This window comes from Pseudoalteromonas sp. RB2-MNA-CIBAN-0110 (assembly GCF_040309305.1).
In the GTDB taxonomy this organism is placed as follows: domain Bacteria; phylum Pseudomonadota; class Gammaproteobacteria; order Enterobacterales; family Alteromonadaceae; genus Pseudoalteromonas; species Pseudoalteromonas arctica.
In genome coordinates this window covers 1-43,633 of the sequence record NZ_JBEOOQ010000044.1, presented here as the reverse complement: position 1 = coordinate 43,633, position 43,633 = coordinate 1, and the positions used below count along the sequence as shown (strand labels likewise).

The following is a 43,633-nucleotide window of genomic DNA, read 5'->3' as shown; positions in this document are numbered from 1 at the left end:
CTGCTAAAGCCTGGGTCTCACATTACCCGAACCTGGTATTAATATTAATTAATTTATGGGTTTATTATCCATACAAGTCGTTAAAGCAGAGGATAATTAACAAGACACCCATCCTAAATTTTGCACTTTTCGAAGTTAGAGGCTAGCCTTTGTTTAGTGCAAAAAACAAGCAGGGTGTCACATGGCAATTGCAAGAAAGCGTCAAGTAAGTTTGGTTGATACAAAATATTATCACTGTATTTCGCGTTGCGTGCGCCGTGCATTTTTATGTGGTGAAGACCACTTTACAGGTCAACCTTACGAGCACCCCAGAGGCTGGGTTGAAGTTAAGCTGCTTGAGTTAGCTAAGGTATTTTGTATTGATATATGTGCTTATACCGTTATGAGTAATCATACGCACTTAGTGCTGTATGGCGTATGTCGATTTAAACCTAATTAGAGCTAAAATGGCTAACACGCCTGAGGAATCAGACCACACCAGCGTTAAACAGCGACTAACATATGCAAAAGAAGGCAAACAACCAAAACAACTACTGCGCTTTGCAGGCATGCCACGTCAGATAATGCCAAAAGGACTCCCGTTTGAGCTTAAATCGTACCTTGAACTTGTTGAATTAACAGGGCGCTGTATACGAGAGGGTAAACGTGGTTATATTGAAAGTACACACTTACCCTTACTCGAAAGAGTTCATATTTCCCCCGAAAACTGGTTAAAGCTTACAACCCAATTTACGCGCGTATTTCATGGCGCAGTAGGCAGGCCAGCCTCACAAGCAAGTTATTGTGAAAACTTAAAGCGAAAGCGGCGAGCGAATATCAGTAACTGCGAAAAACTACTGGCATAAAATTTAAACTACTCAGTAAAACTATTCAGTAATAAATCACAACTGCATTATGCAGTTATTTTCATGCGCTTAATTTAGGTTTAAGCGTGATAATGAGTTATTTTATGGATGAAAAGTAAGTAACCGAGTAGTAAAAGATAAATTCTTAACCTAAAAAGTGAATCTAGCCTAGATTGACTTTATTTATTTGGAGTGGCTGTCTGGTTTAATAATCTATACTAATAATCTATACAGATTTAGTATTTTTTGATTACTGCCAAGTGAAAGTAAAAAGAATGTCAGTTAAGAATTGATTACACCTCAACTAAAAACCATCATACTATTATCCGTACTTCACAGATTACAGCCGTTTTTGTGGCGTTATAGAACTAAGGAAGATTTAATGTATGCGTAAGTTATTAATATATATTTTAGTCGGGTTTACTTTTCTACAGTGGTCAAATTTTGTAAATGCTACATCCCTGAATGAAGCATACAAAAATCACCAAAGTAACGTTCAAGTACAAGATTCGGGAATTGTTGTTCGTATATTAAACGATGATAATCAAGGCTCACGTCATCAAAAATTTATTCTTAAATTAAGTACAGGTATTACTATTTTAATTGCACATAATATTGACCTTGCCCCAAGAATTAATTTGATTTCAAAGGGTGATACTGTTCAATTTTACGGTGAGTATGAGTGGAATAAAAAAGGGGGCGTAGTACACTGGACTCATAAAGATCCAAATGGACATCACGTTGATGGTTGGTTAAAGCACAAAGGTAAAACGTACCAATAGCTTCATAACGGTCTCTTCAAGTAAAAGCGCAAGGAAAACGAAAAATGACAATGCAATGGATAGCGATTCTAGCGGCTTTAGGCTGGTGTTTATTACAAGTAATTACCTTGCTTATATCTTCACAATGTATTTTTTTAATGATCGAGTTTCGCTCTAATAATGAGCATAAACTGTATCAAAAACTTCTATCAAACTTTATTATATATCTGTTTTACTCCCTATTTATTTTACCATTCATCTCTCTAAGTCTGTTCATATATGGTGTTATTAACATTACAGAATGGTGTGAGCTTAAGCCTGGATTGTGGGTATTTGCTGCTTGGTGGTTGGCTCTATTTGTACTTTCTTTTTCTCTATCAATGAAGAAAAAATATCGTATTTAAAGGAGTATTAATACCTGCTGTCAGAAAGTTGATAACTTAAAAAATAGCTTACTAATTAGCTATATAATGAATCATCAATAATAATCCCCACTTTAGAATGTATTCTCTACTTAATATTACCATACACATTCTCAGGATTTATTTGCATTAGTAGTGCGGGGTTATCTATCGGTTTAAACCCGTATTGCGCATAAAGGCCATGCGCATCAGAAGTAGCTAATAAAAAGCGCCTGAGCCCTTGCAGCTCAGGGTGCTCTACTATCGTATTAATAAGTAACTTACTCAGCCCATTACCTTGCGAGTGCGGGGCAATAAATACATCGGCTAAATAGGCAAAGGTTGCTTTATCGGTCACTACTCGGGCAAAGCCAACTTGTTCGTTATGAGCGCTGTAAACACCAAAGCACATTGAGTTATCAATAGCCGATTGCATCACGCTTTTAGGAATGCCTTTGGCCCAATAGCTATTAGCAATAAAGTTATAAATAACGTTAAAGTTAAGTTTGCTTTTTTCTGTGCTTATTGAGTAGTTACTAATGTTTACTGTCATAAGTTAGTAGTCTTTTTTATCAATGTTTTTATAAACATTTCTATAGAACGTTCCTATAAATAGTATTTAACGTTCCTATAGTCTATAAATAATCTTTAACGTTTTTAAGCTGTTTGTCGTGTACTCTTGAAAGTACTAACAGCGAGCAAATAGCCCCAAATAACGCCAGTCCCATATCTGATTGGGTATCCCACACGTAACCTTGCGTGCCTAAAAACGCTTCTGCGTTTTCGCCGCTTAATACTGCAACCCACCATTCTATTAATTCGTAAAACGCGCTAAATGCTAAACATACCGAAATAACAAAGGTGATTAACCAACCTCGACCATTTACTACTTTTTTGCGCAGTAAAATTTCGCGTGCTAGTAGTGCAGGTACAAACCCTTGAAAAAAGTGCCCTACTTTGTCGTAGTTATTACGCTCGCTACCAAATAGATTATCGAAAAAAGGGACTTCGGCGTAGGTGTAATGCCCGCCAATCATCAGCACAATGCAATGCGCTAAAATAAATGTATATAAAATAGGAGTAAGTTTAAAGTGGCTATAGGTACTTGCTAGCAGCACTAAACCAATAATTGCGGGGATAACTTCAAGCAGCCATGTAAATTGATCTTTTGGGTTAATACCAGACCAAATTAATACAATAAAAAACAGGCTCAGCCATAAATACTTCATTTAGAATCCTTTTCTAAATTGATCAAATTTACGGCATTTTACGCCTTTGAAATAAACGACGCTACCTATAGTTTGTTTTTGCAGTAATGCGATTAAACAAAGTAGGAAAAAAGCGCTTAATTGTGGGCGCCCAACCACTTAAACCTTTGCCAATAATCACTTCGTCTTTTTTATTACTAATGGCACGAATCATTTTTGAAGCAGCTACGCTTACATCCATGCCATTTTCTATCGACTCTTCTGGTTTATTTTGCGCTATGCCTTGCTCGTTTAGTGAGTTATGCGCAATTGCTGTTTTAATAGAGCCTGGGCAAATTGTTAAACAATGAATATTATGTTGTGCTACTTCTGCACGTAGGCAATCCATAAAACCAACAACCGCATATTTAGAACCCGAATAACCCGTTCTAAATTTTGAACCTACTTTACCCGCCACACTACTAATAGACACAATTGAACCACTGCGCCTTGCCACCATAGTAGGTAATACAGCTTTAGTAAGTGCAATTAAGCCAAAGTAATTAACCTCCATTAATTGGCGGTACACGTTAAAGTCGTTTTCTAAAAATAAGCTACGCTGCGATACGCCGCCGTTATTAATTAAAATATCTATTGCAGGAAGCTCGCTCATTTTTGCTGTTATTGTACTCAGTACATGCTCTGGCTGTGCTAAGTCCAGCGGCACAACTAAGTGCCCTTCGCCTTTAAGCGTTGCTTTTAAATCGTTTAGTTTATCTACATTGCGCGCCGATAAAATAACGCGCGCTCCAAGCTCGGCAAATTGTATAGCAAGCTCTTTACCAATACCTGATGATGCGCCGGTGATCCACACGGTTTTATTATTATATTGCATGCGTTATCTGCCCTTTTATTGTTATTTATTAGGTTTTATAAAGGTACTTAGTAAAATATTTTACGCCTTTGTAGGACCTGCTATTGCGTTTACTTCATCTTCTAATGTTTTGTAAAAACCCATTAAAAATAGTAGTTCAACAGTTACGTACAAAGGACCAATAATTAAACCAATTAGGTCATCTACAAACGCCGGTTTTTTACCTTCGTAATAGTGCCCAATAAACTGTAATACCCAGCCAAATACAAACACACCTACGCCAATACTCAACCAAGGCCAAAACGCCATTGCCGCAATAGGCTGAGCACCAACAAGGAGTAAAGTGAATATCACGGCCATAATAAAGCCAAGCGAAAAGCTCAGCATAAAATAATAAACAACCGACGCTAATACAAAAAGTTGTGCACCATCAATTACTACACTACCAAGGGGTATTTGAATGCGCGCTAGTAAACACAACGCTGCAAATACAATGAGCGGAATACCAATAAAGTGCGTTAGTACATTACGTTTAGAACGATGATACAAACCATATTTACCAAGTTGCTGTTGAAGTGTTTTCATTGTTTTGCCTTTATTTTTATATATAAAACTTACTTTAGCAAAAGTAGACACAACAACAATGTCAGGTATCCGACATTTTGTAAATTAAACAAATGCAGAAATTATTTTACCCGGCTCATGCTCACCTTGCATATCCGTTCGCTCGCGCCCTTTTTGATACTCTTGCTCAAGCATTTTTTGAAGTTCCTCTATTTTATCAGCAATTGCGCTAGGGTCTGCGCCCTCACTTTGCTGTTCTTTAATGAGCTCTTCTATTGTCGCTTTTAGCTCGTCTATTTTGTTTTTGTTTACACCTAAGCGCTGATAAACCAACGCTTCTTGAGCACTTTCTAAAAACGTTGGTTCTTTAGGGGCTGAGGTAATGCCTTTAGCATCACTTGTTTTTTCATTAGGAAGGACATTAGTTGCCGCAACTTCGCTTGGACCTGCCGCTTTATTTACTGTAGGAGAGTTATAATTACTATATTGATTTTTAAAGGTTATTGTAGTCATTAGCTCAAATCCATTGTTGCGTTACATTATCTATAGCAATTTTGGTTCCAACTAAATAAAACAGCCTCTATTTAAGCCTGTGTAGCACGCGCCTGTAACTTTTGTTTATCTAAAACAGTTATGCGTTGATACCCCAAACTAATGGCTTGTAGGCTAACAAGCTGTTGCAGTATTTGATTAATAGTTTGGCGCGTTAGGTAGGTCATATCAGCAAGTTGCTGCTGAGATAAAACAAGTGGTGTTAAGTCCTCTGTATGCTCGCTGAGCATTAAAAGTCGATTGCATACTTTTTGCTCAGCACTTAGTAATGCGTGATCTTCCATTGAGGTAAACATTAGGCGTAACTTTTGTGCCAGCAATAAACCAAACTCTTGCCAATATTGTGGCTGTTCGTTTAATAGCTGTTCAAGCTCGCGTTGGGGAACGTAAAAAAGCACAACATCAGTTTGTGCATATACGTCATGAGTACGCAGGCCACCATCAAACAAGGTAACTTCGCCAAACCACAATGATGAATCAATAAAGCTCAATACGGCTTCTTTGCCTTCGTTACTTACGCCACTAATACGCACCACGCCGCTAAGTACGGCATAAATTCCATCGTGCTTATCACCTCGCAAAAATAATGATTGCTGAGCTTTTAGCGAGAGCGTTTTGCCCTGCGTTAATAAAAAGCTTTTTAAATAAGCGCTACGGTTTTTAAACCAATGCCCTTGCTCTATAACGTTTTGCTGCTGTGGAGTCATTATTTACTGCATTTGCTTATTAAATGGCTGTTTTTCGATAACCAATTTTTTAGGGAAATTTAAATCGGTTGCTATAACAAAATCATCGTAAGGATCATTACCCGAAAACAGCTCAGTTATTAATGTATCGTTTTTATAAACATTAACGGTTACACCGCTGCCCATACCGCCTGAGTTAATAATATAATAATGATATTCGCCGTTACTAAAAAATAAAATACTCTCGCCAATACGCCCTACTTGCCTGTAGTAACTACCAAATGGTGCATCTGGTGTTGCTTCTTTTTCAAGCCCTATGTCATTAACTCTACCAAATCGATAACTAAGCGATGAGTCATCTTTTGCAACACAAATAGAAAGCACTTTATCGGTAGGCTCTAACTTGTAGGCTGTACTTTCATCTGGGTTACGCACAACTTTATGCATTTTTGCGTTAATGTAGGCTGCTTCATTACTTTTACAATGTGTTGCTAGCATACCGACCACTAAAGCGGGTTCGTTTGTTTGAGCTGCTGGAGGTGTGTTTTCTTTGAGATTAGAGGGTAAGTTACTTGCATTACTATTTAGCTGAGGGCTATCTTGCATTGCCATGCTTTGGTCGTCGCAACCAAACAGTGCAAACAAGAAGAAAGAATAAAAGCTCGCTAAAAATTTAATGCGCATAATAAAATCCATCTATGAGAGAGCCTTTAAAATAGCGATAAAACTAGCGGCCCGCAACACTCTTATGCGCAATACTTTATAAGTTTATTTTTAAACCATCTTCTGCAAAAACTACGTTACTTTTTAGTGATTTAATTAACGATTTTTTAAACAATTGCTGATTTTTTAATGACCGATTCATAAAATGAGATAGAACCGCCGTTTTAGGTGCAGCCTCAATTAATACCTTAGTGATTTGACTTGGGGTAATGTGTAAATTTTTAGCCCCGCCCGATGCGTTTTCATCAATTGCGTTGTGCATAACCACTACATCGGCATTTTTAGCAAAGTCAGTAAATGTGCCGAACTTGTCGGTCATGTCGCCTGCAAACACAAGTTCGCATCCTGCTATACTCACTTTCCACGCTAAAGCCGGAATAGGTCCATGGTTAACTGTCATTGCATTAACAGTCAAATCACTTTGTAGTGATTGTTTAAATTCATTTTGTTTTGTTGGTGCAACAGAACGAATATCTAATTTGTAGTTTTCATTACCTTCTACGTAATCACTTAAGTATCTAAATGCGCCCTGCTTACCTAGTAACGCTTGTGCATATTCGTTAGTAGAAGCCATTACACGGTTGCCCTGGGGGCCAAATATCGCAAGTGCTTTATCGCGTGATGTAAAGTAACTGCCTTTTATAAAACTAGGTAAATCGCCAGCATGATCAGTGTGTAAATGGCTTAATAAAATGGCATCAACATCACTAAATTTTGCACCTGCTTTATCAAACCCAATACTGGCACCAGAGCCTACGTCAACTAACACTCTGGCTTTATTTTCGTGCCATATAAGGTAACTTGTTGCTGCGCGACCATCGTCAAGCTCAGGGCCACCCGAGCCTAAAATTTGCAAACTTACATCACTACATTGCTGCGCGCCAATACTACTAAACGACGCCATAATTAAAACGGTTGCAGCTAATCCTTGTTTTACATTGCTCATAATTATTAATACCTATAAATAGTGTTTTAAGTTGAGTCTATGGCTGAGTGTAATAAGTAATTTAAGTTTTGTCCTAGTTGAGTGACCAACGGCCTACTTATTAATTTTAGCCCTTACTAAAAGCTGATTTAAACACCTTATAAAAGTGTTCAAATAACTAAATGAATCAATAATCGGTTTTCTTATAATAAAATGTTGTTACACAACTATTTAAAACGGCTTTTTATAACTACTTGTAATTTATAATTTAAATAAAATTAAATCTAAAAAACATACATTTTAAAAACAATTTAGTCTCATTTTATTAAAACAATAGTTGACCCTATTTAAAATTTAAACTAGCATTTCTGGAAGCGCTTCCACAAAGCTCAGTAAAATAAACTTTTCTGGAAGCGCTTCCATACATTTGACAATGTTTATAATTACACAATAACAGCCCCATACAGCTGTTAATAATAATGATAAAAGTGCGAGGGAAACCGAATGTCCAACCATATTGTAAGAAAAACAAAGATAGCGACCAGCCTATCTCTGATTTTAGGCGCATCAATCTCTTTACCTGTATATGCACAAGAAGCAAATACAGATGTTGAAGTAATTCAAGTTACTGGTTTTAAAAGCAGTATTAAAGAGTCAACTCGATTAAAACGCGACGCCGCAGGTGTTGTAGATGCTATATCAGCTGAAGATATTGGTAAATTCCCCGATACCAACTTAGCCGAGTCGCTACAGCGTATTACGGGCGTGTCGATTGATCGTTCAAATGGTGAAGGCTCTAAAGTAACGGTTCGTGGTTTTGGTCCCGACTACAATATGGTAACCCTAAACGGTCGTACTATGCCGGCAGCTTCATTGCCTTCAGGCGGTGGTACACCCAGCTCTCGTGCTTTTGACTTTGCAAACTTAGCGTCTGATAGCGTTAAATCGGTTGAAGTATACAAAACAGGTAAAGCAAGTATTGCATCAGGTGGTATTGGCGCAACAATTAATATTAATACGGCTCGCCCACTCGACAATCCAGGCTTTGTTTCAAGCATTGGCGTAAAAGCATTACACGACTCAACAAACCGCGTTGGTGATGACATAACACCTGAGCTTTCGGGCTTAATTAGCTGGACCGACAGTGAAGCTAAATTTGGTGCCTCGTTAACTGCAAGCATGCAACAGCGCGATAGCTCATCAACAGGTGCGTTTGTAAATCAATGGAATACATCTGCTTTTGACGGCACAATCCCACAAGCTGCAGACGATATTGTTTTAACTAATGCACCCGCTGTTGGCCAGCTTTATTCAATGCCATCAGATTTGCGCTACACCATTGCCGACAGAGAACGTACTCGTACAAACGCACAATTAACGCTGCAGTACAGCCCAATTGACGATTTAACAGCCACGCTTGATTACACGTACTCTAAGCAAGACTTGTTCGAAGCCCGTGCTGAGCAATCAATATGGATGGATAACTACAAAAGCGCGCTAACATTTGACGATAACACGGTAAAAACCCCTATTTACTACCGAGAAGAACGTCGCGATCAGCAAACACGCGATTTAGGTTTAGCGTTTCAAGAGCTAAACCAGGTTAATCAAAACGATTCTATTGGTTTAAACGTTGAATACTATTTCAATTCAGAATTGAGCTTTATGTTTGATGCGCACAATTCAAAAGCCACTAGCAAACCAGATGCACCTTACGGCAGCTGGGTAAACGCAGGCTTGGGCGCAAACGTAGTTAACGCACAAGAAGTTGATTTTAGCCGTGAGCTTCCATCAATGAGTATCGATTTTGATGATTGCCGCCGAGACAACCTAAATTGTAATAACACGTTAGATGCCTCTGATGTGGGTACGTCTATTTTAGATTCTAACTTTGCTCGCCAAGAGTCTGAAATCACAGAATTTAGAATCCATGGTAAATACGAAATTGAAAACGGCGCAATTGACTTTGGTATAGAGTCTCGCTCTATGGAAAGCCATTCACTGCAATCACTTACACGTAATACAATGGGTAACTGGGGGATAGAAAACCCAGGCGAGCTACCTGATGGCTACCTAAACCCAACAAACTTTTTAGCTGAGTTTGACGACTACGATACATCGGGCTCGTTCAACCAAGGTTATACCGGCAGCGCATCGCAAATTGGTTACTGGGCAGGTGAAGAATACGGCTTTAACTTTGCAGCCGATGGCGCATTTGCAACTAACCGCACCATTGAAGAAGACATAACCGCAGCGTTTGTGCAATTTACTTACAACGGCTACATTGGCGATATGCCATACAACATTGTGATTGGCGCACGCCAAGAGTCTACTGACATTACCTCAACGGCTAATATCGATTTACCTAACGCAGTAGCATGGGAAGGTAATAACGACTTTAACGTTCGCTTTGGCTCAGATAAAGAAGATTTCACGCTTAAATCTAGCTACGATCACTTTTTACCAAGCTTTGACTTTGACATAGAAGTAATTGAAAACGTAAAAGCGCGTTTTTCTTATAGCACTACAATTGCTCGCCCAACTTACGACAACTTAAGTTCAGCAGCGACTGTTGGTGTACCGGGTGCCCCTACTCTTTTAGCGGGTTCTTCACCGGCTACTGCGTCAACGGGTAACCCTGGTTTAGTGCCGCTTGAATCAGATAATATTGATGTATCGGCTGAGTGGTACTTTGCAGAAACAAGTTATGTGTCGGTAGGTTATTACACTAAAGACATCGAAAACTTTATTGGTTTAACACCCATGACGCAAAACTACTACGGATTACGCGATGCAACAGCGGGCCCTCGCGCTCAAGCTGCCATTGCTGAGCTAGAATCTCGCGGACTTGCAGTAACCGATTCAAACTTATTTCAAATGGTTGCCGCAACAGAAAACAACGTTGATTTTGACTCTATGACCTACGAAGAATTTGAAGCCGCTTACGATGTAATTGCTAACAGCGATGACCCATTACTAGAATTTACAGCGCAAGTACCTACCAACAATAAAAATGCGACTATTGATGGTTTTGAAATTGCCTTTCAGCACTTTTTTGGTGAAAGCGGTTTTGGGGTGCAAGCAAACTACACCACAGTTAATGGCGACATCGACTTTGATGTAAACGCTGACCCTACTACAACACAATTTGCATTAGTGGGTTTAAGCGATACAGCTAACTTTATTGCAATGTACGAAAACGACGATTTTCAAGCACGTATTGCTTACAACTGGCGTGATAAGTTTTTAAATAGCGCAGCTCGATACGTAAATGAGCCAGGCTTTACTGAAGAATATTATCAAATCGACTTTAATGTTGCGTACAACTACAGCGAGCAACTATCGTTTTTTGTTGAAGGCCTTAATATTACTGAACAAAACAGCCGCGAACATGGCCGTACGTCAGTTCAATTGTGGAACCTACAACAGCTAGGCGCACGTTACAATATTGGTATGCGTTACAACTTCTAAAGGTAATACAAAGTAAAGCCGTTAGTTTTTACTAGCGGCTTTTTTGTATTTAAAACAGTATTAATGCTAGTTTAAATGTTATCAACTTTAGGGTGTTAACTCATGACCAAACCAATAACAAAAATAGTCGTTTTAGGTGGTGGTACTGCCGGCTGGCTAAGCGCAGGCTTATTAGCCGCCGAACACCCGCACCTTAATGTAACGTTAGTGGAGTCGGCAAATGTGCCTATATTGGGTGTGGGCGAAGGCACGTGGCCGTCAATGCGCAACACCCTACAGCGCATTGGCATTAAAGAAAGTGATTTTATAACCCAGTGCGACGCATCATTTAAGCAAGGTTCTAAATTTATAAATTGGCGAAACCTCAGCGAGGGAGAAAACTACTACCACCCTTTTATGAATCCACAAGGCTACGAGCACACTAATTTACACGCCAGTTGGCAACGTATTGCACCTGATCAAAAATTTGCCGACGTTGTTAATATGCAAAGCTTTGTATGCCAAGCAGCACTTGCACCAAAGCAATTACAAACACCCGAATATGCAGCGGTCACCAACTATGGCTATCATTTAGATGCGGGTAAATTTGCTGAGTTTTTAAAAAATTACTGCGTTAAAAACCTAAACGTTACACATATTATCGACGATGTAACCGAGGTTATTAACGACGAGCATGGCTATATTGCTTCATTAAAAACAAATAATAATGGCGATATAACAGGTGATTTATTTATAGATTGCTCAGGCTCTCGTGCTCGTTTAATTGGTGAGCATTTTAATAGTGAGTTTATAGCGCAAGATCATATTTTATTTAATAACAGCGCTGTTGCGGCGCAAATACCTAATGCACACGCCGATCAGCCAATTGCCTCTGCTACGCTATCTACAGCGCAAAGTAACGGCTGGGTTTGGGATATAGCCCTGCCAACACGCCGTGGTACAGGTTATGTATTTAGTAGTAAATATCAAAGCGATGAAAGCGCAACAAATACTCTAAAAAGCTACATAGCTAAAAGTACCAGTGAGCAACAAGCTGAGCAACTTACCTACCGCGTATTAAAATTTAGCCCTGGTTACAGGCAAAAATTTTGGATTAAAAACTGTGTTGCCGTAGGTATGTCAGCTGGCTTTTTAGAGCCTCTTGAAGCGTCAGCACTTGCCATGGTTGAGCTTTCAATTAGCATGATAAGCGAGCAACTCCCGCAAAACCGCACCCACATGAGCCAGCTTGAAACACGCTTTAATGATCGTTTTAGTACTCGTTGGCAGCGCGTTATTGAGTTTTTAAAACTTCATTATGTGCTAAGCGAGCGCGACGACACTCCTTATTGGCAAGATATTAGTAATTTAAATACCGCGCCCGAGCGCCTGCAAAACTTACTTAAACTTTGGCAATTTCAACCCCCTAGCCGCTTTGATTTTATTGAAAACGAAGAAGTGTTTTCATCAAGCAGTTATCAATACGTTTTATATGGCATGGGCTTTAATACACAAACAGTATCTACACAAAATACATTTAACGACCCACGTGCTGGGGATTACTATTATCAGCAAAACCGCGAAAAAATAGCACAGTGCTTAGACGGACTGCCAAGTAATCGCGCGCTTTTAAATCATCTTTTATCAAAATAATGGGCAGCCACATAATGACTAAAACAAACGCTGTTAAAAACGTAGTAATTGCTGGAGGCGGCACTGCAGGTTGGATGGCCGCAGCGGCACTTGCTAAACTAGTTGGTAACAATATAAACATAACCCTTGTTGAATCTGACGATATTGGCACTGTAGGTGTTGGCGAAGCAACAATTCCGCCTATTCGTACATTTCATAAATTGCTGGGTATAAACGAGCAAGCATTTATGAAAGCCACTCAAGCCAGTTTTAAACTCGGTATTAGCTTTGAAAACTGGGGCGATGAAAACACGCATTATATTCACTCATTTGGCGCAACGGGCAAAGAATGTTGGGCGGGTGAATTTCATCACTTTTGGCTGCAAGGTAAAACTTTAGGAATAAACAACCCATTTGGCGATTACTGCTACGAGCTGCAAGCGGCTAAAAGCGGTAAATTTGCGTTTAATCAGCAAAACCCCATTAACTATGCTTACCATATGGATGCTACGCGTTACGCGCAGTTTTTGCGTGAATTTTCAGAGCCATTAGGTGTAAAACGCATTGAAGGTAAAATACAAAAAGTAGTAAAAAACACTAAAACGGGCCATATAGAATCACTTACTTTAAATAATGGCGAGCACATTAACGGCGACTTTTTTATTGATTGCACCGGCTTTAGAGGCTTATTAATAGAGCAAGCATTGCATACTGGCTACGAAGACTGGTCGCATTTACTACCGTGTAACAGCGCGATTGCCGTGCAAACAAAATCAACCAGCGATACCGTATTGCCACTTACCCGCTCTATTGCCCACAAAAGCGGCTGGCAATGGCGTATACCGCTGCAAAACCGTGTAGGCAACGGATTAGTTTATTGCAGCCAATATATGGATGACGAACAAGCCAAAGCGCTATTATTAAATAACATTGAGGGCGAGGCGCTTACAGAGCCGCGTATTATTAAATTTAAAACAGGGCGGCGCTTAAAGGGCTGGAATAAAAACTGCTTAGCCCTTGGCCTCGCTAGCGGTTTTGTAGAGCCACTTGAGTCCACCAGCATTCACTTAATTATGTCGGGTATTATTCGCTTTATGCGTTTATTTCCGTTTAATGGCATTACCAATCACGCAATTGACGAATACAACAAACAACTTAAAAGCGAAATTGAAAATATTCGCGACTTTATTGTGCTGCACTACAAAGTAACTAATCGCGATGACAGCGAGTTTTGGCAACACTGTAGTGCGATGGAGGTGCCAAAAACACTTCAGCATAAAATTGATTTGTTTAAACAAACCGGCCGTGTGTTTTTAGACGATGGCGATATTTTTAGAGTCGATTCGTGGGTACAAGTTATGCTTGGTCAAGGCATTGAGCCTAATCAACATCACTTAATAGCCAGCATGATGAGCGATGAAGAACTCACCCGTTTTTTACACGGTATTAAGCAACAAATAGAGCAACGCGTAAGCCAATTACCATCTCATCATGAGTTTTTAAAACAGTATTGCCCAGCATAAATATTTTTTATAAAAAAAGCCCTTACTAGGGCGTGTTGTTCTTTGGTGGTTGAATTTGCAGCAGTATGTTTGGTTTTTAGGCAAGGCAGAGCCTATGTAGTGTGGTTATTCCCCATAAATAGGCGATAACGTAGCATAAATGCCAAACATGCGCTGCCCGTAGGGTTCTGCCTAGGGGCAATTTACTCTTTGTTGCTCGGTTTTTACTTAGCCCACTAGGTTACAAACCTCGCGCCGCGATTAAATTACCCCTAGATTGAACAAATTTCAATCCACAAAGATAAACACGCCCTTAGGGCTTTGGGTACACACAACAACTTTTACGTTTTATTATTCACACTTAACCACGGCGCTTTTAGCGCTTTGTGGTTCAAAGCTAATATCTGCAACTGAAACACTAAGCTCTCCTGCCGTTTTAATAATAAAAGGGCTGGTTACTCTGGCAAAATCAACGCCCTTTTTAGCAAAACACGTTAAATCTATACTCATGGTTTGCCATGTATTTAAATCAGCATTTTTAAGCTCATTGGTAATATCAAGCTCACCACCACAGCCTTGTTCGCACTTCATTGCAAGGTATGTCTGTGAGCTAGGTATTTGGTTTACTTTATAGCTAAAGCTAAGGGCCGAATTTGCTTCAATGTAGGCCACTTTGTCTTCGGTAAAGTTACTATTAATTTCGATATAGCTGGCTGCAGTGCCATCAAAATTAAATTGCATCGCATCTTCTTGAATCGCTTTGTCTTCAGTGCGATAAGTAATGCCGCCGAGCTTTACACTGTTACTTGCTACTTGGTGCTGCTCGCTGTTTGAATTTAAAAACAAACGCCACGGTGTTTTAAAACTGCCATTAAATATAGATAGCGGCGCAAGGTTACTAATATCAACACCTGAGTCTTCATTTAGATTATTGCCAAGCGTACTTTCATCTTTATACGTTAAGCCAAAGCCATAGGGTAATAATGGCGAGTAATCAGCATCGCCCTTATTTACTGCGGTTTGAAGTGGCGATTTAGGCCACGAGAACGACAACTTACCTTTAAAGTCGTATTGTACCTGCCCACTTGCATCCGCTAGTAAAACATCTGCAATGCCTTGTCCTTCAGTGCCAGGAAGCCATGCTGCTACAAATGCATCTGACGCGTTTAGCTCGCTGTTAACCCACATTGGTCTGCCCGATATAAACACCGATACCACCGCAATACCTTGCTGCTTTAATGTTTTTAATATTTTAAGAGAGCGTTTATTGTTACGTTCAAACTCAAGGTTGTCTTTATCGCCATGCCCCTCTGCGTATGGTTCTTCACCAAATACAACAATGGCTACATCGGGTTTGGTATTAAATTCACCCGTTGGGCTTAAAATAGCGTTACCGCCAGCAGCCTCTATTTGCGTTTTTAGCCCCGCATAAATAGACGTTGCTCCAGGGAAATCTGCATTTTGATTATTAGTTCCCTGCCACGTAATACTCCAACCACCCGATTGCTTGCCTATGTTATCGGCCGCATCGCCTGCTATAAGTATGTTGCTTGATGGGTTAAGCGGTAATAAATGGTTGTTGTTTTTAAGCAGTACTAACGACTCTTGTACCGCTTGGCGGGCAATATCGCGATGTGCTGGCGCACCTATTAGTTCTAATTTACCTGAATATTTTCGATTTGCAGGGCTTGGTTTATCAAATAAACCCGCGCGTAATTTAACGCGTAAAATACGTGCCACGGCGTCATCTATTCGCGCCATTGTTATTGTGCCCGCTTTTACTTGTTTAATTGTATTTTCATAAAGTGGTTTCCATGCACCCGTTGGCACCATAAAAATATCAAGCCCCGCATTAACAGCCTGCGGGCAACTTTCATTTGTACAGCCTGCAACTTGTCCGTGTCCGTTCCAATCTCCTACAACAAAGCCATCAAAACCCATTTTTGTTTTTAACACATCAGTAAGTAGGTATTTATTGCCGTGATTTTTTTTACCATTCCAGCTATTAAACGATGCCATAACCGACTGACTACCTGCGGTTAAGCCACCTATATAACCTTGCGCATGAATATTATATAACACCTCTTCGCTATCAATGTTGTCACCTTGATCGTCACCATCTACTGTGCCGCCATCGCCTAAAAAGTGCTTAACGGTACTAATTACGCGTTTATCACTTAAAAAGTCTTCATCGGCTCTGCCTTGCAATCCGTTTACAATTGCGGCTGAATACTCACGTACAATTGCAGGGTCTTCTGAGTAGCCTTCGTACGTTCTGCCCCATCGGTCGTCGCGCACAACCGCAACAGTCGGTGCAAATACCCAATCTATCCCTGTTGCCATTACCTCTATTGCAGTAGCTGCTGCAATGCGCTCAATTAATGCGGGGTTATTAGCAGCACCTAAACCAATATTGTGCGGGAATAACGTCGCCCCAATCACATTATTATGGCCATGTACTGCATCAGTGCCCCACATGGTTGGAATTTTACTGCCATCAATTGAGTCATCAACTGATGCCTGATACATGCTTTCAGCAAGCGTTATCCAATCTGCAGGCGTTGCATGCTTATTAGCATTCGGGAACGAGCCACCGCCATTTAAATACGAACCAAAACCATATTTGCGCATGTCTGCAGCAGTTATATCGCGAATTTCAGGTTGGATCATCTGCGCTACTTTTTGCTCAAGCGTCATTGTTTTTAAATACTGTGCAATCGTATTTTCAATTTCAGGCGTTTTCACTACCTTACTTTTAAGCGTTGGCCAAAGTGATAAATCACCTTGCTCATGCTCAGCCTTTTTGGCTAAGGCGTCTTGGCTATTATTAGCGTTAACCTCTTGTTTATTACACGCACTTAAAACGCACAATCCTCCTATTAAAATGGGGAGCATGTGTAACCTTTTAGTGTTTAAGCTTTTTTTCATTTTTATAGCCCTGTGTTGTATCAGTGTGTTTTTGTGAAACGCCTATTTGTTATTTAAATTTAACTATTGACCTGTTTAACAATAGCCACTAATCTAAATATGGAAGCGCTTCCTCAAAGTTATTAAATACCATCCTTAGTGATTAATCAAATTAAATATGGAAGCGCTTCCATCAATGCAATTTATAAACTATAAATAAAAGCAAAATTTACTACAAAGAAGCAGAGGTTTTCTCTTAATGAAACAATTATCTTTACCTAGTGGCTCACCACTTTTAGCCAAAAATTTTACCTATGGTGTAGCTACGGCCTCATTTCAAATTGAAGGCGGCGCAGCTGATCGCTTGCCATGTATTTGGGATACCTTTTGCAGTAAAGAAGGCAAAATAGTCGATAATTCAAATGGCGATGTAGCCTGCGAGCACTACACTCGCTGGAAAGACGATATAAACTTAATTGAGTCATTAGGTGTAGACGCTTACAGACTCTCGATTTCGTGGCCACGCATAATGACTAAAAGCGGTCACTTAAACCCGACAGGCGTTAAGTTTTATACCGACATTTTAGATGAATTAAAACGCCGTAACATTAAAGCTTTTGTAACGCTATACCACTGGGATTTACCACAACACATTGAAGACGAAGGTGGCTGGCTAAACCGTAACACCGCTTACGAATTTGCCCATTACGCAGATTTAATTACCAAAGCATTTGGGGAACGTGTGCACTCTTACGCCACCTTAAACGAACCGTTTTGTAGCTCTTACTTAGGTTACGAAATTGGCGTACATGCGCCTGGCATTGTAGGTCGTGAATTTGGTCGTAAAGCCGCGCACCACTTATTACTAGGTCACGGTTTAGCTATGCAAGTACTTGCTAAAAATAGCCCAAATACGCTAAACGGTATTGTACTTAACTTTACGCCTTGTTACTCCGTTACCCAAAGTGAAGACGATTTAAAAGCCACTGCATTTGCTGATGACTATATAAACCAATGGTACATGCAACCTGTAATGCAAGGTAAATACCCTGATATTATTAAGCAGTTACCTAAAGCCCACCGCCCAGATATTTTAGATGGCGACATGGAAATAATTGCTCAACCGCTAGATTACCTAGGGGTTAACTTTTATACCCGCATGCATTATCAAGCAAGCGAAACCGACTTTTACCATGAGCTGCCACATAAAGCGCCAATGACCGATATTGGCTGGGAAATTTATCCCAAAGCGCTTACAGAATTACTTGTATCGTTAAACGAAAAATACACCCTACCGCCTATTTATATTACCGAAAACGGCGCAGCCATGGCTGACGAATTTAAAGACGGTGAAGTAAAAGATATCGACCGTATTGAATATTACCACGAGCATTTAAATGCCCTACATAACGCAACCGAGCAAGGCGTTAAAGTAGATGGTTACTTTGCGTGGAGCCTAATGGATAACTTTGAATGGGCAGAAGGATATTTAAAGCGTTTTGGAATAGTACACGTAGACTACAACACACAAAAACGAACTGTTAAAGCCAGCGGTAAAGCGTACAGTAAACTAATAACAAGCCGATAATTTATCGGCTTATAACAATAAGAACACACACTGTGAACAAACTCCCTTTATACGAAAAAGTCGGTTACGCCATGGGCGATGCCGGCGCTAACTTAGTATGGCGCGGCGCGCTTGCTTATTTAGCGGTGTTTTACACCGATACATTTGGCATATCGGCAGCCGCCGCTGCCATGTTGTTTTTGGTTGTAAGGCTGTCTGATGGCGTAACCGACATTATTATGGGTATGATTGCCGACAGAACGCAGTCGCGCTTTGGTAAGTTTCGACCGTGGATACTCTACTCGGCACCGTTTTTGGGCTTGTTTATGGTGTTGTGTTTTACTACACCCGACTTTAGCACCACCAACAAACTTATTTATGCCTACGTAACTTATATAGGTTTAACGCTTGCTTACACCGTAAGTAACGTGCCCTACTCGGCACTTATGGGCGTAATGACACCAGACGATACAGAGCGCACAAAGCTCTCTGGTTTTAGGTTTGCAGGTGCGTTTACTGGTGGCTTATTGGTTATGGGTTTTTTACCTGAGCTAGTGGCATTTTTTGGTGGCGGCGACGATGCCAAAGGCTATCAGCTTACTATGTACTTATTTGCCAGCTTACTTATTATTTTAATGATTATAACGTTTGCGACTACCAAAGAGCGTGTAACACCGCACGCCTCAAATGAAGGCAATTTAAAATCAGAGTTGTTTGATTTAACCAAAAGCCTGCCATTTATAATCCTACCTTTGCTTGCGACCACCCTGTTTTTTTATTACCGCGATTTATACAGTGGCGTATTTTTTGCCCTTGTTATGGCTGCAATGACATTCGTTATTAAAAAATTACTCAATAAAGATAAGCAAAGCTTAACGGGATCACAACGCGACATGGTTGATCTTCTGACCAACAAGCCTTGGTTGGTGTTACTCGGCATTGGTTTTTTAACCATGATGTTTAATGGCATAAAATACGGTGTAATTGCGTACTACTTTAAGTACCACGTAGCTAATGAACTCATGGCTGGGCAATACTTTATTGCTTTGTTGGTTGTATCTATATTTGGCGCACTTGCCACAGGTAAACTGGCCGAAATTATGGGTAAACGAAACCTATTTATAGCATCATTAATGCTAAGCGGCATACTCACTACTGCATTTTACTGGGTGTCTAGCGATAACCTAGTTGCTGTATTTACCTTTGGTTGCGCTGCTGAATTTTTTGCCGCGATGATGCCAACATTATTTTTTAGTATGCTTGGTGATTCAGCCGATTATTCAGAGTGGAAAAACAAACGCCGCGCTACAGGCCTTATTTATTCTGCGGGTACATTTGTGCAAAAAACCGGTGGTGGTTTTGCAGGTGCATTAGTATTAGTGGTACTTGCAGGCTACGGCTATAACGGTATGGATGAGCTAACAATTACGCAAGCCCTACCTGGTATGCAGTTACTTATGAGCTGGATACCTGCCGCATTTGCTTTTTTAGGTGCCGCATTGATGCTTATTTATCCGCTTACTTCAGCGATGACGCAAAAAATAACAGAAGACTTAGCAATTAGACGCAGTAATGTGTAAATTAACTTTTAATGATTCTTCGCGCTTTATATTTTTATAAAGCGCGAGTAAAAACACATATAAGCTAGGACATCAATGGCGACAATTTATCAAGTATCAGAAATGGCAGGTGTGTCTTTATCAACTGTTTCAAGGGTACTTAACGACAACGATTACGTAAGCAAAAAAACTAAAAAAAAGGTATTAGAAGCAATGAAAGAGCTAGGCTATCAGCCAAGTTCTATTGCACGCTCTTTGGCGTCTAGCACTACAAACAGCGTCGGTATTTTAGTTTCTGAGTTGGATGGTCCGTTTTTTGGTCAAATGATGTCAGCCATTGAAGAGCACCTTCGTATAGCGGGTAAACACGTTATTATTACGCCTGGGCACAGTGACGAGAAAAAAGAAAAAAGCGGCTTTGAGTTTTTAATAGGCCGTAATTGCGACGCTATTATTGCCCACGTAGAAGCTGTATCAAACGAGTACCTAATTGAGTTAAGTAAAGGTAAAACCCCTATTTACTTAATGAGCCGCTACGTTAAAGAAATTGAAGAAAACTGCATTAGCCTCGACAACGTAATGGGCGGCTACTTAGCCACTAAAGCCATGATCAACAAAGGCCATAAAAACATTGCGTACATAGCAGGCCCGCAGTTTAAAGAAGACGCGTCAAACCGTTTAAAAGGTCACAAACAAGCCCTAGCAGAGTACAACCTAACCTTTGACGAAAAGCTATTTTACATAGGCGACTTTAAAGAAACCGGCGGAAGCGACGGCTTAAGGCATTTTATTCAAAATAAAGCGCAAATAACCGCGCTTGTATGCGCCAATGACGAAATGGCATCGGGTGCTATGAAATACGCCCGCGAACACGGTTTTAACCTGCCAAAAGATTTAGCCATTATTGGGTTCGATAACGTAATTTTTACCAATTACCTCTACCCAACACTGACTACAATAGATAACCCAGTTCCCGAAATGGGCCGAGCTGCGGCTAACTTAGTGCTTAAAGACATTTACAAAAAAAGCGGCATAACAGTAAAGCACGTGTTTCAGCCAAAGCTTATTTTAAGAGACTCTACACCCGATATTAATTAACTTTAAACCTAATTTAAATCTAGTTTAAATCTAGTTTAAATCTAAGTTATGTAACTCGTTACGCACCCACTGCGTATCTAAATATTGCTCTACGTGCTGCTGCGCAAACTTTAAAAAGTTACGTGCAGCATGCGATATGTGCCTGTCTGTTCGCATTACAAAATACCAATGACTCGCTAAATGGGCATCGGTTACGTTTAAAATTTTAAAACTAGTATCGTCTGTTGCAAGTACATGGCGTGATAAAACCGCAATGCCCATCCCCGATGCGACCGCGACTCGTATTGCTTCATTACTTGCCATTTGCACGCTATCGCTCAGTACTAAGCCTCGGCTTTGCAACTCGCTTTCAAATAACATACGTGTTGCTGAGCCATTTTCTCGAAGTAAAAAGCGATACTGCATTAAATCAGTTAATTTAACGGCTTTTACATGAGCTAACGGGTGGTTTAACGGCACTATAAATTCAAGTGGATTATGCAAAAAGCGCGCAGCTTGTGCGTGTTCAAGCGACGGCGGGTGGCTAAATACATAAATATCGTCCTCCCCTCGCTCAAACCTATCAAGCACCTCTGCCCTGTTACCAATCTCAAGCGGGAGCTCAACATGGGGATATAAATTACTATAAGGTCCAAGCAGTTTCGGTAGAATATATTGCGCGGTATTAACCATGGCAATTTTACAACGGCCGCGCGAACCACCATTAAGCTCGGTTAAAAAATCTTGGTAGTCTTCAAAATGCCCAAACACCTGTTGGCATGTTTTAAATAGCTCAAGCCCTGCATCGGTCACGTGTAACTTTTGCTGTTGTATAAGGAGTAATGGCTCGCCTACGGCTTCTTGTAATCGCTTTATTTGTAGCGATACCGTTGGCTGCGTTAGGTGTAAGCGCCTTGCGGTTTCGCTTATTGAACCCGTTTTAACCACGCTCATAAATACTTCTAGCAACCTAAACGATATATGTCGTAAATCCATACCAACCTCATAATCTTTATCTAATAATAGCTACATAGCAAACGACCCATAGATAAATACCTATATGTAACGCGTATTTATTTTATTATTTACTATACAAAGTTTTATCTACAATAGCGCCACTTAATTTACCACCTAGTAAGGAAAGCCAGTGCCAGATATTGTTGTTATGTTTTTTATTTTAGGATTAGTAGCGGGTGTTTTACGCTCGGACTTGGCCATTCCAAAAGCCACCTACGACACATTAAGCTTATTGCTCATGTTAACCATCGGCTTAAAAGGCGGTATGGTGCTGCACGGTAATTTAAGCTGGCAACTACTGCCCGAAATGGGATCGGTAATGCTACTTGGCGCACTTATACCACTGATGCTTTACCCTATTTTAAAATACGTGATTAAACTCTCTGTTGCTAATAGCGCCAGTATTGCCGCACATTACGGCTCAGTGAGTGCAGGTACATTTGCTGTTGCACTCGCCTATGCCGAGTCAGCTAAGTTGGTAGTAGGCGCAGAAGTCACCCTGTATTTAGTGATGCTAGAACTTCCTGCAATCATTGTTGGTTTATTGCTTTACCGAAAGCTTGATAAAGAAAACAGCCAAAACAATGAGCTGTCGTTAAAGGCGCTTTGGCATGAAACTCTCACGAACAAAAGTGTGATTTTACTCGTTGGCGGCGTGGTTATCGGTATGATATACGGCACGGTGCAAGGTAGCCAAGTAACGAGTCTTTTAACAAGTAGCTTTAAAGTTGTACTGGCATTATTTTTACTAGAAATGGGTTTAGTAGCCGCGCAAACTCTTCGCCCTATCCCCTGGAAACATTGGAAACTAGCGGTATTTGCTATTGTCACCCCGCTATTTCTAGGCACGATTGGCACAGCAGTAGGCACACTTTTAAATTTAGAATTAGGCTCGGTAGTTATATTGGGCAGTTTAGTGGCCAGCGCCTCTTACATAGCCGCGCCCGCTGCAATAAAAGCGGCAATTCCTAAAGCCGATATTGGTCTTGCTATGCTGAGCTCTCTCGGTGTAACTTTTCCGTTTAATGTGATTGTTGGTATTGGTTTATATCACCACCTTGCACTAATAATGCAATAAACAAATAAGTGCTAATTTTATCACTTTAAAAATCTGTTAAACCCTATTCTACATAGGGTTTAACATTAGGGCGTGTTGACCTTTCGTGATTGATTTTGCAGCAGACTGTCTGGTATTTAAGCAAGGCAGAGCCTATGTAGTGTGGTTATTCCCCATAAATAGGCGATAACGCAGCATAAATGCCAAACATGCGCTGCCCTTTGGGTTCTTTCTAGGGACGATTAACTCTTTGTTGCTCGGTTTTTACTTAGCCCGCTAGGTTACAAACCTCGCGCCGCGATTAAATCGCCCCTAGATTGAACAAATTTCAATCCACAAAGATCAACACGCCCTAATAAATGCTCACAAATATAAAACAATATCTACATAAAAACACTACAATAAAAAGCATAATAGATCCGATAATTTACCAAATAGATCGTTTTAAAGTTTATTTATATTGTTTAATAAAATATCACTTTACTTATTTTTAATTTGGCTCTAAATTCGCGCAAATTTTATTATTAAAGTAACCTCTCAAACTCTAAAACAGTGGTTATTTACCTTGATGAGTCGATAAACACACATGGCCGAATCAGCCACCACAAGCACCTCTAACAACCCTTTAGCACCCGTTATTGGGCTGTCATTTTTTGCTATCGCATCAGGCTTTTTAATGAGCCTTATTCCGCTATCGTTACCTGCATTTAAACTTGATGAAAACCTAGCACCTTGGCTTGCGAGCATTTTTTACTTTGGCTTACTTATTGGCGCCACCACAATAGAGCGCATTGTGGTAAAAATTGGTCATCGATTCGCATTTATATTATTTTTAAGTTTATTAATAGTAAGTGTGCTTGCACAACTTACACTGCCAAATACCGTTAACTGGTTAATTGCTCGGTTTGTAGCGGGCATTGCTGTTGCCGGTGTGTTTGTCGTTGTTGAGTCTTGGTTATTAATGACCAACACAGCAAAGTCGCGTGCTAAACGTTTGGGCTTATACATGACCTCACTTTATGGGGGCAGCGCCGTAGGTCAGCTTGCTATAGGGCCGCTTGGCACCGAAGGTTCAACGCCTTATTTATTTGTAGCCTCGTTATTATTTTTAGCTATTTTAGCGCCTTTGTTAATAACCAAAGGTCAGCCCGAAAAACAGCACCTTGAAAAACTACCACTAAAAGAAATAAAAACACTAAGCCACCCTGCAATGCTCGGATGCTTAGCATCAGGCTTATTACTGGGCCCTATTTACGGCTTAATGCCGGTTTATATTTCAGCGCAGACTGATCAAGCTCAGTACACAGGAACACTTATGGCAGTTATCATTTTAGGTGGCATGGTCGTACAGCCGCTCGTAAGTTACTTATCTACTCGGCTTGAAAAAAGCTTATTGATGGGTATGTTTTGTTTAGTAGGCGCAGCCGGTGCTGTGGGTATATTACAAGCAAACACTTTAGCAGGATTAATAGTGAGCTACTTAATACTAGGCGCGTGCAGCTTTGCACTTTACCCGATTGCTATAACGCTTGCGTGCGACTCCCTGCCAATGGCAAAAATAGTCTCGGCAACTGAGGTTATGCTTTTAAGTTACAGCATTGGCTCGGTATTTGGCCCTATGCTCGCCGCAAATTTATCTGATGCACCAAACGGTATTGTGTTTTATTTAGCAGGCTGTTTAATCACTACCTGTATTTATATGTTTATTAAAAGCATTAAAAATATTCGCGCGGGTAAAACTCCAGTTGCAGGCTAATTTTTAGCTTAAATGCCCTCTTGCTTATTAACGGATCCTAGCTGTTAAACACCTTGTTTTAACAGCTAAAACTATTATTTAGCAGTGAGTTTTTTATGTGGGCTTAAAAAAAACATCTTTTTCCACCCTTGGTTTTGCGTTGTAAAAAGCCACGGCATAGGCACTAACGATAAAATAGAATAATGCACATGAGGCTGTTTTCCTGCGGCATTTCCGGTATCGCCCAGTAAGCCAATTTGACTGTTTATGCTTACCACATCACCTGTACTTACCGAGTAGTCATTTAAATGTGCAAAATAATGCACGCGCCATTTAGGCCCAAGCACCGCAACCACTTTACCACCGCGAGTTAACTCACCTGCAAATATAACAACACCGCTTGTTGAGGCAACTACGGGGGTATTTTTTGTGCCAAAAATATCAATTCCTTTGTGCACACCCGACCTACCCCAAGGCTCATACCAAAATGTATTCTGGTTCCAATCTTTACTTGTAGCACCTTGTACCGGAATCATTATTTTTTCGGGAATTAGTAAGCCTATAATTAATAAAGTAGCTATTCCAATTGCAATCCACTTAAGTACTTTCACTTTTCAATCCTTGATATTTAAATAACTTATACTGGTAAATTATTAGCCATAATAACTGAACTCATCATGAGTCGTATTTATGGTGTTTATTTATGGAGTTTTATTTGAATGAAATACCCGACTAACATGCACTAAGCTGACCAATTTCAAAACAGGTTTTATAAGTAATTGAGCACTGCCCGCTATAAACAACCATGTGCCACTTTCTATTAGTGAGTCATTTAAAAAGAAAAAACTGCCAATTAAAAACCACACAGCAATCAAAAAATCGTTAAACGCTCCCAACGCTTCATATCGTCGCTGGATGGTAATATGCTCTTGTCCTAAATCTAAAATAAACTGATTACTGTTCGAATCCATAACTGCTCACTATTTACCTTTTATTACCTAAATACATGTTTAATAAGCCACAAAGCTTACCTAAACAGTACAATAGCAAAATACGCACAATAAAAAACGCTGACCAATGCTTATTGGTCAACGTTTTTATTGTTTATATAATATTTAAAGGCTAAGCCTCAATATTGTTTATATATTTAGTAATTATTTATTTTTTATCTTTTTCTAAACGTTTCTTAAGGCTTAATGCAGCGTCAGCGGCTAATAAGCGCATAAATTCAGAGCCATTGCTTTGCTCGCCTTGGCCTGCGCCTATTACAATTTCAGGCACTAAACGGCTATTACCTAAGCTTGTAAATAAAGCAGTTTGAATTTTCACTTCTGCTTTTAGCGTTTCATCAAATACATACTTTGGATCAAGTGCAGCAGACTTAGCTCTTAAACGAGCCTCAGCTAAAACGTCCATACCTAATGCTTCTAAGCGTTGTTGCTTTAAAATCTCTTCTTGTTCTTTTGCAAGCTCCGCTTTTACAGCCACTCGTTGCTGCGCAGAAATAATGGCATTTGCCTTAATTCGTTCAGCATCAATTTGCTCTTTAATTTTTAGCTTTTCAGATTCAGCACGTTGCTTAGCAATTGCTTGTTCACCTAAAGCCACTTCAGTACGTGCTTGTTGCTCAGCTTTTTTAAGGTTTTGACGCGCTAGCGCTTCATCAGCAGCAGCTTGCTTTTGGGCTTCAAGACGAGCATTTACTTTGCTTTCGTAGTCAATATCAATAATGCTGGCATCAACTACTGTAATACCGTAAGCGCCTAAAATTGGTGCATTACGCAGTGTATTACCCTCATCGTCCATCTTAATATTAATAGTGACACGCTGCTGTTTACTTAAATTACCCAAATCGTCAGATTTATCGCGCTCACCCGTACTAATAATTTGTTCAGTAACAAAAATACCGTTTGTTAATTGATCAGCAAAATCTTGGCTTAATTGACCATTACCACCAGAGTAATGCTGCTCTACCGACATCATACGCGCCGACGCTTTTACATTTTCAGTGGTTGCACGCATTAATAAATTAGATATTAATGTTTCTTGTGAACCAAACTCTTCGTGTATTTTAAGTAAGCCACGTAAAGCACCCGATTCAGCTGCTGGTACATTGCCTGGCAATCTAAAACGAGAAACACCTCGTGCGCCACCCGTTGTAGTGTCTAAAAATCGAATTGGTATTAGCGGTACAATTGCGCTTGCTGTTGCACCGGCATCGCCCGTAAAGTTAATCGAAATTACTTTTTTATAAGCCGATGTAGTACCAAACGCTTTTAAATAAGGGCCGGCTTGATTTATTACGGTTAAGTTACCTGTAAAAGCCGATTGATGTACTAAGCGCTCATCTGCTTCATTCCACGAAACAACTTGCGATGTAAGGGTTGCAATTACGGCTAATACAACAACAATTGATGAAACAACAATTACATTACGACGACCAAATCGACTCATAAATGAGTCACTTTTAACTGCTGGGACTGCTTTTTCGCTATCCATTTTTATTACTCTCCATGTTTAATTTCTTTTTAACAAAGTAAATAATTTCCTGTTCACTCAAATGTGCGCAAAAGCTACCAGAGCGATGTAACTCAACAAATGTTGCAAGGATTTCTTCTTTACCTTTAGCTGTTTTATCTTGGTTTTCTTGTGTTTGATTTTTTTCTGTTAGTTGAGTGATTAAATCATCCACTATCGTGTCTTTATCAAACAGTACGTTGTATTCTTTGGATTTTCTTACCCGACTTTTATGTACGTTGCTGTAAATTACATAAAGTGCAACGCATAAAATAATAACAAGTAAACTTAACCCACTAATATAAAAAATCATAAGCTCTACTTAAATTAGTTTAAATACTTAATGAGCAATAACAATTGCAAGCATTGCTTAACAAATGTTAACCCAGTAATTTTACAGTAAACCCGAGTAAAAAACAGATTGAAAATAAAGTTCATCAGGTATACAGTTATAACCGCACATAAAAGTAAGCTTTTTCAAACAAAAAAATGCCAGTCAGTTATTAACTGACTGGCATTAAGCTAATATTTATTAAAGTGCTTTTTAAATTATTCGCATTGCACCCAGTCAACACCATTTTCACCGCACTCATGCAGCATTGTTCCATCTTCTCGGCGGGTATCTCTAAACCATTTCCCTTCAATCGTTTTTGTAATACGTACATTATCTGTGGTTTTATATTTACGCCAAAAGCTAGCATCAATAGATGTTTCGTCATCAAACTTATGAGGCATAGCAGCGAGTACAGTAACTAAATCTTGAGTTTCTAAATCAGCAGCTTTGTCTTTAACATTTACCCAATCAGATAATGTTTGAAAGTCGGCATTTTCCTCTCTAAAGGCAAAGTCAGTTTGGTAAAACGATCCTGACTCAGTATAGCTAATGCTAAAACCTCGCTCGAACGGTGTATCTAAATTAGCACTAACGCATTCATCTGCTGTTGGGAAGTTAACCGATGGGCTTGTATTATCAACGCCATAAAGCACATTGCTTTGCTCAAAACTAACGTTCTCAATGCTAGAGCATCGGTAAGTACGATCGGCGTTAATGTAAACATCGTCTCTAACTGTTAATTTTCCATTTAACGATTCTTCGCCCCAAGGCGTATCTGTTGAATCCAATCGAGACAAAATAACGTCAATTTTGTCGAGTTCGTCTGTATTTTGAAGCTTTACTTGCTCATAAATAAGTTCAGCGCCTGCAAAAATAACTTTATCGCGGTACCATGCATTTTCAAATCCATACTCTGCATCTTTTGCTGTGTCCTGGTAAATAACTGCTCTTACTTCTTCTGCATCAGGAAACTGAGCATCTAGCTCTTGCTTGAATTTATAGGCCGCTTTTAGTCCCTTAACAATTGCTTGTGCTCTGTCGTAAGCATCACTGTCACTAGTGGCAATAAAATCTGAGTAAATTTGCTCTGTCGACAAATTATAATGCGCAACCAAGTTTTGCATAACATTTGTTATTTCGCTTTGAAGGTTTGCAAGTAACTCAGTATTTTCTTTAAGTGCATCACAACTTAAATTATTGTTACCACTTTTTTGTAATTGAAGGCTCAACTGTTCCCAAATAACGGTTGTTAAAGGGGATATATTTCGAATATCTTCATCAGTCAAAGCCTCAATTGAGGGCGGAAATGACATTTGATACGCTTGTGTTACCTCTCCTAAGTCCTCGTCAATTGCGCCAACCGGTACATCAACATACATAGTTGAATACGGCACACACAGCGCCTGCTCTTCTGTAAAATTAAAACTATAATTACCCGATTCTTCAGAGACTACAGAAGGTTCTGTTTGCTCATCAAAAGTACCATCGCCATCAATATCTAGCCATACTATTGCACCAGATACATAGCCATCAATAACCTTACCAGTAAGAGAGATAGTGTTAACTTCTACGGGGTCTACTTTTATAGGGTCAGGCTTAGCTACAACAGGTTCTACAACGACCACTTTATCATCGCCACCGCCGCCACATCCAACAAGGCCTAGCGTAAACGCTAATGAAATAGCTAACTGACTTTTTTTAAAAAACATACAAATATTTCCTTTTTTGCACTTTTATTATTATAAAAATCATACTGTTATAAATTAAATAAGTTACTTTAATACAAAATAAGTAATACCAATCTGCTTATATATGGGCTCTATTTAACGTTAAGAAAATTACGCTAGAACTAGGCAAAAAATTTTGTATCTAGTGTTCTAAATAAAAATTTTAACGACGTTATAGTGCAATTTAATTTGTTAAATTACTCAAAGATTTATGCAGCTTGGTATAAATTTAAACAACAGAAATTTATTGAATTTTTATGGGGGGATGGCAACAAGTTAACATGCCCTGTACCTATATAGTGACACGCCATGTTAAATTTAGCTCTTACATTTGTTAATTAAATATAACTAAGACCAGCTATTGTTGACTAATATGGTCTACAGGTACCTAAAATAAAGGGCTTGAGTGATAGGCAGTATTTTGTAAACGAATGTGTATCATACATGGGTTGGTTTAGAGCGCTTCGAAAACTCTAAACCAATTATATAAGCAAACCATCAGCATTTTTGATTCGTTCTTAAAATTAAAAAGCCACCTAATTAAGGTGGCTTATGTTTATAACATCGTGTTTTTAATGTGCCTGACTATCGTTTTCTTCACGTTTATAAATATACGTTTGTTGAGTTTTAAAGCCAAAACCAATTGGTTGAGCGCCATTTACTAGCTTAACTTTTCCACCTTCAACATTTAAATTTGGTCCAAGTATTTCAATAGCTTTTATCGGCTTATCAGAACCTTTAACCCCAGGGCCTATTAAATAAAACTGACTAACTTGCGTTACATCCGTTTCATCATCCCAATCGCACTTACCATCCGCATCATTATCTGCACACGACGGGCCTTCCCCAAAAAATAGTTTCGGTGTATCTGGTACATCATTACTTGTTGCAAATTTCACATCGTCATAAACCTTCGTTCCGTAATGCAAATGAAAGGCATAAAGCGAACCACCGCCACCCGTTAACGAACATTGGTTTTGAGTTGATGATGAAGATGCAGGCGTAAAGGAAGTAAAGTAAGCAACCCCACCAACGACTGTTGCTGCAGCAAGGGACTTTTCGCCCGTCCCTAATTCGTATCGCCACCCTTTAAATTCGGCTAACTTAACTTCAAGATTAACAAATTTATCAACGTCATCAAGTGCGTTACCAAATGGGTCTTCATTCATTTTCATTAAATCATCTGGCACTATTGGGGCTGGAAATTCAGTAAATATTTTTGTTAGGGTGTTTTCATCACGGATCATATACAGCTGATCTTGCTCATTAGTAGCAAGTGGGTTTGAGCGATTTCCGCTGCCTATCACAATTGCGTCGTACGGGGTGTCTAAACGAGTCGTGATCATTTCACCACCATAATTGGTCTTAGTAACTTTACTAAACAGCGTTCTAGCAACTAACGGTTTATAAAAGAAACGTCTGTCTTGTGACGCTAATGTACTGCCAAGCTCCGCAAGCTTAAAATGAGTAATATCACTTTCATCGTCACTAGGAATATCTACACGCCAAATATTACCGCCAGTATCGGTTGCATAAATTCGGTCAATATACCCGTCGTAATCTGAGTCAAGCGTAGTTACATCCGCTGCAATACTGTGCTCTCCGGTAAAACCATGTTCATCTGGAGTGAGCGCCCATACCTTTTCGCCAGTTTTAGCATTAACAATGTAAATACCTAGCCCGGTTTCATCTGTTGTTCTAATCGCATTATCTTTGTTTGTATCGTAGCCTGCGCCAAATATCAGCAATGGATCCTCACCAAACGCTTTAATGTAAGCAATTTGAGGTTTAGACCATGTTTGTGCTAAATATTTAAATTCTTCAGAGCCACCAACAATTGGCTTATTCCATAATTTTTTAGGTTTTTTTGGGTCACTTATATCCAGGCCGTAGTAATTTTTACCGCCTCGGCGCATGCCTGTAAATGCCCAAACTTCATCGCCCTCACTTGCTTTAACAACGCCATCATTTAAACCATCAGTGTTTAAACTTTTATTATTAAAGAACACACTTATAGGGCCATCCATGCCATACACTTTTGTATTTGCAAGATTACTTCGCAAAGCCGGAATGTTTTTTAATAAGGCAGCAGGTGTAAAAGCCCACCTTTCTTCAACAGTATCGCCTTTGTCTTCGAACATATGTAAAAAGCCGGCATTGGTACCAACAAGTATATGAATACTTCCATCGCCGTAATCTATAGATACCGGTTTTGAATGCAAAGGGTCGCCAAAAATATTGATTCGCTGATCTACTGATGAGTCATCTCCATCTTCATTATCAACATCAACCCCTCGTGCCCAGCTAATATCATCTTCCTCTAAAGTTAACCCAATATTAGGAATCAAATCAGGGGCAAGATCGGTAACTGTACTTGTCGCTAAATTTAAAATGGTTTGTACTTTATCAAAAGTAAAATCAATAATACTGCCCGTTTTATCTATGTAGATTTTACGGCTATCAGGGTCTAAAGTTGATAAAAGTAAATTTACGCCACCCTGAGCTACTAAATTCCCATCTGCAGGCTTATTAGTTGGGAGCCAAAATGTTCGCGCTTTCTCATCAATTAACCCATTTTCATCAAGAGCTATTTTATCAGTTGAATCGACTATATTTGCACCAGACACTTTAAGCTTTTTTAAATTTCCGCTCCAACGTGCGCCTGTTTCAGGGTAAAACATCGCAAAGTAAATTGACTCTCGGCTACGTGTTTGGTCAACATTATTACTTGCTACCGTAGGAGATGAAAAACTATCGTTAACTTCGCGTATTTTCGATATTGTATTATTAAGCGCTTCAGAAAGTTCAGTCGATGTATCTGCATGTAAGTACTCGCCTCCTCCCAATAAAGCGGTTTTTTCTAATAACTTTTTACCATTTGTACTCATGCCACTACCAAAACCGATAGTAAAAACGCGTCCGGTATCAGCAACCTCTGGCGTGGTGTCGTACAAGTCCACTTCAACATCTCTTGTACCATGTATTATTTGAGCTAAAGCAGCCAAATAACTACCACTTGTTTTAGCTGGGTTTGAGCCAAAAGTAGATTTGTATAATGATTTGATATCATTGTTTCGGTTAGTATCATTTTGAGGATCACCGTCAGTCATCAAAATTAAATTGATTGAGTTATCACAACGTACGTCGGCACCAACTGCTTGGGTAAATGGTGATATGTATCGAGAGTTATTGTCGTAGTATAGAGAACCAGTTTCAGCAGAAAAATCGCGCTCATTTGAGTTTTGCCCGTAGTACACTTTCTGACCTGTTAGATACAAGTAGGCTTCCCATAGGGTTTCTGTAACTGGGGTACTACCAGCTGCTGGTAAATTGTGAATTTGGCTTAGAATTGTAGAATGGAGAGATCCAAGGCCAGCCATAATATAGCCGCCATTATCATTTTTAAAACGCATCAAACCAAAATCGATAGAGCTATTATCGGTAACTAACTGACTCATTGCACTGATACCGGCATCTACTTTTCTTATACCGTTGGGTAAAAAGTTTCTCATACTTCCAGATGTATCAAAAACAATGATTACACGTGGCTTTTCGTCGGTTTCAACATTATGGTTTACGTATAGTTCTATATCTTCGGCAAATACAGAAAGGCTTATACCTACCCCGAATAACAAGGCAGCTATTTTTTTTAGTTTGAATTGCATTTTTAAATCCCTTTATTTGCGCTTTTTATTTTTATTGCACAAGTTAATAACTACTCTATTCCTTGTTTAATTTTTAGTAATATGGAGGTGGGACTAAAAATTAAAACCAAGATAATATCTAGCTATTTATCACAAAACAGTGATTAGCATCCACGTGTCGTCAATGCTATAAAATATATATTACTTCGATTTTAAATAAAAACAGATTAAAGTCAAAGACATTAGGTTTTATTGTCAATTAAAAACAACAACTTAAATAAAACAATCCCGTTTTACTGCACAGTTTAGTCACGTCAAAAAATAATATTTTTACCTATGTTTCTATATTTATAGATCTATGTTTTAGGTAACAAGTACTTACCAATATAAATTAGTAACGTAAGGCTATAAAAATCACTCTTAAGAGCACTATTATTCAGTAAAGCTGTTTTATTAAAAGGAGTGTATTTAATAGGTAACTACGGTTATGCAAACATACAAAAAAGCCCATATTAGGTGCTACCTAATATGGGCTTTTATACTCTCGCTAAATTATAAGCGCTTTATGCAAGCATTCTTATAAAGATAACTCTTTTTTAGCGCGAGTTAAGTTATGCGTTACAAGTGAGTTTTTAGAAATCTGAACCGCTTCATATAAATCAGAAATACCCGCAGTGTCTTTTTGAGCCTTAATACGCGCTACACCACGGTTACTTAATGCAAACGATGTAAGTTCACGTACTTTTAAACGAGGACCATGGCTTTGCTTAAGTAATGCAATTGCTTGTGTACAAATAGCTTCTGCTTCTTCGTAGTTTTTTGATTCAACAGTTAAAGCACAGCTATTAAACGATTTTTCAAATGCAGGTGCTGCAGTTACAGAGTCTTCAATAACCATTAATTTATAATCACCTTGATTAGCCATTGCAGCAGCTGAGCAAGTTAATAATGAGCCAAGAGCGATGGTTTTTAAAAGTGTAAATTTCATGATTATATTCCTGTTATGGCAATTGTTTAAACTAGTGATCTTTTTTAGCGTCAAGTAAATAGCTTAATAACAAGGCAAAAATTATGAAATATAGTCGTTCTATATAAGTAATTTTTTAACGCCGTTAGTGAGTTATTTAATTCGCTAAAATAATCATGTTTTAATAAAATTGGTATTTGTTAGTCGTACTTGTTGCCGACAACTTAACTTTAGAGAATTAACACAAAACCGACAAACGATAAAAACAAACCTAATAAGTGAATAAATCTAACCTATAGACTTTAGTCTAACACCTATAAAAATACTTATTAATTACAATTAGTTAAAAACTATAAAAATCACTAAACAATAAATAACTAAATACAGTTTTATTATTTTTCTAATAACACAATACAAAGTTAATAAACACGAAAAAGCCGATGTTGGGGTTTAACCCAACATCGGCTTTTTTACTCTCGCTATTTCATATCATGCTTTAGTAAGCACTTTATAAAACACGTTATAAAGGTTTTTTATAACGATAACTCTTCTTTAGCGCGAGTTAAGTTGTGCGATACCATTGAGCTGTTAGACAATTTTGATGCTTCGTATAAATCAGCAAGTGCAGCAGTGTCGTTATGCGCTTTTAAACGTGCAACACCACGGTTGCTTAATGCAAATGACGTTAGTTGGCGTACTTTAAATTTAGGGCCATCTGCGTCTTTTAAAAGTGCGATTGCTTTAGTACAAATTGCTTCAGCCTCAGCGTAATTTTTTGACTTAACATTCAGTGCGCAGCTATTAAATGATTGCTCAAGTGGCTGTGGCGCTGTTGCAGTTTCAATAACCATTAATTTGTAATCACTTTGCTCAGCCATTGCAGCAGCTGAACATGTAAGTAGTGAGCTAAGAGCGATAGTTTTGATAAGAGTAAGTTTCATGGTCGTAGTCCTGTTGGTTAAGCCGTGCTTGTTGCCGACAACTGAACTTTAGTGAATTACCACAACCCCGACAAACGATTAAAACAAACCTAATAAGTGAGAAAAATTAATCTATAGACCTTAGTCTAATACGCTTAAGTTTTTTCTATATATTTAAACAACTTACGCACTACTTTACGTGCCTAAAATCGCTACTTTGCATTTTAAAATACATATAATTATTTATGCTTTTATTTAGTCGGTTTTATTTTAAGCACCTTGCTTTGGCATAGCTGAATAACAATCAAACAAATTTAAACATTTAATTACATGCAATACTAAGTTATGTATTTATAATTACGGCTCTGGTAACTTTTCATCATTAATGGATTAACTTTTTTGAAACACACACTTCCTCTTTTTGTTTTATTAAGCACGCTTTTATCATTTAGCCAAAATGCTAACGCAAGGCTTTTGCTCGGTAATGACATGCCTAACACCGGTATGTTTATAAAATCAGAATTTAATGGTAATAGCAGCATTACATCTGCGGGTGTAGAAATGATGGTCAAACAAAATTACAGTAACTTTGGTGTTGTTTTTACAAGCGCAATTGGCGCGGCAGTAATCGATAATAAACAAGGCGAGCAAGAAGAATTTATAACGTGGGACAATGGCATGAAGCTTGGTTATTTTAATGACTTTTTTATATACGCCGAGCTTGGCTTAGATCTATTCGAACTCGCCTTTAAAAACGATAGAGGCGATAACACCTACCAAATAGAAAAATCGAACAACGACATAGACGGTTACGCAGGTATAGGTGCGGGTTATCACTTTAAGCCATTTAAAATAGAAGTATTTACCCGAGCACGCCAAATAGATGGCGACTACTGGGAAGCACAAGAACATATTTACAGCGGTTTGCAGCTCAGCTTTACGTTTTAATTACCCTTTTTTATAAGAAAAATAAAAAGCGTGTGAAATACAGCTATTTCACACGCTTTTTAAAAAATTACATTTAACAGGTTTGATCTAACCAATTTATATTTAACGGATAGTTTTGGCTACTTTACCAATACTCAAACCCTGAATTAAAATTGAAAACACCACAACCGCATAAGTAAGAGCCAATAAAATATCGCGCTCGTTCCCATCAGGTAGTTGCAATACCAGTGCAACCGAAATACCACCACGCAAGCCACCCCAGGTTAAAACTTTCCATGCGCCAGATGGCAACTCTAATTGCTTATTAAATGTAGTGGTTGTTATACCCACAACAATTAAACGTGCCATTAACGCTATAAAAATAGTTAAGCCACCAGCAATAAATAAATTACTCGAAAATGCAATCATGACGACTTCAAGCCCTATGAGTACAAATAAAATGGCATTTAAAATTTCGTCAATCAGCTCCCAAAATAAATCAACGTAATGGCGTGTTTTGTCGCTCATAGCCATACTACGACCATGATTGCCCACCATTAGCCCCATCATTACCATTGCAAGTGGGCCCGACAAATGCCAATGGCTTGCAAGTGCATAACCACCAATAACGCCCGCTAAAGTAAGGAGTACTTCTTCTTGGTAACTATCAATACTTTTAAGCAAGTAATATAAAATACCACCTAATACCAAACCAAAAACAATACCACCACCCGCTTCAACCGCCAGCGTGTGCGCTACATAATAGGTTGTAGGAATATCACCACTTGATAAAACACCCAATAAAAGCACAAAAATAACCACGCCTATACCATCGTTAAACAACGATTCACCCGCAATCACGGTTTCAATACTTTTAGGCGCACCCGCAGATTGTAAAATTCCCATTACCGCAATCGGATCGGTTGGCGAAATTAATGCACCGAACAGTAAACACCAAATAAATGCTAAATCAAAACCAAGCAAAGGAAGCACTAAATAAAGCGCACCAGCAATAATAACCGTTGATAGCAACGTACCAACGCAGGCCAAAATACCTATTGGCAATTTATAACGCCTTAAATCGCTAACATTTACATGCAGCGCCCCAGCAAACAGCAGCATAGAGAGCATGCCATCGAGCAAAACTTCAGTAAAATCTAACTGATCGAGCAAGCTCACTTCGTAATCTATAAGATCATCAAACCCTAAAAAGCCCAAAAATATAGCGCCGATAGATAAAAGCATCGAAATAACCATAACGCCAATGGTTGTTGGCAAGCCAATAAAGCGATGGTTTACATAGGTGAGTAACGCGGTAATTGATAAAAATATCGCACTTATTTCAAGTACGCTTAGGCTGGTTCCTGGTGCCATGGTTTAAATCTCAATATTTATTTAATGATACCTTGCTCAAAACAAGCAAAGCAGAAGGGTTATTATTTTTTATACGGTTATCTCGCATTATATTCGCGTAGCCTAAACAAGCATACCCAAAATATTAATTATAAATACACACCCTACTCTATTAACATATTTAAGGTATTAACTTACGCATTAAATAAAACAAAAAAGCCCATGTTAGGAATTAACCTAACATGGGCTTTTTTACTCTCGCTATTTTATAACATGCTTTTGGTAAGCACTTTATAAAAGCATTTATAAAATACTTATAAAGAAAGCTCTTCTTTAGCGCGAGTTAAGTTGTGCGATACCATTGTACTTGTAGACATTTGGTTTGCTTCGTATAAATCAGCAAGGCCAGCAGTGTCGTTATTCGCTTTTAAACGTGCAACACCACGGTTACTTAATGCAAACGATGTAAGTTGGCGTACTTTAAATTTAGGGCCATCTGCGTCTTTTAAAAGCGCAATTGCTTTAGTACAAATTGCTTCAGCCTCAGCGTAATTTTTTGACTTAACATTCAGTGCGCAGCTATTAAATGATTGCTCAAGTGGCTGTGGCGCTGTTGCAGTTTCAATAACCATTAATTTGTAATCACTTTGCTCAGCCATTGCAGCAGCTGAACATGTAAGTAGTGAGCTAAGAGCGATAGTTTTGATAAGAGTAAGTTTCATGGTCGTAGTCCTGTTGGTTAAGCCGTGCTTGTTGCCGACAACTGAACTTTAGAGAATTAACACAAAACCGACAAACGATTAAAACAAACTTAATAAGTGAATAAATCTAACTTATAGACTTTAGTCTAATACTTAGAGATATTTAGCTCACTATTTCTAAAGAACATATCTTACCCAAATACGCAAAAAAAAGTAATAAAAAGCTAATTAGCTATCATTAATTAGCTTTTTAGCATAAATAAGTATCTAGACTATTTTTTCACAACTGAAAGTGTTTTTAATATTTTGATGTAAGTATGATCCCTTTGAACCCGAAGCCATTAGTTCTTCATATATGTACATTGGTACGTCATAGTAATTATATATACCACTATTAAATTCAACCTCTAGAGTTGATGCATTTTCATCATACCCCACTGAAACTACGTTGCTCGAATCTACCAATATTCTTTCCATAATATTATTCCTTTTCTTTATTTAATGAATTTTGTTGGCGCCAACAATCAACTAGCGCTTTAAAGTCTGATTGTACTGCGCCTTTAGACCAACTTTCTGATACCTGAGGGTCTTGACTATCAGGAAATTGGCCTTTTTTAAGCAATCTAAATTTGAACCTCATTGGTAGCTTTGCAGCCTCACCTGTTACAATGGCCTCACCAGTTCTTAATATGGGTAAAGAATCAATAATTCCTGATAGTCCATCAGACATAGCAGACTTAACTCTTGCTCTATCAGGTGCATTATTAATTCTCAATGAAAATAGTGTTCCACATTGAGATAAGATAGTTTCATCTATTTCTGATGGTCGCTGACTGATCAGCATTGACCCAACGCCAAACTTTCGGCCTTCTTTGGCTATTCTTCGAATCATGCCTTTAGCTAGCCCATTATTCTCATTGGATAAATACCGGTGAGCCTCTTCCATTATTAGTAATAATGGAGTTTTATTCATTCCCTCAGCGGAATAACGGCCCCATATCGCCGATTCAAATAAAACTTCAACGACAGAACCTAATAATAACTCTAGACGTTCTGACGGCATGCCAGACAAATCTAAAATGGTAATAACATTCGTATTTAACCAAAAACTGATTAGTTCAGGTAAATCTTTCTTTAGCTTATTATCTGTGTCAGGAGCCCAGTCACCGGGGTTTGTTAAAAAGTCATATTGGCTATCTAAAAGTATTGATCTCATCTGTTCTAGCTGTTTTCTCCAAACCTGATTGCTTCCCTTGTGTGGAGGATTGCTAGCACTACCTGGAGGCTTGAAAGTAGGCGAATTTAAGGTTTCTGCATCTCCCATACATTTGTAAGCAGGTTTTGTTTTATCTTTGTCCTCAAAATTCACATTGTCGTAATATACTAAGTCATACCAGATTTTTTTTAATCGAAATGGTAAAGGCATCATCAGTGTAACTTTCAATGGGTCTATCTTTAGATCAGGATTAGACTTCGCATAAAGTTTTTTTTCATCTAAAACTAAATCGATAAACTTATTTTTAAGACTCTCGTTTTGTCCACACATAAAATCACACAAGCTGTAAGGTGATACACACCAAAAAGGAATATAGAAAGGTTGTTCACTTTCCTTAGGTGTAATTGAAAAAACAGTAGAAATGTCACTTAGTGCTGAAGAGTACTCACCATGTATATCAAATAAGACAATTCTAGCTGAGGGCATTTTTATCGAAGGTTCATGGGCTGTTACTATAGAACGGATAAGGCTCGCCACACTTGTAGATTTTCCTGAACCTGTAGAGCCTAATATAGCTGAATGTCTGTTTACTAAACTATCTAAGTCGATACTAACATTTATACTGTCAGAGCTAGATAATTTACCAATTATGATCTGCCCTTTGGTGTTACTACCATAGATTTTCCTGAGATCATCATCAGTAACTAAATGAACTTCTTCTGATATTGAGGGGAACTGACTGATCCCTCTTTCAAAATCATAACCTATTGATTCACCTACCAGTTCGACTTTAATAGTTCTTTTTTCATTAAATAATAATGAGTCATTTTCATTCGTAGAGCTTTCACTCGTTTCCGATATAACTCCGAATAAATTATTATAACCTTGAGGTATTCTGACAAAGCTTCCTACTTGACCAATTCGGTGTGTTTTACCTTCTATTATTAGTAAACCCGACCTTACCTGTGGAGTCAGTTCTACATGTACAGAAGAGCCTGCAACTGAAGTGATTTTCCCCAAATAAGTTGGATTAAGGCTCATGTGTTATTACCTCTATTTCTGACTCTTGAATATTAGCTGCACTTTTACCACCACCAGAATTAGCTAAAAATTTAGCGAATTTAACAAAGTCACCCAAATTAAATGCACTATTCTCCCAATATCCGGCTCTTATTAAACTCCAATTTTTACTAGGTTCATCGCCTAATTTCCATTTAGCCTCGATACCATTAATTACAGCCCCATCTTTACAATACACACTTATGTTAGGACGGCGCTTAGCTGCACAAACTGCAAAATTTTCTTCATTCAATTCTTTATATTGAAAAGCAAAAACGGCAGCTGATTTATTTTCAGAAAGGCATTCATCTAACTTAGCTGTTATATGAGCATCGGCAAAAGAAAAGCCGGTTGTTAAAAGCAAGCTGTCAGGCTCAAGTAAAAAACATTTTAATCTTTCAAATAATGAAGAGAATGGTGCTGATTGTGTTTGGTCATATTTAATATGTGAAGGATAAACCATTGTTCCAGCATCACCATCCAAGCCCCTTACAACTTCATGATTACTATTTTTAGCCCAATTTATAGAACCGTGTAATTTCCATAGCCTTATCCACCGAGGTGGCAGATCGTTACTTGAAATACTAGTTGGATCAAAAAAAGCTTCTTTTGAACCAGAGAAGCCGTCAAAATAAGGAGTTCTAGCTCTTTCCATTGCTTCTTCTAATAAAAGATCATAATTAGTTGTAAATATTTCAACTGCATAATCCCTTCTTATTCCATTAATCCATGAAATAAGATGCGAATAAGGGTTTTCACTTTTAGGTAAGGATTTATCGACTACATCTTTAATTATCCTGCAAATGTTCGCTGATAATGATTCATAACCATTTGCATTTAAGCCATAAACATTTGCTATACCTATAACCTCAGCTAAAGATCTAACTCGAGAAAGAACAAGCTCAATATTTTTACTTTCTAATGATTTTTCAATTTCCAAAAAGGCTGCTTTTTCGCTTCCTACTAATTTATCTTTTACAATCTCTGTTAGACCAGCTATGTCAGGAATTAATGGTTTCCAAGTGTCTCCGCCTACATTTATACTTACAGGCGCGCCTGCACCTATTAATATACCTATTTTCTTTTTACTGTGAGTTAATATATGTTGAAAATCATACATATACTGATCTGGGTTGTGTACAGTACTAGTCATAAATACCCTTTAATATTCAGCTTAAATCCATTGTTTAAACTATATAAATAAAATACTGTACCTATTTGACTCAAAAAACAACCTTTATTAGAAATCGTACCCCAAACCTATAAACTCCCTCGCCCATATGCCATAATCTAAATAATTCATTATTTTAGTAACTTGGCGCGTATTTAGGCGTTTTAAAGTTAACTACTCAGGGTTTTCAGCATGGCATATCAAGAGCAAAATCAAGCAACAATCTATTGGCACGACTACGAAACGTGGGGGGCGAGCCCTCAAAAGGATAAGCCGAGCCAATTTGCGGGTATTCGTACCGATCTTGATTTAAATATTATTGGCGAGCCGCTTATTGAATATTGTAAGCCGCAAGCGGATTACTTACCTCACCCTGAGGCGTGTTTAATTACAGGTATTACGCCACAAGTGGCGATGAAAAAAGGCTTGGTTGAGGCTGAGTTTATAGCAAAAATTCATGCCGAATTTAGTGTGCCAAACACCTGTGTTGCCGGTTATAACAGTATTCGGTTTGATGACGAAGTAAGCCGTTATAGCTTTTACCGTAACTTTTACGACCCATACGAGCGTGAATACAAAAATAACAATAGCCGCTGGGATATTATTGATTTAGTACGTGCTTGTTACGCACTGCGCCCTGAAGGCATTGAATGGCCGTTAAAAGAAGATGGCAGCCCAAGCTTTAAGCTAGAGCATTTAACGGTAGCCAATGGTATTGAACACGCCGCAGCGCACGATGCGCTAAGCGATGTAACCGCCACTATTGCACTGGCTAAATTAATAAAAGAAAAACAACCAAAGCTGTATAACTTCTTTTTTGGTTTGCGTGGCAAAAAAGCACTCGCTGAATTGGTTGATGTATTTAACATGACGCCGCTGGTGCATACCACGTCGCGCATACCTGCAACACAAGGCTGCACAAGCTGGGTTGCACCAATGAGCTTTCATCCGGTAAATAAAAATGCGGTTATTTGTTTTGATTTAACTCAAAACCCGCAAGTACTCATTGATTTAAACGTAGAAGAGTTACGCAAACGCTTATACACCAAACGTGTAGATTTAGCCGAGGACGATTTACCTGTTGGCTTAAAACTGGTGCATTTAAACAAGTGCCCTATTTTAGCCCCAGCTAAAACGTTATTACCTGAAAATGCCGCCCGCCTTGGGATTGATCGCGAGCAGTGCTTAGCTAACTTAGCTATTTTAAAAGCCAATACCGACCTGCGCGATAAAGTAACCGAAGTGTTTAACGAGCAAGGCGATTACAGCGCAACTACTAACGTTGACTACTTACTTTACGATGGGTTTACAAGCCATGCTGATAAAGCTAAATTTGCGATTATTCGTGATGCAAAACCAGATGAGTTAGCTGGGTTGAAGTTAGACTTTGAAGATAAAAAGTTTAATACATTGTTGTTTAGATACCGCGCCCGTAACTGGCCTGAAACGCTAAACCAGCAAGAGCTTGACCAATGGCGCCAGTATTGCCAAAACAAGTTAATGCACGGCGAAGATCAACCATCGATTAATGCGCAAGATTTTATGATCACCCTTGAAAACCTAGCGCATGAACATGACGACAGCGAAAAGAATCTGACTATTTTAAAGGCACTGTATAACTACGCACAAAGCATGTAATTCGATGTAGACGTAGAGCTTGCTCACGTGAAAAGCGTAGCTTTTAATATCTTTACCATTTTAAAAACTCCGTTTTTATACGCAAGCAAGCTTCGCGTCTACAAAAACAACCATAAATCTACACTTCGGGGTAAACGTAGAGCTTGCTCACGTGAAAAACACAGCTTTAAATTGCTTAAATAAAACACTATTCACAAAGAGAAGCGAATGAGGAGTAAATGAGAAGACATAAAGACCAACAACCGTTTTAGACTTATTACTGCCTCTAAAAGTGCAGCGCCTCATAACCTCTTTGTGAATAAATTACTTTTCGGGCTTTGCCCGTCACGCAAGCAAGCTTCGCGTCTACAAAGTAAAACTGATATCTACACTTTGACGGTAGATGGTGAGCTTGCTCACGTGAAAAGCACAGCTTTTAATTACTTAAATAAAACACTA

General features: G+C 38.8%; 35 protein-coding genes and 1 pseudogene. 13 read left to right on the top strand and 23 right to left on the bottom strand.

Annotated elements, in window-relative coordinates; genetic code table 11:
• Nucleotides 1-181 precede the first annotated feature (181 nt).
• The 3 genes and pseudogenes from AAEY68_RS17905 (at nucleotide 182) to AAEY68_RS17895 (ending at nucleotide 2,010) form a co-directional block, all read left to right on the top strand.
• Nucleotides 182-845: pseudogene (locus AAEY68_RS17905) on the top strand (hypothetical protein).
• A gap of 386 nt (nucleotides 846-1,231) precedes the next feature.
• The gene (locus tag AAEY68_RS17900) at nucleotides 1,232-1,627 is read left to right on the top strand and encodes a DUF3465 domain-containing protein (RefSeq protein WP_197173887.1); all 396 of its coding nucleotides are present in this window, start codon (nucleotides 1,232-1,234) and stop codon (nucleotides 1,625-1,627) included.
• A gap of 44 nt (nucleotides 1,628-1,671) precedes the next feature.
• On the top strand, nucleotides 1,672-2,010 hold the full coding sequence (locus AAEY68_RS17895; protein ID WP_350586599.1) for a hypothetical protein: 339 nt from the start codon (nucleotides 1,672-1,674) through the stop codon (nucleotides 2,008-2,010).
• 106 nt (nucleotides 2,011-2,116) lie between these two features.
• On the opposite strand, the gene AAEY68_RS17890 is transcribed toward AAEY68_RS17895, so the two are convergent.
• The 8 genes from AAEY68_RS17890 to AAEY68_RS17855 all read right to left on the bottom strand — a co-directional run bounded on the left by AAEY68_RS17890 (nucleotide 2,117) and on the right by AAEY68_RS17855 (nucleotide 7,539).
• A complete protein-coding gene (locus tag AAEY68_RS17890) occupies nucleotides 2,117-2,560 on the bottom strand; it encodes a GNAT family N-acetyltransferase (protein ID WP_350586598.1) in 444 nt (147 codons plus the stop codon).
• Between the two features lie 82 nt (nucleotides 2,561-2,642).
• Entirely contained in the window at nucleotides 2,643-3,236 is a 594-nt protein-coding gene (locus tag AAEY68_RS17885; RefSeq protein ID WP_007375475.1) for a DUF2238 domain-containing protein, read from the bottom strand.
• Nucleotides 3,237-3,297: 61 nt separating this feature from the next.
• Nucleotides 3,298-4,089, bottom strand: a complete 792-nt coding sequence (locus AAEY68_RS17880; protein WP_008169689.1) for an SDR family oxidoreductase — start codon at nucleotides 4,087-4,089, stop codon at nucleotides 3,298-3,300.
• 60 nt (nucleotides 4,090-4,149) lie between these two features.
• The gene (locus AAEY68_RS17875; RefSeq protein ID WP_010553511.1) at nucleotides 4,150-4,653 is read right to left on the bottom strand and encodes an Mpo1 family 2-hydroxy fatty acid dioxygenase; all 504 of its coding nucleotides are present in this window, start codon (nucleotides 4,651-4,653) and stop codon (nucleotides 4,150-4,152) included.
• 84 nt (nucleotides 4,654-4,737) lie between these two features.
• Nucleotides 4,738-5,145 carry a hypothetical protein gene (locus tag AAEY68_RS17870; protein WP_350586597.1) on the bottom strand — a complete coding sequence of 136 codons (408 nt, stop codon included), beginning with the start codon at nucleotides 5,143-5,145 and terminating at the stop codon, nucleotides 4,738-4,740.
• A gap of 71 nt (nucleotides 5,146-5,216) precedes the next feature.
• A complete protein-coding gene (locus tag AAEY68_RS17865) occupies nucleotides 5,217-5,891 on the bottom strand; it encodes a Crp/Fnr family transcriptional regulator (protein ID WP_350586596.1) in 675 nt (224 codons plus the stop codon).
• A 3-nt stretch (nucleotides 5,892-5,894) separates the two neighbouring features.
• Nucleotides 5,895-6,566 (bottom strand): hypothetical protein, encoded by a 672-nt coding sequence (locus AAEY68_RS17860; RefSeq protein WP_502935713.1) that lies wholly within the window; start codon nucleotides 6,564-6,566, stop codon nucleotides 5,895-5,897.
• A 64-nt stretch (nucleotides 6,567-6,630) separates the two neighbouring features.
• Nucleotides 6,631-7,539, bottom strand: a complete 909-nt coding sequence (locus AAEY68_RS17855; RefSeq protein ID WP_350586594.1) for an MBL fold metallo-hydrolase — start codon at nucleotides 7,537-7,539, stop codon at nucleotides 6,631-6,633.
• A gap of 483 nt (nucleotides 7,540-8,022) precedes the next feature.
• On the opposite strand from AAEY68_RS17855, the gene AAEY68_RS17850 reads away from it, so the two are divergent.
• The 3 genes from AAEY68_RS17850 to AAEY68_RS17840 all read left to right on the top strand — a co-directional run bounded on the left by AAEY68_RS17850 (nucleotide 8,023) and on the right by AAEY68_RS17840 (nucleotide 14,123).
• A complete protein-coding gene (locus AAEY68_RS17850; protein WP_350586593.1) occupies nucleotides 8,023-10,989 on the top strand; it encodes a TonB-dependent receptor in 2,967 nt (988 codons plus the stop codon).
• 102 nt (nucleotides 10,990-11,091) lie between these two features.
• Nucleotides 11,092-12,621 (top strand): tryptophan halogenase family protein, encoded by a 1,530-nt coding sequence (locus AAEY68_RS17845; protein ID WP_350586592.1) that lies wholly within the window; start codon nucleotides 11,092-11,094, stop codon nucleotides 12,619-12,621.
• Between the two features lie 14 nt (nucleotides 12,622-12,635).
• Nucleotides 12,636-14,123, top strand: a complete 1,488-nt coding sequence (locus tag AAEY68_RS17840) for a tryptophan halogenase family protein (RefSeq protein WP_350586591.1) — start codon at nucleotides 12,636-12,638, stop codon at nucleotides 14,121-14,123.
• A 330-nt stretch (nucleotides 14,124-14,453) separates the two neighbouring features.
• Here AAEY68_RS17840 and AAEY68_RS17835 read toward each other — a convergent pair whose 3' ends face one another.
• Nucleotides 14,454-17,030, bottom strand: coding sequence for a glycoside hydrolase family 3 protein (locus AAEY68_RS17835; RefSeq protein WP_350586590.1), 2,577 nt, complete (start codon nucleotides 17,028-17,030; stop codon nucleotides 14,454-14,456).
• Nucleotides 17,031-17,268: 238 nt separating this feature from the next.
• Here AAEY68_RS17835 and AAEY68_RS17830 point away from each other — a divergent pair, with 238 nt between their 5' ends.
• The 3 genes from AAEY68_RS17830 (at nucleotide 17,269) to AAEY68_RS17820 (ending at nucleotide 21,233) form a co-directional block, all read left to right on the top strand.
• Complete coding sequence (locus tag AAEY68_RS17830; protein ID WP_350586589.1) at nucleotides 17,269-18,597, top strand: GH1 family beta-glucosidase; 1,329 nt, start codon at nucleotides 17,269-17,271, stop codon at nucleotides 18,595-18,597.
• A gap of 32 nt (nucleotides 18,598-18,629) precedes the next feature.
• Nucleotides 18,630-20,156: an MFS transporter gene (locus tag AAEY68_RS17825; protein WP_350586588.1), complete on the top strand. Its 1,527-nt coding sequence runs from the start codon at nucleotides 18,630-18,632 to the stop codon at nucleotides 20,154-20,156.
• A gap of 75 nt (nucleotides 20,157-20,231) precedes the next feature.
• A complete protein-coding gene (locus AAEY68_RS17820) occupies nucleotides 20,232-21,233 on the top strand; it encodes a LacI family DNA-binding transcriptional regulator (RefSeq protein WP_010553502.1) in 1,002 nt (333 codons plus the stop codon).
• A gap of 30 nt (nucleotides 21,234-21,263) precedes the next feature.
• Here AAEY68_RS17820 and AAEY68_RS17815 read toward each other — a convergent pair whose 3' ends face one another.
• Nucleotides 21,264-22,208 carry a LysR family transcriptional regulator gene (locus tag AAEY68_RS17815; RefSeq protein ID WP_350586587.1) on the bottom strand — a complete coding sequence of 315 codons (945 nt, stop codon included), beginning with the start codon at nucleotides 22,206-22,208 and terminating at the stop codon, nucleotides 21,264-21,266.
• Nucleotides 22,209-22,359: 151 nt separating this feature from the next.
• Here AAEY68_RS17815 and AAEY68_RS17810 point away from each other — a divergent pair, with 151 nt between their 5' ends.
• Nucleotides 22,360-23,307, top strand: coding sequence for a sodium-dependent bicarbonate transport family permease (locus AAEY68_RS17810; protein ID WP_350586586.1), 948 nt, complete (start codon nucleotides 22,360-22,362; stop codon nucleotides 23,305-23,307).
• Nucleotides 23,308-23,872: 565 nt separating this feature from the next.
• Complete coding sequence (locus AAEY68_RS17805) at nucleotides 23,873-25,042, top strand: MFS transporter (RefSeq protein WP_350586585.1); 1,170 nt, start codon at nucleotides 23,873-23,875, stop codon at nucleotides 25,040-25,042.
• A gap of 74 nt (nucleotides 25,043-25,116) precedes the next feature.
• Here the strand turns inward: AAEY68_RS17805 and AAEY68_RS17800 are convergent, their stop codons facing one another.
• The 8 genes from AAEY68_RS17800 to AAEY68_RS17765 all read right to left on the bottom strand — a co-directional run bounded on the left by AAEY68_RS17800 (nucleotide 25,117) and on the right by AAEY68_RS17765 (nucleotide 35,151).
• Nucleotides 25,117-25,632: a M23 family metallopeptidase gene (locus AAEY68_RS17800; RefSeq protein ID WP_350586584.1), complete on the bottom strand. Its 516-nt coding sequence runs from the start codon at nucleotides 25,630-25,632 to the stop codon at nucleotides 25,117-25,119.
• 90 nt (nucleotides 25,633-25,722) lie between these two features.
• Complete coding sequence (locus AAEY68_RS17795) at nucleotides 25,723-25,992, bottom strand: YrhK family protein (RefSeq protein ID WP_350586583.1); 270 nt, start codon at nucleotides 25,990-25,992, stop codon at nucleotides 25,723-25,725.
• Nucleotides 25,993-26,179: 187 nt separating this feature from the next.
• Complete coding sequence (locus AAEY68_RS17790) at nucleotides 26,180-27,520, bottom strand: SPFH domain-containing protein (protein ID WP_010553499.1); 1,341 nt, start codon at nucleotides 27,518-27,520, stop codon at nucleotides 26,180-26,182.
• Nucleotides 27,513-27,851, bottom strand: coding sequence for a methanolan biosynthesis protein EpsI (locus AAEY68_RS17785; RefSeq protein ID WP_197118811.1), 339 nt, complete (start codon nucleotides 27,849-27,851; stop codon nucleotides 27,513-27,515). The genes AAEY68_RS17790 and AAEY68_RS17785 overlap by 8 nt, the downstream gene beginning before the upstream one ends.
• Before the next feature lie 236 nt (nucleotides 27,852-28,087).
• Nucleotides 28,088-29,581: a hypothetical protein gene (locus tag AAEY68_RS17780; protein ID WP_350586582.1), complete on the bottom strand. Its 1,494-nt coding sequence runs from the start codon at nucleotides 29,579-29,581 to the stop codon at nucleotides 28,088-28,090.
• A gap of 590 nt (nucleotides 29,582-30,171) precedes the next feature.
• Nucleotides 30,172-33,264 (bottom strand): pilus assembly protein, encoded by a 3,093-nt coding sequence (locus tag AAEY68_RS17775; RefSeq protein ID WP_024594400.1) that lies wholly within the window; start codon nucleotides 33,262-33,264, stop codon nucleotides 30,172-30,174.
• Nucleotides 33,265-33,820: 556 nt separating this feature from the next.
• Entirely contained in the window at nucleotides 33,821-34,231 is a 411-nt protein-coding gene (locus AAEY68_RS17770; RefSeq protein WP_010553497.1) for a hypothetical protein, read from the bottom strand.
• A gap of 512 nt (nucleotides 34,232-34,743) precedes the next feature.
• A complete protein-coding gene (locus AAEY68_RS17765; protein WP_024594401.1) occupies nucleotides 34,744-35,151 on the bottom strand; it encodes a hypothetical protein in 408 nt (135 codons plus the stop codon).
• A gap of 378 nt (nucleotides 35,152-35,529) precedes the next feature.
• On the opposite strand from AAEY68_RS17765, the gene AAEY68_RS17760 reads away from it, so the two are divergent.
• Nucleotides 35,530-36,078, top strand: coding sequence for a hypothetical protein (locus tag AAEY68_RS17760; RefSeq protein ID WP_024594402.1), 549 nt, complete (start codon nucleotides 35,530-35,532; stop codon nucleotides 36,076-36,078).
• A gap of 102 nt (nucleotides 36,079-36,180) precedes the next feature.
• Here the strand turns inward: AAEY68_RS17760 and AAEY68_RS17755 are convergent, their stop codons facing one another.
• The 5 genes from AAEY68_RS17755 to AAEY68_RS17735 form a co-directional block, all read right to left on the bottom strand.
• Nucleotides 36,181-37,431 (bottom strand): cation:proton antiporter, encoded by a 1,251-nt coding sequence (locus AAEY68_RS17755; protein WP_007583286.1) that lies wholly within the window; start codon nucleotides 37,429-37,431, stop codon nucleotides 36,181-36,183.
• Between the two features lie 293 nt (nucleotides 37,432-37,724).
• Nucleotides 37,725-38,132, bottom strand: a complete 408-nt coding sequence (locus AAEY68_RS17750) for a hypothetical protein (RefSeq protein WP_101162764.1) — start codon at nucleotides 38,130-38,132, stop codon at nucleotides 37,725-37,727.
• A gap of 246 nt (nucleotides 38,133-38,378) precedes the next feature.
• Entirely contained in the window at nucleotides 38,379-38,588 is a 210-nt protein-coding gene (locus AAEY68_RS17745) for a KTSC domain-containing protein (protein ID WP_350586581.1), read from the bottom strand.
• 4 nt (nucleotides 38,589-38,592) lie between these two features.
• Nucleotides 38,593-40,368, bottom strand: a complete 1,776-nt coding sequence (locus tag AAEY68_RS17740; protein WP_350586580.1) for an ATP-binding protein — start codon at nucleotides 40,366-40,368, stop codon at nucleotides 38,593-38,595.
• On the bottom strand, nucleotides 40,358-41,539 hold the full coding sequence (locus tag AAEY68_RS17735; RefSeq protein ID WP_350586579.1) for an SIR2 family protein: 1,182 nt from the start codon (nucleotides 41,537-41,539) through the stop codon (nucleotides 40,358-40,360). Before AAEY68_RS17735 ends, AAEY68_RS17740 begins: the two co-directional genes overlap by 11 nt.
• A 210-nt stretch (nucleotides 41,540-41,749) precedes the next feature.
• On the opposite strand from AAEY68_RS17735, the gene sbcB reads away from it, so the two are divergent.
• Complete coding sequence (sbcB, locus tag AAEY68_RS17730; RefSeq protein ID WP_007581911.1) at nucleotides 41,750-43,195, top strand: exodeoxyribonuclease I; 1,446 nt, start codon at nucleotides 41,750-41,752, stop codon at nucleotides 43,193-43,195.
• Nucleotides 43,196-43,633: the final 438 nt, after the last annotated feature.

Coding starts and splice junctions, on each gene's coding strand:
- AAEY68_RS17900 (WP_197173887.1), top strand. CDS start 1,232: ATGCGTAAGTTATTAATATATATTTTAGTCGGGTTTACTTTTCTACAG.
- AAEY68_RS17895 (WP_350586599.1), top strand. CDS start 1,672: ATGACAATGCAATGGATAGCGATTCTAGCGGCTTTAGGCTGGTGTTTA.
- AAEY68_RS17890 (WP_350586598.1), bottom strand. CDS start 2,560: ATGACAGTAAACATTAGTAACTACTCAATAAGCACAGAAAAAAGCAAA.
- AAEY68_RS17885 (WP_007375475.1), bottom strand. CDS start 3,236: ATGAAGTATTTATGGCTGAGCCTGTTTTTTATTGTATTAATTTGGTCT.
- AAEY68_RS17880 (WP_008169689.1), bottom strand. CDS start 4,089: ATGCAATATAATAATAAAACCGTGTGGATCACCGGCGCATCATCAGGT.
- AAEY68_RS17875 (WP_010553511.1), bottom strand. CDS start 4,653: ATGAAAACACTTCAACAGCAACTTGGTAAATATGGTTTGTATCATCGT.
- AAEY68_RS17870 (WP_350586597.1), bottom strand. CDS start 5,145: ATGACTACAATAACCTTTAAAAATCAATATAGTAATTATAACTCTCCT.
- AAEY68_RS17865 (WP_350586596.1), bottom strand. CDS start 5,891: ATGACTCCACAGCAGCAAAACGTTATAGAGCAAGGGCATTGGTTTAAA.
- AAEY68_RS17860 (WP_502935713.1), bottom strand. CDS start 6,566: ATGGATTTTATTATGCGCATTAAATTTTTAGCGAGCTTTTATTCTTTC.
- AAEY68_RS17855 (WP_350586594.1), bottom strand. CDS start 7,539: ATGAGCAATGTAAAACAAGGATTAGCTGCAACCGTTTTAATTATGGCG.
- AAEY68_RS17850 (WP_350586593.1), top strand. CDS start 8,023: ATGTCCAACCATATTGTAAGAAAAACAAAGATAGCGACCAGCCTATCT.
- AAEY68_RS17845 (WP_350586592.1), top strand. CDS start 11,092: ATGACCAAACCAATAACAAAAATAGTCGTTTTAGGTGGTGGTACTGCC.
- AAEY68_RS17840 (WP_350586591.1), top strand. CDS start 12,636: ATGACTAAAACAAACGCTGTTAAAAACGTAGTAATTGCTGGAGGCGGC.
- AAEY68_RS17835 (WP_350586590.1), bottom strand. CDS start 17,030: ATGAAAAAAAGCTTAAACACTAAAAGGTTACACATGCTCCCCATTTTA.
- AAEY68_RS17830 (WP_350586589.1), top strand. CDS start 17,269: ATGAAACAATTATCTTTACCTAGTGGCTCACCACTTTTAGCCAAAAAT.
- AAEY68_RS17820 (WP_010553502.1), top strand. CDS start 20,232: ATGGCGACAATTTATCAAGTATCAGAAATGGCAGGTGTGTCTTTATCA.
- AAEY68_RS17815 (WP_350586587.1), bottom strand. CDS start 22,208: ATGGATTTACGACATATATCGTTTAGGTTGCTAGAAGTATTTATGAGC.
- AAEY68_RS17805 (WP_350586585.1), top strand. CDS start 23,873: ATGGCCGAATCAGCCACCACAAGCACCTCTAACAACCCTTTAGCACCC.
- AAEY68_RS17795 (WP_350586583.1), bottom strand. CDS start 25,992: ATGGATTCGAACAGTAATCAGTTTATTTTAGATTTAGGACAAGAGCAT.
- AAEY68_RS17790 (WP_010553499.1), bottom strand. CDS start 27,520: ATGGATAGCGAAAAAGCAGTCCCAGCAGTTAAAAGTGACTCATTTATG.
- AAEY68_RS17785 (WP_197118811.1), bottom strand. CDS start 27,851: ATGATTTTTTATATTAGTGGGTTAAGTTTACTTGTTATTATTTTATGC.
- AAEY68_RS17780 (WP_350586582.1), bottom strand. CDS start 29,581: ATGTTTTTTAAAAAAAGTCAGTTAGCTATTTCATTAGCGTTTACGCTA.
- AAEY68_RS17775 (WP_024594400.1), bottom strand. CDS start 33,264: ATGCAATTCAAACTAAAAAAAATAGCTGCCTTGTTATTCGGGGTAGGT.
- AAEY68_RS17770 (WP_010553497.1), bottom strand. CDS start 34,231: ATGAAATTTACACTTTTAAAAACCATCGCTCTTGGCTCATTATTAACT.
- AAEY68_RS17765 (WP_024594401.1), bottom strand. CDS start 35,151: ATGAAACTTACTCTTATCAAAACTATCGCTCTTAGCTCACTACTTACA.
- AAEY68_RS17755 (WP_007583286.1), bottom strand. CDS start 37,431: ATGGCACCAGGAACCAGCCTAAGCGTACTTGAAATAAGTGCGATATTT.
- AAEY68_RS17750 (WP_101162764.1), bottom strand. CDS start 38,132: ATGAAACTTACTCTTATCAAAACTATCGCTCTTAGCTCACTACTTACA.
- AAEY68_RS17745 (WP_350586581.1), bottom strand. CDS start 38,588: ATGGAAAGAATATTGGTAGATTCGAGCAACGTAGTTTCAGTGGGGTAT.
- AAEY68_RS17740 (WP_350586580.1), bottom strand. CDS start 40,368: ATGAGCCTTAATCCAACTTATTTGGGGAAAATCACTTCAGTTGCAGGC.
- AAEY68_RS17735 (WP_350586579.1), bottom strand. CDS start 41,539: ATGACTAGTACTGTACACAACCCAGATCAGTATATGTATGATTTTCAA.
- sbcB (WP_007581911.1), top strand. CDS start 41,750: ATGGCATATCAAGAGCAAAATCAAGCAACAATCTATTGGCACGACTAC.